At 57.2% G+C, this 57,034-nt stretch carries 54 protein-coding genes, 2 pseudogenes and 1 riboswitch (2 of these 57 cut by a window edge); of the genes and pseudogenes, 29 read left to right on the forward strand and 27 right to left on the reverse strand.

Translation table 11 applies throughout. The annotated features are described in order from the left end of the window. A protein-coding gene (gene yghX / locus CWM52_RS07275) for a YghX family hydrolase (RefSeq protein WP_100683549.1) crosses the window boundary here: on the reverse strand, nt 1-27 show its 5' end (the start). Its footprint begins 861 nt before the window's first position; only the first 27 of its 888 coding nucleotides appear in the window; the start codon lies at nt 25-27; its stop codon lies beyond the left edge, outside the window. Nucleotides 28-174: 147 nt separating this feature from the next. Here yghX and mgrA point away from each other — a divergent pair, with 147 nt between their 5' ends. After that, nucleotides 175-1,215, forward strand: a complete 1,041-nt coding sequence (gene mgrA, locus CWM52_RS07280; RefSeq protein ID WP_100683490.1) for an L-glyceraldehyde 3-phosphate reductase — start codon at nt 175-177, stop codon at nt 1,213-1,215. A 39-nt stretch (nt 1,216-1,254) separates the two neighbouring features. Here the strand turns inward: mgrA and CWM52_RS07285 are convergent, their stop codons facing one another. The 3 genes from CWM52_RS07285 to exbB form a co-directional block, all read right to left on the reverse strand. Then, nucleotides 1,255-1,749 (reverse strand): TIGR00645 family protein, encoded by a 495-nt coding sequence (locus CWM52_RS07285; RefSeq protein WP_100683491.1) that lies wholly within the window; start codon nt 1,747-1,749, stop codon nt 1,255-1,257. A gap of 139 nt (nt 1,750-1,888) precedes the next feature. Continuing rightward, nucleotides 1,889-2,314 carry a TonB system transport protein ExbD gene (gene exbD / locus CWM52_RS07290; RefSeq protein ID WP_100683492.1) on the reverse strand — a complete coding sequence of 142 codons (426 nt, stop codon included), beginning with the start codon at nt 2,312-2,314 and terminating at the stop codon, nt 1,889-1,891. 6 nt (nt 2,315-2,320) lie between these two features. Then, nucleotides 2,321-3,052: a tol-pal system-associated acyl-CoA thioesterase gene (exbB, locus tag CWM52_RS07295; protein WP_100683493.1), complete on the reverse strand. Its 732-nt coding sequence runs from the start codon at nt 3,050-3,052 to the stop codon at nt 2,321-2,323. A 249-nt stretch (nt 3,053-3,301) separates the two neighbouring features. Between exbB and metC the strand changes: the two genes are divergently transcribed. Then, the gene (gene metC, locus CWM52_RS07300) at nt 3,302-4,489 is read left to right on the forward strand and encodes a cystathionine beta-lyase (protein ID WP_100683494.1); all 1,188 of its coding nucleotides are present in this window, start codon (nt 3,302-3,304) and stop codon (nt 4,487-4,489) included. A 130-nt stretch (nt 4,490-4,619) separates the two neighbouring features. Further along, nucleotides 4,620-5,279 carry a DedA family general envelope maintenance protein YghB gene (gene yghB, locus CWM52_RS07305; protein WP_100683495.1) on the forward strand — a complete coding sequence of 220 codons (660 nt, stop codon included), beginning with the start codon at nt 4,620-4,622 and terminating at the stop codon, nt 5,277-5,279. Between the two features lie 51 nt (nt 5,280-5,330). Here yghB and CWM52_RS07310 read toward each other — a convergent pair whose 3' ends face one another. Beyond that, nucleotides 5,331-6,230, reverse strand: a complete 900-nt coding sequence (locus tag CWM52_RS07310; protein WP_100683496.1) for an AraC family transcriptional regulator — start codon at nt 6,228-6,230, stop codon at nt 5,331-5,333. A gap of 196 nt (nt 6,231-6,426) precedes the next feature. On the opposite strand from CWM52_RS07310, the gene yqhD reads away from it, so the two are divergent. Both yqhD and dkgA read left to right on the forward strand, forming a co-directional pair. Continuing rightward, nucleotides 6,427-7,590, forward strand: coding sequence for an alcohol dehydrogenase (gene yqhD, locus CWM52_RS07315; protein WP_100683497.1), 1,164 nt, complete (start codon nt 6,427-6,429; stop codon nt 7,588-7,590). Between the two features lie 144 nt (nt 7,591-7,734). Continuing rightward, on the forward strand, nt 7,735-8,562 hold the full coding sequence (gene dkgA / locus CWM52_RS07320; protein WP_100683498.1) for a 2,5-didehydrogluconate reductase DkgA: 828 nt from the start codon (nt 7,735-7,737) through the stop codon (nt 8,560-8,562). Between the two features lie 97 nt (nt 8,563-8,659). Here dkgA and CWM52_RS07325 read toward each other — a convergent pair. From CWM52_RS07325 to CWM52_RS07350, 6 genes and pseudogenes are all read right to left on the reverse strand, one after another. Then, nucleotides 8,660-10,932: pseudogene (locus CWM52_RS07325) on the reverse strand (YgiQ family radical SAM protein). Between the two features lie 33 nt (nt 10,933-10,965). Beyond that, the gene (ftsP, locus tag CWM52_RS07330) at nt 10,966-12,378 is read right to left on the reverse strand and encodes a cell division protein FtsP (RefSeq protein ID WP_100683500.1); all 1,413 of its coding nucleotides are present in this window, start codon (nt 12,376-12,378) and stop codon (nt 10,966-10,968) included. Nucleotides 12,379-12,462: 84 nt separating this feature from the next. After that, entirely contained in the window at nt 12,463-13,200 is a 738-nt protein-coding gene (plsC, locus tag CWM52_RS07335; RefSeq protein ID WP_100683501.1) for a 1-acylglycerol-3-phosphate O-acyltransferase, read from the reverse strand. A gap of 315 nt (nt 13,201-13,515) precedes the next feature. After that, a complete protein-coding gene (gene parC, locus CWM52_RS07340) occupies nt 13,516-15,777 on the reverse strand; it encodes a DNA topoisomerase IV subunit A (protein ID WP_100683502.1) in 2,262 nt (753 codons plus the stop codon). Between the two features lie 121 nt (nt 15,778-15,898). After that, the gene (locus CWM52_RS07345) at nt 15,899-16,768 is read right to left on the reverse strand and encodes an AraC family transcriptional regulator (protein ID WP_100683503.1); all 870 of its coding nucleotides are present in this window, start codon (nt 16,766-16,768) and stop codon (nt 15,899-15,901) included. A 72-nt stretch (nt 16,769-16,840) separates the two neighbouring features. Then, a complete protein-coding gene (locus tag CWM52_RS07350) occupies nt 16,841-17,248 on the reverse strand; it encodes a YgiW/YdeI family stress tolerance OB fold protein (RefSeq protein WP_004867749.1) in 408 nt (135 codons plus the stop codon). Nucleotides 17,249-17,398: 150 nt separating this feature from the next. Here CWM52_RS07350 and qseB point away from each other — a divergent pair, with 150 nt between their 5' ends. The 4 genes from qseB to CWM52_RS07370 all read left to right on the forward strand — a co-directional run bounded on the left by qseB (nt 17,399) and on the right by CWM52_RS07370 (nt 20,431). Further along, nucleotides 17,399-18,058 (forward strand): quorum sensing response regulator transcription factor QseB, encoded by a 660-nt coding sequence (gene qseB / locus CWM52_RS07355; RefSeq protein ID WP_044347910.1) that lies wholly within the window; start codon nt 17,399-17,401, stop codon nt 18,056-18,058. Further along, nucleotides 18,055-19,395, forward strand: coding sequence for a quorum sensing histidine kinase QseC (qseC, locus tag CWM52_RS07360; RefSeq protein ID WP_100683504.1), 1,341 nt, complete (start codon nt 18,055-18,057; stop codon nt 19,393-19,395). Before qseB ends, qseC begins: the two co-directional genes overlap by 4 nt. 104 nt (nt 19,396-19,499) lie before the next feature. Continuing rightward, nucleotides 19,500-20,081, forward strand: coding sequence for an NAD(P)H-dependent oxidoreductase (locus CWM52_RS07365; RefSeq protein ID WP_100683505.1), 582 nt, complete (start codon nt 19,500-19,502; stop codon nt 20,079-20,081). A 35-nt stretch (nt 20,082-20,116) separates the two neighbouring features. Next, nucleotides 20,117-20,431 carry a putative quinol monooxygenase gene (locus tag CWM52_RS07370; RefSeq protein WP_004867760.1) on the forward strand — a complete coding sequence of 105 codons (315 nt, stop codon included), beginning with the start codon at nt 20,117-20,119 and terminating at the stop codon, nt 20,429-20,431. Nucleotides 20,432-20,502: 71 nt separating this feature from the next. On the opposite strand, the gene parE is transcribed toward CWM52_RS07370, so the two are convergent. Genes parE through nudF form a run of 5 tightly spaced genes read right to left on the reverse strand, consistent with a single transcriptional unit; the run spans nt 20,503 to nt 24,907 of the window. Next, on the reverse strand, nt 20,503-22,398 hold the full coding sequence (parE, locus tag CWM52_RS07375; RefSeq protein ID WP_100683506.1) for a DNA topoisomerase IV subunit B: 1,896 nt from the start codon (nt 22,396-22,398) through the stop codon (nt 20,503-20,505). A gap of 30 nt (nt 22,399-22,428) precedes the next feature. Continuing rightward, complete coding sequence (gene yqiA, locus CWM52_RS07380; RefSeq protein WP_100683507.1) at nt 22,429-23,004, reverse strand: esterase YqiA; 576 nt, start codon at nt 23,002-23,004, stop codon at nt 22,429-22,431. Next, the gene (cpdA, locus tag CWM52_RS07385; RefSeq protein WP_100683508.1) at nt 23,004-23,831 is read right to left on the reverse strand and encodes a 3',5'-cyclic-AMP phosphodiesterase; all 828 of its coding nucleotides are present in this window, start codon (nt 23,829-23,831) and stop codon (nt 23,004-23,006) included. The genes yqiA and cpdA overlap by 1 nt, the downstream gene beginning before the upstream one ends. Nucleotides 23,832-23,855: 24 nt before the next feature. Next, nucleotides 23,856-24,278 (reverse strand): DUF1249 family protein, encoded by a 423-nt coding sequence (locus tag CWM52_RS07390; RefSeq protein WP_004867771.1) that lies wholly within the window; start codon nt 24,276-24,278, stop codon nt 23,856-23,858. Further along, complete coding sequence (gene nudF / locus CWM52_RS07395; RefSeq protein WP_100683509.1) at nt 24,275-24,907, reverse strand: ADP-ribose diphosphatase; 633 nt, start codon at nt 24,905-24,907, stop codon at nt 24,275-24,277. The genes CWM52_RS07390 and nudF overlap by 4 nt, the downstream gene beginning before the upstream one ends. Nucleotides 24,908-25,102: 195 nt before the next feature. On the opposite strand from nudF, the gene tolC reads away from it, so the two are divergent. The 3 genes from tolC (at nt 25,103) to CWM52_RS07410 (ending at nt 28,581) form a co-directional block, all read left to right on the forward strand. Next, nucleotides 25,103-26,575 (forward strand): outer membrane channel protein TolC, encoded by a 1,473-nt coding sequence (gene tolC, locus CWM52_RS07400; protein ID WP_100683510.1) that lies wholly within the window; start codon nt 25,103-25,105, stop codon nt 26,573-26,575. 171 nt (nt 26,576-26,746) lie between these two features. Beyond that, a complete protein-coding gene (locus CWM52_RS07405) occupies nt 26,747-27,415 on the forward strand; it encodes a DUF1190 family protein (RefSeq protein ID WP_100683511.1) in 669 nt (222 codons plus the stop codon). A gap of 5 nt (nt 27,416-27,420) precedes the next feature. Beyond that, nucleotides 27,421-28,581 (forward strand): glutathionylspermidine synthase family protein, encoded by a 1,161-nt coding sequence (locus CWM52_RS07410; protein WP_100683512.1) that lies wholly within the window; start codon nt 27,421-27,423, stop codon nt 28,579-28,581. Nucleotides 28,582-28,629: 48 nt separating this feature from the next. Here CWM52_RS07410 and ygiD read toward each other — a convergent pair whose 3' ends face one another. Further along, nucleotides 28,630-29,421 carry a 4,5-DOPA dioxygenase extradiol gene (gene ygiD / locus CWM52_RS07415; protein WP_100683513.1) on the reverse strand — a complete coding sequence of 264 codons (792 nt, stop codon included), beginning with the start codon at nt 29,419-29,421 and terminating at the stop codon, nt 28,630-28,632. A gap of 194 nt (nt 29,422-29,615) precedes the next feature. Between ygiD and zupT the strand changes: the two genes are divergently transcribed. Further along, nucleotides 29,616-30,383: a zinc transporter ZupT gene (gene zupT / locus CWM52_RS07420; RefSeq protein ID WP_100683514.1), complete on the forward strand. Its 768-nt coding sequence runs from the start codon at nt 29,616-29,618 to the stop codon at nt 30,381-30,383. 58 nt (nt 30,384-30,441) lie between these two features. On the opposite strand, the gene ribB is transcribed toward zupT, so the two are convergent. Next, entirely contained in the window at nt 30,442-31,095 is a 654-nt protein-coding gene (gene ribB, locus CWM52_RS07425; RefSeq protein ID WP_100683515.1) for a 3,4-dihydroxy-2-butanone-4-phosphate synthase, read from the reverse strand. Between the two features lie 105 nt (nt 31,096-31,200). Further along, a riboswitch (FMN riboswitch) is annotated at nt 31,201-31,352 on the reverse strand. Between the two features lie 120 nt (nt 31,353-31,472). On the opposite strand from ribB, the gene ubiK reads away from it, so the two are divergent. Beyond that, a complete protein-coding gene (ubiK, locus tag CWM52_RS07430) occupies nt 31,473-31,742 on the forward strand; it encodes a ubiquinone biosynthesis accessory factor UbiK (RefSeq protein WP_100683516.1) in 270 nt (89 codons plus the stop codon). Between the two features lie 30 nt (nt 31,743-31,772). Here ubiK and glgS read toward each other — a convergent pair whose 3' ends face one another. The 4 genes from glgS to CWM52_RS07450 all read right to left on the reverse strand — a co-directional run bounded on the left by glgS (nt 31,773) and on the right by CWM52_RS07450 (nt 37,893). After that, the gene (gene glgS / locus CWM52_RS07435; RefSeq protein WP_100683517.1) at nt 31,773-31,982 is read right to left on the reverse strand and encodes a cell surface composition regulator GlgS; all 210 of its coding nucleotides are present in this window, start codon (nt 31,980-31,982) and stop codon (nt 31,773-31,775) included. Nucleotides 31,983-32,243: 261 nt separating this feature from the next. Next, complete coding sequence (gene hldE / locus CWM52_RS07440) at nt 32,244-33,677, reverse strand: bifunctional D-glycero-beta-D-manno-heptose-7-phosphate kinase/D-glycero-beta-D-manno-heptose 1-phosphate adenylyltransferase HldE (RefSeq protein WP_100683518.1); 1,434 nt, start codon at nt 33,675-33,677, stop codon at nt 32,244-32,246. Nucleotides 33,678-33,735: 58 nt separating this feature from the next. Next, nucleotides 33,736-36,573 carry a bifunctional [glutamate--ammonia ligase]-adenylyl-L-tyrosine phosphorylase/[glutamate--ammonia-ligase] adenylyltransferase gene (gene glnE, locus CWM52_RS07445; RefSeq protein ID WP_165785355.1) on the reverse strand — a complete coding sequence of 946 codons (2,838 nt, stop codon included), beginning with the start codon at nt 36,571-36,573 and terminating at the stop codon, nt 33,736-33,738. A gap of 21 nt (nt 36,574-36,594) precedes the next feature. Further along, complete coding sequence (locus tag CWM52_RS07450) at nt 36,595-37,893, reverse strand: inorganic triphosphatase (protein ID WP_100683520.1); 1,299 nt, start codon at nt 37,891-37,893, stop codon at nt 36,595-36,597. A 214-nt stretch (nt 37,894-38,107) separates the two neighbouring features. Here CWM52_RS07450 and CWM52_RS07455 point away from each other — a divergent pair, with 214 nt between their 5' ends. Continuing rightward, nucleotides 38,108-38,728 (forward strand): TIGR04211 family SH3 domain-containing protein, encoded by a 621-nt coding sequence (locus tag CWM52_RS07455; protein ID WP_100683521.1) that lies wholly within the window; start codon nt 38,108-38,110, stop codon nt 38,726-38,728. 61 nt (nt 38,729-38,789) lie between these two features. Further along, nucleotides 38,790-40,031, forward strand: a complete 1,242-nt coding sequence (locus CWM52_RS07460) for a multifunctional CCA addition/repair protein (protein WP_100683522.1) — start codon at nt 38,790-38,792, stop codon at nt 40,029-40,031. 27 nt (nt 40,032-40,058) lie between these two features. Here the strand turns inward: CWM52_RS07460 and bacA are convergent, their stop codons facing one another. Both bacA and folB read right to left on the reverse strand, forming a co-directional pair. Then, nucleotides 40,059-40,880, reverse strand: coding sequence for an undecaprenyl-diphosphate phosphatase (gene bacA, locus CWM52_RS07465; protein ID WP_100683523.1), 822 nt, complete (start codon nt 40,878-40,880; stop codon nt 40,059-40,061). A gap of 247 nt (nt 40,881-41,127) precedes the next feature. Next, nucleotides 41,128-41,481, reverse strand: coding sequence for a bifunctional dihydroneopterin aldolase/7,8-dihydroneopterin epimerase (folB, locus tag CWM52_RS07470; protein WP_100683524.1), 354 nt, complete (start codon nt 41,479-41,481; stop codon nt 41,128-41,130). 230 nt (nt 41,482-41,711) lie between these two features. On the opposite strand from folB, the gene plsY reads away from it, so the two are divergent. Next, nucleotides 41,712-42,332 carry a glycerol-3-phosphate 1-O-acyltransferase PlsY gene (gene plsY, locus CWM52_RS07475; RefSeq protein ID WP_004867810.1) on the forward strand — a complete coding sequence of 207 codons (621 nt, stop codon included), beginning with the start codon at nt 41,712-41,714 and terminating at the stop codon, nt 42,330-42,332. A 213-nt stretch (nt 42,333-42,545) separates the two neighbouring features. Continuing rightward, nucleotides 42,546-44,012, forward strand: coding sequence for an MFS transporter (locus tag CWM52_RS07480; protein WP_100683525.1), 1,467 nt, complete (start codon nt 42,546-42,548; stop codon nt 44,010-44,012). A gap of 67 nt (nt 44,013-44,079) precedes the next feature. On the opposite strand, the pseudogene CWM52_RS26695 reads toward CWM52_RS07480, so the two are convergent. Beyond that, nucleotides 44,080-44,166, reverse strand: a pseudogene (locus CWM52_RS26695) (short-chain dehydrogenase); the annotation flags it as partial. Here CWM52_RS26695 and CWM52_RS07485 point away from each other — a divergent pair. From CWM52_RS07485 to CWM52_RS07520, 8 genes are all read left to right on the forward strand, one after another. After that, nucleotides 44,156-44,980, forward strand: a complete 825-nt coding sequence (locus CWM52_RS07485) for an urease accessory protein UreD (protein ID WP_100683526.1) — start codon at nt 44,156-44,158, stop codon at nt 44,978-44,980. The pseudogene CWM52_RS26695 and the gene CWM52_RS07485 sit on opposite strands and share 11 nt — an antisense overlap. Nucleotides 44,981-44,989: 9 nt before the next feature. Further along, nucleotides 44,990-45,292 (forward strand): urease subunit gamma, encoded by a 303-nt coding sequence (locus CWM52_RS07490; protein WP_004867816.1) that lies wholly within the window; start codon nt 44,990-44,992, stop codon nt 45,290-45,292. A gap of 9 nt (nt 45,293-45,301) precedes the next feature. Beyond that, nucleotides 45,302-45,622: an urease subunit beta gene (locus CWM52_RS07495; RefSeq protein ID WP_100683527.1), complete on the forward strand. Its 321-nt coding sequence runs from the start codon at nt 45,302-45,304 to the stop codon at nt 45,620-45,622. Then, nucleotides 45,615-47,318, forward strand: coding sequence for an urease subunit alpha (gene ureC / locus CWM52_RS07500; protein WP_100683528.1), 1,704 nt, complete (start codon nt 45,615-45,617; stop codon nt 47,316-47,318). Before CWM52_RS07495 ends, ureC begins: the two co-directional genes overlap by 8 nt. A 9-nt stretch (nt 47,319-47,327) precedes the next feature. Next, the gene (ureE, locus tag CWM52_RS07505; protein WP_100683529.1) at nt 47,328-47,825 is read left to right on the forward strand and encodes an urease accessory protein UreE; all 498 of its coding nucleotides are present in this window, start codon (nt 47,328-47,330) and stop codon (nt 47,823-47,825) included. Continuing rightward, nucleotides 47,826-48,500: an urease accessory protein UreF gene (locus tag CWM52_RS07510; RefSeq protein WP_100683530.1), complete on the forward strand. Its 675-nt coding sequence runs from the start codon at nt 47,826-47,828 to the stop codon at nt 48,498-48,500. An 8-nt stretch (nt 48,501-48,508) separates the two neighbouring features. Beyond that, on the forward strand, nt 48,509-49,123 hold the full coding sequence (gene ureG, locus CWM52_RS07515) for an urease accessory protein UreG (protein WP_100683531.1): 615 nt from the start codon (nt 48,509-48,511) through the stop codon (nt 49,121-49,123). Nucleotides 49,124-49,279: 156 nt separating this feature from the next. Then, nucleotides 49,280-50,887: a purine-cytosine permease family protein gene (locus CWM52_RS07520; RefSeq protein ID WP_100683532.1), complete on the forward strand. Its 1,608-nt coding sequence runs from the start codon at nt 49,280-49,282 to the stop codon at nt 50,885-50,887. Between the two features lie 42 nt (nt 50,888-50,929). Here the strand turns inward: CWM52_RS07520 and tsaD are convergent, their stop codons facing one another. Further along, a complete protein-coding gene (gene tsaD / locus CWM52_RS07525; protein WP_100683533.1) occupies nt 50,930-51,943 on the reverse strand; it encodes a tRNA (adenosine(37)-N6)-threonylcarbamoyltransferase complex transferase subunit TsaD in 1,014 nt (337 codons plus the stop codon). A 350-nt stretch (nt 51,944-52,293) separates the two neighbouring features. On the opposite strand from tsaD, the gene rpsU reads away from it, so the two are divergent. From rpsU to rpoD, 3 genes are all read left to right on the forward strand, one after another. Beyond that, on the forward strand, nt 52,294-52,509 hold the full coding sequence (gene rpsU / locus CWM52_RS07530) for a 30S ribosomal protein S21 (protein ID WP_001144069.1): 216 nt from the start codon (nt 52,294-52,296) through the stop codon (nt 52,507-52,509). Between the two features lie 176 nt (nt 52,510-52,685). Continuing rightward, on the forward strand, nt 52,686-54,431 hold the full coding sequence (gene dnaG, locus CWM52_RS07535) for a DNA primase (protein WP_100683534.1): 1,746 nt from the start codon (nt 52,686-52,688) through the stop codon (nt 54,429-54,431). 150 nt (nt 54,432-54,581) lie between these two features. Next, nucleotides 54,582-56,426 (forward strand): RNA polymerase sigma factor RpoD, encoded by a 1,845-nt coding sequence (rpoD, locus tag CWM52_RS07540; protein ID WP_100683535.1) that lies wholly within the window; start codon nt 54,582-54,584, stop codon nt 56,424-56,426. A gap of 108 nt (nt 56,427-56,534) precedes the next feature. On the opposite strand, the gene mug is transcribed toward rpoD, so the two are convergent. Beyond that, nucleotides 56,535-57,034 carry the 3' portion of a G/U mismatch-specific DNA glycosylase gene (mug, locus tag CWM52_RS07545; protein WP_100683536.1) on the reverse strand. 7 nt of this gene lie beyond the right edge of the window, so the window shows 500 of its 507 coding nt (coding positions 8-507); its start codon lies off the right edge, out of view; its stop codon occupies nt 56,535-56,537.

Consider the following 57,034-nt stretch of genomic DNA (forward strand, 5'->3'; position numbering starts at 1 on the left):
AAAATCTTTCGCCGTCAGTCGCGTCATCATCTCTTCTCCGGATATTCCCCCCCTTTAAGCAAAGCAGAAGCTCGCGGTGACGCCAGCAATCTTACACATTGTGATCCAGCGAACGCTGCTGGCGTACCATACCAGTTAAAATGGGAACGACGTTTTAATTTATAAGGAGAGAGCATGTCCTGGTTAGCTGATCCCACCCGCTACGATCGCATGCAGTACCGCTACTGCGGTAAAAGCGGCCTGCAATTGCCCCTTTTGTCGCTGGGACTGTGGCACAACTTTAGTCACGGTCGCGCGCTGGATGACCAACGCGCCCTGTTACGCAAAGCCTTTGATCTGGGCATTACCCATTTCGATCTGGCGAATAACTACGGGCCGCCGCCCGGCAGCGCGGAGGAGAATTTTGGCCGCCTGCTGCGCGAGGATTTCGCCGCCTACCGCGACGAGCTGATTGTGGCGACGAAAGCGGGCTATTCCATGTGGCCAGGCCCCTATGGCAACGGTAGTTCACGAAAATATCTGCTCGCCAGCCTCGATCAGAGCCTGCAGCGGATGGGACTGGATTACGTCGATATTTTCTATTCGCATCGCGTCGATGAAAATACGCCGATGGAAGAGACCGCTGCGGCGCTGGCACAGGCGGTGCAGAGCGGTAAAGCCTTGTATGTCGGCATCTCCTCCTATTCGCCGGAACGTACGCGGCAAATGGCCGCGCTTTTGCGCGACTGGAAGATCCCGCTACTGATTCACCAGCCGTCTTATAACCTGCTCAACCGCTGGGTCGACACCAGCGGACTGCTGGATACGCTGGAGGAGAACGGCGTCGGCTGTATCGCCTTTACGCCGCTGGCACAGGGCCTGCTGACCGGCAAATATCTACAGCAGATCCCCGAAGGTTCGCGGATGTTCTACGAAGGGAAAAGAGCGCGCGGCCTGACGGAGAATATGCTCAGTGAGTCAAATCTGCACAGCCTGCGCTTACTGCAGGAGATGGCCCACAGCCGCGGACAGAGTATGGCGCAAATGGCGCTGAGCTGGCTGCTGAAGGATAGTCGGGTCACATCGGTGCTGATTGGCGCCAGCCGCCCACAGCAGCTGGAGGAGAACGTACAGGCACTGAATAATCTGACGTTTAGCGCAGAAGAGCTGGCGCAGATTGACCAGCACGTCGCGGATGGCCAGCTCAATCTATGGCAAACCTCGTCGGATCAATAAGTCACTCACCCGGCGGCGCTGCGCCGCCGGGCAGGTGTCTCAGTGCTTAACCTTGGTCAGACGATCGAGATAACCCATCACAAACGCCGACAGCACAAAGGTCAGATGGATAATGACGTACCACATCAGCTTGTTGTCCGGTACGTTTTGCGCGTCCATAAACACCCGCAGCAGATGGATAGAGGAGATGGCGACAATGGACGCCGCCACTTTATTTTTCAGCGAAGTGGCATCCATTTTGCCCAGCCAGCTGAGCTTTTCTTTACCTTCATTGATATCCAGCTGGGAGACAAAATTTTCGTAGCCGGAGAACATCACCATCACCAGCAGGCCGCCCACCAGCGTCATATCAACCAGCGACAGCAGCGTCAGAACCAGATCCGACTCGCTCACGCTGAAGATGTGCGGCAGGATGTGGAAAATCTCCTGAAAAAATTTGATCGACAGCGCAATCAGCCCGAGCGATAGACCAAAATAAACCGGCGCCAATAACCAGCGGGAGGTATACATAGCATTTTCCAGAAAGCGTTCCATAAGATCCTGTGAGTTAAGCAAAAGTCCGTCATTATATCGCAACCCGCCGCAGCGATTGCAACCTCCCGCCATATCGCCGCTGAATATCGGGCATAAAAAAGGCTGGCACATGGCCAGCCTGAGAACGTCGTCGGGAGGGTTATTTCGCTTTTACGCTTTCTTCGCCCACCAGACCAATTTTCAGATAACCCGCCTGGTGCAGAGTATCCATGACCTTCATCATGGTCTCATAGTCCACGGTTTTATCCGCACGGAAGAAGACGGTGGTGTCTTTCTTCCCTTCCGTCAGCGTATTCAGCGCGCCGATCATGCTCTCTTCGGTGATCGGATCGTTGCCGAGGAACATGCTGTTATCCGCTTTCACCGACAGATAAATCGGCTTTTCCGGACGCGGCTGTGGCTGACTTGAGGAGGCCGGAAGGTTGACCTTCACATCCACGGTCGCCAGCGGCGCCGCCACCATAAAGATGATCAACAGCACCAGCATGACGTCGATAAACGGCGTGACGTTGATGTCATGCATTTCGCCGTTATCATCGGGGTTTTCGTTAAAATGCATTGCCATAAAGCATTAACCTACTCGTAATTTTTGCGCGGTACGAACCGGTTTTACGCCGCTGGCGCTCAGATCCAGATCACGGCTTTGCAGCAGCAGCACCTGCGCGGCGACATCGCCGAGCGACGCTTTGTAGCTGCCGATCATGCGGGCAAAAATATTATAGATAACCACGGCTGGAATCGCCGCAAACAGGCCGATGGCCGTTGCCAGCAGCGCTTCCGCGATGCCCGGCGCCACCACCGCAAGGTTAGTGGTCTGCGTCTGCGCAATGCCGATAAAGCTGTTCATGATACCCCAGACGGTACCAAACAGGCCGACGAACGGGGAAATCGCCCCGATGGTCGCCAGATAACCGTTGCCGCGCCCCATGTAGCGACCCACGAACGCTACGCGACGCTCAAGGCGGAAACCGGTACGTTCTTTAATCCCTTCGTTATCTTCAACGCCTTCAGAGAGCGCCAGTTCGTTCTGCGCTTCATTGATAAGCTGGGTGCTTAAGCTTTTCGGGTGGAAACTGTTTGCGATATCGCTGGCCTGATCGAGGGAACGCGCATCGCCGAGCAGCTGCTGTTCACGCTTGAGGCGGCGCTTACTGGAGAGGATTTCAGCACCTTTGCCGAAAAAGATAGCCCAAGTGACTACCGACGCCAAAATCAGGCCAATCATCACGACCTTAACGACAATATCGGCATGATGATACATACCCCAAACGGACAGGTCCGCCTGCATCAAATTATTACCCACGCTGAATCTCCAGGACGTCAATCACAAAATCTGAGCACAATCATATCAAAAAAGCCCCGAATTGATAGTGGTTCTCATTAGTATTTACACTGTGCAGCAAATCACGTTTAGATTCCTTGCGCTTACGCAGTAAAAAAGTGGCCGACCGCGGATTTCGCAAAATTTTTGCCCGTATCGGCCATTCCCCGGTACAGGGTGAGCCATTCGTGCTAGTTTAGACGTCCAGACGTATAAAACCAGGTAAAAAACATGGCTGATAAACATCTTGATACCGCGCTGGTCAATGCCGGGCGCAGCAAAAAATATACTCAGGGCTCGGTCAACAGCGTGATTCAGCGGGCTTCATCGCTGGTGTTCGAGAGTGTCGAAGCTAAAAAGCACGCCACCCGCAACCGGGCAAAAGGCGAACTGTTTTACGGTCGTCGCGGGACATTGACCCACTTTTCGTTACAGGAAGCGATGTGCGAACTGGAAGGCGGCGCGGGATGCGCGCTGTTTCCCTGCGGCGCCGCAGCCGTTGCCAATACCATTCTGGCCTTCGTCGAACAAGGCGACCATGTCCTGATGACCAACACCGCGTATGAGCCCAGCCAGGACTTTTGCACTAAAATCCTCGCGAAGCTCGGCGTCACCACCAGTTGGTTCGATCCGCTAGCTGGCGCCGATATTGCCCGCCAGATTCAACCGAACACCCGGGTGGTGTTCCTGGAATCACCCGGCTCTATCACCATGGAAGTTCACGACGTTCCGGCAATTGTTGCCGCCGTCCGCCGCGTTGCTCCGCAAGCGATTATCATGATCGACAACACCTGGGCTGCCGGCGTGCTGTTTAAAGCGCTGGATTTCGGCGTCGATATTTCCATTCAGGCCGGGACGAAATACCTGATTGGCCACTCTGATGCAATGGTCGGCACCGCGGTGTCCAACGCGCGCTGCTGGGATCAGCTGCGGGAAAATGCCTACCTGATGGGGCAAATGGTCGATGCGGATACCGCCTATATGACCAGCCGCGGCCTGCGCACCCTTGGCGTCCGCCTGCGTCAGCATCATGAAAGCAGCCTGCGTATCGCCGAATGGCTGGCGCAACATCCGCAGGTCGCGCGCGTCAACCACCCGGCGCTACCGGGCAGCAAGGGTCATGAGTTCTGGAAGCGCGATTTTACCGGCAGCAGCGGTCTGTTCTCATTTGTCCTCAATAAACGCCTGACCGACGCCGAGCTTGCTGCGTATCTCGACAACTTCAGCTTGTTCAGCATGGCCTACTCCTGGGGCGGTTTTGAATCGCTGATTCTGGCTAACCAGCCGGAACAAATCGCCGCCATCCGTCCGGAAGCTGAAGTCGATTTCAGCGGTACGCTGATTCGCGTCCATATCGGTTTAGAAAATGTTGACGATCTGTTGACGGATTTAGCGGCAGGCTTCTCGCGTATCGTGTAAAGTGACAGCGAGTGGCAACAATAGCGGACGTTTTACGTAAGGCGGCCGCTGTTGTTGCGCCCGAGATCAAGGTGCTCGGGGCTCTTCAGGAGTACACTAGTCAAAAATACGGTACCACTTAGGAAAGTCCATGGTTGTCATTCAAGAGATTGTCGCCGCCCTGTGGCAACATGATTTTGCCGCGTTGGCAAACCCCCAGGTCGTGGGCGTTGTATATCTGGTCATGTTCATGACATTGTTTCTGGAAAACGGTCTGCTGCCCGCTTCATTTTTACCCGGGGACAGCCTGCTGCTGCTCGCCGGAGCGCTCATAGCCAAAGGCGTCATGGATTTTGTGCCGACTCTTGCCATCCTTACCGCCGCTGCCAGCCTCGGCTGCTGGTTGAGCTATCTGCAAGGGCGCTGGCTCGGCAATACCGAAACCGTCAAAGGCTGGCTCGCCCATCTGCCGCAGAAGTACCATCAGCGCGCGACCTGTATGTTTGATAAACATGGTCTTCTGGCGCTGCTGGCCGGTCGTTTCCTCGCCTTCGTGCGCACCCTGCTGCCAACGATGGCCGGCATTTCCGGACTCTCCAACCGTCGCTTTCAGTTCTTCAACTGGCTCAGCGCGCTGCTGTGGGTGGGCGTGGTCACCGGTCTGGGCTATGCGCTCAGCATGATCCCGTTCGTGAAACGACATGAAGACCAGGTCATGACCTGCCTGATGATTCTGCCGATCGCGCTGCTGGTGGCCGGGCTGGTGGGCACCCTGGTGGTGGTTATCAAGAAAAAATTCTGTAACGCCTGACAGAGCCTTCCCGGGAGTGGCGCAGCAGCCCTTCCCGGGACTGATTTCCCGTCACATGCCCTGAATCGTTCTGATCCGCGCCGCATCTTCTCCCGGCGTCATACCAAAATAGCGTTTAAATTCACGGCTAAACTGCGACGCGCTCTCGTAGCCGACGCGCATCGCCGCGGCGCTGGCTTTCATCCCGTCATGAATCATCAGCATCCGCGCCTTATGTAAGCGATAGCTTTTGAGGTACTGCAGCGGTGAGGTGCTGGTCACCGATTTGAAATTATGATGAAACGCCGAGACGCTCATGTTGGCCTCCGCCGCCAGCTGATCGACACTGAGGTTTTCGGTGTACTGGCTTTCAATGCGCTTCAGGACGCGGCTAATCAGGCTGAAGTGGGTTTGTCGGCTGACCAGCGCCAGCAGCGCCCCACCGCATGGCCCGGTGAGCACGTAATAGAGGATCTCGCGGATGATCTGTTTGCCGAGAATACGCGCATCCAGCGGCCGCTCCATCACATCCAGCAGCCTTTCCGCCGCGCACAGGATCTCCTCCGATAGCGCCGCCGAGTTGATGCCGCTGGAGGCCATCGAGGGCTGAAACAGTGCGTCCTCGCCAATGTCCATCAACAGCTCCTGTAGCTGAAGAATATCCACGTTCAGGCGCAATCCCGCAAGCGGCACCTCTGGCGTCGCGAAGGTCTCGCACTCAAACGGCAGCGGCACCGTCAACAGCAGGTATTCATTGGTGTCATAGCGGAAAGTCCGCTCATTGATGTAGCCAATTTTATGACCTGAAAAGAGAAAAACAATGCCTGGCTGGTACATTACCGGCGTGCGGGTACCCGGCTGCGTGCCGTACAACAGGCGAATATCGGGCAGCAGCACGCTGAGATTTTCTTCTTTATCTTTCAGTGCATTAACCTTTTTCGTCAGCAGCTGGCATATCTCGGCGCGGTTCATTTTCGGTAATTCTCCAGACGTTTTCTCACCTCTGCATTGTGCGCATCTTTCTGCCTTTTCTCCAGCCCGATGGAGAAATGGGCAAGACAACGGCAGGAATGTGCATTGAGGGGAACCGGCGACGGGACCACAATGATCGTCATCTGGCCGAGGCCTCCTCTCAGCCGGCAGTTTTCTTTTTTTGAGGGCACGAATAATGAATAATTTCGATCTACATACCCCAACCCGCATCCTGTTTGGTAAAGGTGCCATCGACAACCTGCGCGCTCAAATCCCGGCGGATGCCCGGATTCTGGTGACCTACGGCGGCGGCAGCGTGAAGAAAACCGGCGTGCTCGATCAGGTCCTCAACGCCCTGAACGGCTTCGACGTTCTGGAGTTTGGCGGGATTGAACCAAACCCCTCTTACGAAACGCTGATGAAGGCGGTGAAAATCGCCCGTGAACAAAACGTCACCTTCCTGCTCGCCGTCGGCGGCGGTTCGGTACTGGATGGCACCAAATTCATCGCCGCGGCGGCGCACTATGATGAAAACGTCGATCCGTGGGAAATTCTCGAAACCTACGGCAGCCATGTGACAAGCGCGATCCCGATGGGCTCCGTGCTGACGCTGCCGGCAACCGGCTCCGAATCCAATAAAGGCGCCGTGGTTTCGCGTAAAACCACCGGCGACAAACGCGCCTTCATGTCTTCTCATGTGCAACCGGTGTTTGCGATCCTCGATCCGGTTTACACCTATACCCTGCCGCCGCGTCAGGTGGCCAATGGCGTTGTTGACGCATTTGTCCATACCGTTGAACAGTACGTCACCTATCCGGTCGATGGCAAAATTCAGGATCGCTTTGCCGAAGGCATCCTGCTGACCCTGATTGAAGAGGGCCCGAAAGCGCTGAAAGACCCAGAAAATTACGACGTTCGCGCCAATATCATGTGGGCCGCGACCCAGGCGTTAAACGGCCTGATCGGCGCCGGTGTTCCCCAGGACTGGGCAACGCATATGCTGGGTCATGAACTGACCGCGATGCATGGCCTCGACCATGCCCAGACGCTGGCTATCGTGCTGCCAGTGTTGTGGAATGAGAAACGCGAGACTAAACGCGCGAAGCTACTGCAGTATGCCACCCGCGTCTGGAATATTACCGAGGGTTCTGAAGACGAACGTATCGATGCCGCGATCGCCGCGACGCGTCACTTCTTCGAACAGCTCGGCGTACCGACCCGTCTTTCCGACTACGGTCTGGACGGTAGCTCCATTCCGGCGTTACTGGCTAAACTGGAAGAGCACGGCATGACGGCGCTGGGTGAAAATAAGGATATCACCCTTGAGGTCAGCCGCCGGATTTACGAGGCGGCACGCTAAGTTTCCCTTTCCCTCTCTATTCTCCTTGCCGTGAACTTGCGGGAAGGAGAACAGTTTTACTACCGTTTTTAGCTATTTCGTCCAGACTTAATGCTACCCCTTAGCGGAATGTACACCGCTGAGTTTCATTAACAGGAGGAAGGCATGACACATCCAACCGTTATAAAACTGCACGACGGCAACCTGATGCCACAACTGGGTCTCGGCGTGTGGAAAGCAGGCAACGAGGAAGTCGTCTCCGCCATTCATAAGGCGCTGGAAGTCGGTTATCGCTCTTTTGACACCGCCGCCGCCTACCAAAATGAGACCGGTGTCGGCAATGCGTTACGCAGCGCAGACATCCCCCGCGATCAGCTGTTTATTACCACGAAACTGTGGAACGACGACCAAAAACGTCCTCGTGAGGCGCTACAAGAGAGCCTGCGTAAACTGCAGCTCGATTACGTCGATCTCTATCTTATGCACTGGCCGGTTCCGGCGATTGATCACTATGTTGACGCCTGGAAAGGCATGGTTGAGCTGCAAAAAGAGGGGCTGGTCAAAAGCATCGGCGTCTGTAACTTCCAGGTGCATCATCTCCAGCGACTGCTGGATGAAACCGGCATCGTGCCGGTGATAAACCAGGTAGAGCTTCATCCTTTACTCCAGCAACGTCAGCTTCATGCCTGGAACGCTACGCATAAAATTCAGACGGAATCCTGGAGCCCGCTGGCGCAGGGAGGAGAAGGCGTTTTCGACCGGAAAATTATTCATCATCTGGCGGATAAATACGCTAAAACGCCCGCGCAGATTGTTATCCGCTGGCACCTGGACAACGGACTGGTGGTGATTCCGAAATCCGTGACGCCGGCCCGTATTGCGGAGAACTTCAACGTCTGGGATTTCCGTCTCGATAAAGACGAACTGGGTGAGATGGCGAAACTGGATCAGAACAAACGTCTGGGACCGGATCCGGATCAGTTCGGCGGATAGCATATAAAAAGGCCGGATGGCGCGGATGCCGATCCGGCCGGTGGTTCACCGTTTTACTGGCCCGGTCAGCGCTGCGCCGCCGGGCCATCCGACAAACTTAACGGCTGGCGACCTTACCGCGTTTTATCGGCTTCCTCGCCGTCTCCCCACCGTTCGAACGCTGATGCGTAATCGGCGTATGCTTGGTCAACGCCGGGCGAGTATTGCGGTTCTGACGACGCGCTTCGCGCATCTCATCCAGCGTCGGAGCAGGCACCAGACAGTCGCGGCGCGATCCAATCAAATGCTTCTTACCCATGCTCTCCAGCGCCTGACGAATCAGCGGCCAGTTCGCCGGATCGTGGTAACGCAGCAGCGCTTTATGCAGACGGCGCTGTTTGTCGCCTTTCGGCACCACAACGTCTTCACTCTTATAGCCAATCTTAGCCAGCGGGTTCTTGCCGGTGTAATACATGGTGGTCGAGTTGGCCAGCGGCGACGGATAGAAGTTCTGCACCTGGTCGAGACGGAAACGGTGTTTTTTCAGCCACAGGGCCAGGTTCACCATATCTTCGTCGCGCGTACCCGGGTGCGCGGAGATAAAGTACGGAATCAGGTACTGCTCTTTGCCCGCCTGCTTCGAATAGGTATCGAACAGCTCTTTAAAACGGTCATAGCTTCCCATACCCGGCTTCATCATTTTTGACAGCGGGCCTTCTTCCGTATGTTCCGGAGCAATTTTCAGATAGCCGCCGACATGGTGAGTCGCCAGCTCTTTGATATAGCGCGGATCCTCGACGGCGATGTCATAACGCACGCCTGAGGCGATAAGGATTTTTTTAATCCCTTTCAGATCGCGGGCGCGACGATAGAGATTGATCGTCGGCTCATGGTTGGTATCCATGTGCGGGCAGATATCCGGATAGACGCAGGATAAACGGCGACAGGTTTGTTCCGCGCGCGGCGACTTGCAGCGCAGCATATACATGTTGGCCGTCGGGCCGCCAAGATCGGAGATAACACCGGTAAAGCCGGGAACCGTGTCGCGAATCGCTTCGATTTCGTTGATGATCGAATCTTCGGAACGGCTCTGAATGATGCGGCCTTCATGCTCGGTGATAGAGCAGAAAGAACAGCCGCCGAAACAGCCGCGCATAATGTTTATCGAGAAACGAATCATCTCGTAAGCCGGAATACGGCTGTCGCCATATGCCGGGTGCGGGACGCGCTTATACGGCAGCGCAAACACGCTGTCCATCTCTTCCGTCGACAGCGGGATAGCCGGCGGGTTAACCCAGATATAACGCTCGCCGTGCTTTTGCATCAACGCGCGCGCGCAGCCCGGGTTGGTCTCATGATGCAGAATACGCGACGCATGCGCGTACAGCACCTTGTCCCCTTTGACCTTCTCAAAGGAAGGCAGCAGGACGTAGGTTTTTTCCCACGGCTTCGGACGCGGCGGTTGCACGGTGACGCGTTTGGCTTCTTGTTTTGGCGGTGCGACGGTGTTGTTATCCGCACACGGCAGGTCTTCGCCATACGGGTGCGGGATGGGGTCAATTTTACCCGGCGTATCCAGACGGGTAGAGTCCACGCCGCTCCAGCCCGGCAGCGCTTCTTTGACCATAATGGCGGTATTACGCACGTCGCGAATGTGGCTAATCGGCTCACCGGCGGCCAGACGATGCGCCACTTCCACCAGCGGACGTTCGCCATTGCCGAACATCAGCATATCGGCCTTCGAATCCACCAGCACCGAACGGCGCACGGTATCAGACCAGTAATCATAATGCGCGGTACGGCGCAGGCTGGCCTCGATCCCCCCGAGGATCACCGGGACATCCTTCCACGCTTCTTTACAGCGCTGGGTATAAACCAGCGTGGCGCGGTCAGGACGTTTACCGGCGACATTGCCCGCGGTATACGCATCATCGTGGCGCAGTTTACGATCGGCGGTGTAGCGGTTGATCATCGAGTCCATATTGCCGGCGGTGACCCCGAAGAACAGATTCGGTTTGCCGAGGCGCATAAAGTCATTTTTATTGTTCCAGTCAGGCTGAGAAATAATCCCGACGCGGAATCCCTGCGCTTCCAGCATGCGTCCGCAAATCGCCATCCCAAAGCTCGGATGGTCGACATACGCATCGCCGGTAACCAGGATAATGTCGCAGCTATCCCAGCCAAGTTGATCCATCTCTTCGCGTGACATTGGTAAAAATGGCGCCGGGCCAAAGCAGGCGGCCCAGTACTGCGGCCAGGAAAAAAGGTCACGATCCGGTTGGATCAGGGATATCGCGCTCATATTGCTTCCGGGAAAAGTGATAAAAAAATAATCAAAGGGCGGCGATTATAAGCCGGATCGACGAAAGAAATGAAGGGAGATTTTCGGATACCCTGACCGCGATTCGGCCAGGGTATCCGCCATTACGGTGCCGGGTTAACCAGCATCTGGCCAATTGAGCCACGGTCGGCCAGCTCCAGCGTCTGGCTCAGGAACTGGAACGGGAAGTGCGGCCAGGAAGGCTGCGCGTAGTACACCAGCAGCTCCACCTGTCCGTCGACCCAGACGGTATCTTTCCAGCCGCGGTCCTCCGGGAACGGTGCGGACCCGTTCACGTTACGTACCTGGAACATCACGCCTTCTATATGGAACGACTGCGGCCGATCGGCGCGCACCGTCCAGCGCTCCCAGGTGCCCTGCTGGGCAGTGATATCAATGCGCTGCGGATCCCACAGATTGCCGTTAATCCCCGGATCGTCGCCGAGGGAGATATCCCGCGAGCGAACCGGCGTGCCGGACAGGAACTCCGTCGGCAGCAGACGTACCGGCAGACTATCGGTGACCAGCGGCAGCAGGCCCGTCGGACGCAACGTTAATAACAGAGTAGAAATCAGAATGCTCGACGGTTCGAAGAAGCCACGGATACGGTCAACGATGCTTGCCGCTTCGCCGCAGGTAATCGACACCTCATCGCCGTTGGTCATATTCACCAGAATTTCTCGCCGCTCGCCGGGAGCCAGCGACAGCTGTTTCAGCGAAACCGGGGCGGATAAAAAACCCTGGTCGCCGGAGATAACGTGTATCAGCCGGCCATCGCTCATCTGCAGCTGATAGCGACGGGAGTTAGAGGCGTTCAGCAGGCGCAGGCGCACCCAGCCGCGCGACACTTCGACATACGGGCTCTGCACGCCGTTCACCAACAGCGTATCGCCGACAAAACCGCCGCTGCCGGGTTCGCTGTATTCCGGGGTACCGAAATTATCCAGTCGCTTGTCCTGAATAATCACCGGGAAGTCATCCACACCGTAGTGATTAGGGATTGGCAGGTTCTTACTGACCTCATCCTCCACCAGCCACATGCCGGCGAGGCCGTTATAGACCTGTTTCGCCATATGGTTTGGCGTGTTGGCCTGATACCACAGCGTGGCGGCACTCTGGCGAATCGGCAGCACCGGCGCCCAGTCGGCGTTCGGCGACATCATTCGCGCCGCGCCGCCAATCAGCGGACCGGGAACCTGCAGGCCCCGGATGGTCATGGCGACGTTTTCCGTCAGTCGGTTGCTGTAAATGAGCTTAACATCATCGCCATTCCACACGCGGATCGTCGGCCCGAGGTAGCGGCCGTTCACGCCCCATACCGAGGCGCGCGTTCCCGGGGTAAATGACCAGTGCGCCCGCTGCAGAGTTAAAAACAGCGGCTGACCGCGGCGGGATTCCAGCAACGGCGGAACCGGCAAGGCTGGCTGCTGGCCGGCGGCATGTGCGTTCAGCGGCACGGCTCCCGCGCACAGCGCTACGCCTGAAGCCTGGATAAACTGACGCCGACTGAGTGACATATTAACTCCATGGAATACTAACTCATCAAAAAGGGAATTCGTTTCCCGCTAGCCCTGCGCTCGCGTTATCGCAGCAGTTCCTGTTTATTTCTTTGCCGCCGCTTCGCGCTCAGCAACTTCGCGATCCAGCTCTTCAATCTTCGCCGCCATCAGTTCGCGGCAGTGCGTTGCCAGCGCACGTACGCCCTCTTTACCAAACTGGCTGGTATCGACCGGCGGCAGCATTTCGACAATCACCAGACCATTGTTCAGGCGATTGAGGTTAATTTTATTCGATGTATTGGAAACGCATACCGGAATAATCGGCACGCCTGCGGCAATAGCCGCGTGGAAAGCGCCGGTTTTAAAGGGCAGCAAACCGCGACCGCGGCTACGCGTACCTTCCGGGAACATCCAGAAAGAGATTTTGCGTTTTTTAAACGTATCAACCACCTGCGAGATAGTGCCATGCGCTTTCGCCCGGTTATTACGGTCAATCAGCAGGTTCCCCGTCAACCAGTAGAGCAGGCCAAAGAACGGGATCCACACCAGACTCTTTTTACCCACGGTCACGGTCGGCGGCTGTACGATGTTTGACGCCGTCACCATATCATAGTTGTTCTGATGGTTAGCGATGTAGATAGCATTACCATAGCTCTGTGCATCAGCGGGCTTACGCGTTTCTACCTTCAGGCCGAACAGCGGAGAGAGTCGGCCAAACAGATGCCCGAAGGTGGCAACGTGTTTAGGATTACGCGGGCTGAACAAGCAGTAAATACAGCCAAATATGCACACGAAGATACAGTAAATAACAACAACAATTAGTCGAAAAATAAATAGCATAGCTACCTCTAAAACCCAAACCGCTTAGAATAATACCCGTTAAACTTCAGCTCGTATGCGCGCGAACGGCGATATCGCCCGGTACATCGTCAGCGCACGACGCGCCTGTCACGTTCGTCATCGCGTTTAAGCGTCACTCACGTCTATAGGGTACTGACTCGCTGTTTAGCAGATTGCAGGCGTCGGGTGTCATTTGCTGACCGCCCGACGTATTTTGAATGATTTTGCGCCTATTGTTAATCGCAACACCTGAATAAACAACGATTTTGCGGCAAATTTTAGCATCCCCTGCCTGCCAGCAGGGGGATGCCCGTCTTACTCTTCGCTATCGTCCGCCGACGAGGCCCGACGCGGCGAATCGATTTCCACACGATCGATTTTCTGCAGTCCGCGCATCAGCGAGCCGCGACGACCGCGTTCACCGGTGACTTTTTGCAGCTCTTCCGGACGCAGTTTAATCTTGCGCTTCCCGACGTGGATAGTCAGCGTGCTCTGCGGCGGCAGCACGAACAAGTGCGCCAGGCCATCCTGACCGGAAGCCGCTTCCGCCGACGGAATATTGATAATCTTATTCCCCTTACCTTTTGACAGCTGCGGTAAGTCGCTGACCGGGAACATCAGCATGCGCCCGGCAGAGGTGATCGCCAGCAGCATGTCAGCATCATCTTCGATCACCAGCGGCGTCATGACGCGCGCGTTATCCGGCAACGTAATCAGCGTTTTGCCCGCGCGGTTGCGCGCCACCAGATCGTTAAAGGTACAGACGAAACCGTAGCCAGCGTCGGAGGCCATCAGCAGCTTGCGATCGTCGCTTTCCATCAGCATATGTTCAACGCTGGCGCCCGGCGGTAGCGTCAGTTTGCTGGTAATCGGCTCGCCCTGACCGCGCGCCGACGGCAGCGTGATCGGATCGATGGCGTAGCTACGCCCGGTGGTATCAATAAACACCACCGGCTGGTTGCTCTTGCCTTTCGACGACGCTTTCCAGCTATCGCCCGCTTTATAGCTCAGACCCTGCGCGTCAATATCGTGGCCTTTGGCGCTCCGCACCCAGCCCATTTGCGACAGCACGATGGTCACCGGCTCAGACGGCAGCATGTCGTGCTCGCTCATCGCTTTTGCTTCTTCGCGCTCGCGCAGCGGTGAACGACGATCGTCGCCAAAGGTCTCGGCGTCGGCCTGCAGCTCTTTCTTCAGCAGGTTGTTCATCTTCCGTTCAGAGGCCAGAATCGCCTGCAGCTGATCGCGCTCTTTTTCCAGATCGCTCTGCTCGCCGCGGATCTTCATCTCTTCCAGTCGGGCGAGGTGGCGCAGTTTCAGCTCGAGGATCGCTTCCGCCTGGGTTTCGCTGATGCCAAAACGCGACATCAGGGCCGGCTTCGGCTCATCCTCGTGGCGGATAATTTCAATCACTTCATCGATATTAAGGAACGCGACCAGCAAGCCTTCGAGAATGTGCAGGCGCTTGAGCACTTTCTCCAGGCGGTAGTTCAGACGGCGACGCACGGTATCGCGGCGGAAGGTCAGCCACTCCGCGAGGATCTCCAGCAGGTTTTTCACCGCCGGACGGTTGTCGAGGCCGATCATGTTCAGGTTGATGCGATAGCTTTTTTCAAGATCGGTGGTCGCGAACAGATGATTCATCACCTGTTCCATATCCACGCGATTCGAACGCGGGACGATCACCAGGCGCGTCGGGTTTTCGTGGTCCGACTCATCGCGCAGATCGTCAACCATCGGCAGCTTTTTGTTGCGCATCTGAGCGGCGATTTGCTCCAGCACGCGGGCGCCGGAAACCTGATGCGGCAACGCCGTAATCACTACCGCACCGTCCTCTTTCTTCCATACCGCGCGCATCCGCACCGAACCGCGACCGTTCTGGTAGATTTTGCGGATCTCCGCGCGCGGAGTAATGATTTCGGCTTCGGTCGGGTAGTCTGGCCCGTGAACGATATCCAGCAGCTCGTCGAGCGAGGTCTGCGGTTTTTCGATCAGGGTAATCGCCGCCTGCGCCACTTCACGCAGGTTGTGCGGAGGAATATCGGTTGCCATACCGACGGCGATGCCGGTAGTGCCGTTCAGCAGGATGTTCGGCAGACGCGCAGGCAGCATTTTCGGCTCCTGCATCGTCCCGTCGAAGTTCGGCACCCAGTCGACGGTTCCCTGTCCCAGTTCACCCAGCAGCAGTTCCGCATACTTTGACAAACGGGATTCGGTATAACGCATCGCGGCGAAGGATTTAGGATCGTCCGGCGCCCCCCAGTTCCCCTGCCCGTCCACCAGCGGGTAGCGGTAGGAGAAGGGCTGCGCCATCAGCACCATCGCTTCATAGCAGGCGCTATCGCCGTGCGGGTGGTATTTACCCAGCACATCACCCACGGTGCGGGCGGACTTTTTGAACTTCGCGCTGGCGTTCAGCCCCAGCTCAGACATCGCGTAAACGATGCGACGCTGGACCGGCTTCAGACCATCGCCAATAAACGGCAACGCCCTGTCCATGATGACGTACATGGAATAGTTCAGGTAAGCATTTTCCGTAAATTCATGCAGCGCAAGGCGCTCTGCCATATCGCTCATTAATCGTGAATCCTCAATCTGCGTACCGACCGTGCGGGCGGCAAAACTACCCGCGATAATACCCGATCTCACGCCCTGAGTCACAGGCCGTGAGATCGGCTGAGGATTCCGCTGGCGCTAATCAGCGTAACGGCAGATAAATATCGGTCTGTAGCTCGTGTTCGCCGACTTCATGCACGAAGTTGAGGTAACGGAAAAACAGCGGAAAATCGCGTAGCGTTTCACCCGACGTCGGTAGCCAGTCGCGGTAGAGAGACCAGATACTTTGCGCGAGCGTATCCAGCGAGCCGTGATGGCGCGCCACTGCGCATCGCCCGCCCGGAATGGTGCCATTCACCACGCCAAAGGCGTTTTCCGCGATCGGTTCATTGACCGACCCGCAGATATCAAAACGGAAATCGTCAGCGGGGGTGGTCGCGGGATCGTCCCACGACACGCCCCAGGTCGCGCAGGTGGCGACCGGCGATAACCCGCTCGCCTTGCGCCAGGCGATAAACTGCGCCGCCGTGGCATTGACCAAATCAGGACTGCCGCGGTGGCGCAACATCGCCACCTGCGTCTCAGGGAACTGGACTATTTTAAGCACCATCGGATGTTGCTCCTGTAACGTATGTTTCGGAACGCGTCGATGCCACTCCTGCCAGTCCGGCTGTTGACGGAACTGACTGGGGCTTTGAGCGAACGCGGCACGGAAGGCACGACTGAACGATTCCGGATTCTGAAACCCGGCATCAAGGGCAATATCGATGATTTTATCCTGCGGCCTGAACGCCAGACGCCAGCAGGCGCGGCGCAGACGCAGCCACTGGATATAGCGATACAGCGGTACGCCGCTACAGGCGGTGAATTGCCGGTGAAAGTGATACGGCGAGCAATGCGCGATCGCGCTCAGCGTCTCCAGCGACAGGGGCTCATCCAGATGACGCTCAATGTATAAACACACGCGCTGAAAACGCCCGGCATACGCCGGGCTGGTTCTGGTCTCGTTCATCGTCTCCTCCTGCGGACATACTCTGGCAGAGCGAGGATAGCGATTCCTGACCGATCTTGCGCGATGTCGCGCTTACGGGGTGACTTTAGTAATCTGCTTCACATCGATTTCGACCGAGTTCCAGTCTTTGTCGACCTCCCCCTGGATCTCAACGGTGTCCTGCGGTGTGACGGTCAGGCCGTTCCAGCGTTTATGGTCAATATCCACATTCACCGTCCCGGAAGCGTCCTGGAATTTATACAGATCGTCGGAAATCCGCTGCACGATTTTACCGCGCAGGGTCACCCAGGTGTCATCCCGCAAGGATTTGGCGTTTTCCACCGTCGTTACGCTCCCGCTCGGGCCAATAAAACCGCCTTTTTGCGTAGACGTCTGGCTGGTTTGCGTCGCACCCGGTCCGTTAAAACCACCTTGTTCAGCAGCCAGCACCGGCATCGAAATTAAAGCGACGATCGCGGTCATTGCAGCCATTTTCTTCATAAGATGTTCTCCTTGTCTGGTTATATGACCCTGATTACATCAGGCAAAACTTAACGACTTCTTAAGCAGAAAAAAGAAATTTTATTCCTGTACAGTGCCTGCCACAACGCGGTTTACTGCGCGTATTCATGACAGCCACAGGAGCGGCCAATGCGCATTTTACTGGTGGAAGACGACAAGCTCATCGGCGATGGCATTAAAGTCGGGCTGACAAAAATGGGCTTCAGCATCGACTGGTTTACCCGCGGCGAAGAGGGCAAAACCGCGCTCTATACGGCGCCCTATGACGCGGCGATCCTCGACCTGACGCTGCCCGGCATCGACGGGCTGGATATCCTGCGCGAATGGCGTAATCAGGGCCGCCACGAGCCGGTACTGATCCTCACGGCCCGCGATGCGCTCAGCCAGCGGGTTGAAGGGCTGCGCCTCGGCGCCGATGACTATCTGTGTAAACCTTTCGCGCTGATTGAAGTTGCCGCCCGTCTGGAGGCCCTGATTCGTCGCACCCACGGCCAGAGCAGCAGCGAGCTGCGCCATGGCCACGTTGCGCTCGATCCCATTGGTCTGACCGTAACGGTGAACGGCGACAACCTGGCGCTGAAGCCAAAAGAGTTCGCCTTGCTGGAGCTGCTGATGCGCAATGCCGGACGTGTGCTGCCGCGCAAGCTCATTGAAGAGAAACTTTATACCTGGGATGACGATGTCTCCAGCAATGCGGTCGAGGTGCACGTTCATCACCTGCGCCGCAAGCTCGGCAGTGAATTTATTCGTACCGTTCACGGTATCGGCTATACCCTCGGTGATGCATGAAACGACTTAGCCTGCGCGTCCGCCTGACGCTCCTGTTTTTCCTGCTGACCAGCGCGGCCTGGGGCATCGCCTGCTTTTTTGCCTGGCAACAAACCACGGAAAAACTGGATAAGCTCTTTGATACCCAACAGCTGCTGTTTGCCCGCCGACTAAGCGCCATGAATTTCGACGAGCTGCATACGCTCGCGGCGCCGGTGCGGACAAAAAAGAAGATCAAACACGGCCACCTCGATGACGACGCGCTGGCGTTCGCGATTTTCACGGCCGACGGCAAGCGCCTGCTTCACGACGGCGAGAATGGTCAGGACATCCCGTGGCAGAATCGTCGGGAAGGCTTCAGCGATGGCTATCTGAATAACGATGATGATGAATGGCGCTTCCTGCAGCTAACCACCGGCGATGGCCGCTACCGTATTGTCGTGGGTCAGGAGTGGGACTACCGGCGGGAAATGGCGCTGGATATCGTCACCTCCCAGCTGACCCCCTGGCTGGTGGCGCTGCCGCTGATGTTCCTGCTGCTGATTGTGCTATTGAGCCGGGAGCTGGCGCCGTTAAAACAGCTGGCCAGAACGCTGCGCCTGCGCGCGCCGGACTCGGCGGAATCGCTTAACGTCGACAAGGTGCCCAGTGAAGTCCGGCCGCTGGTCGATGCCCTGAATCAGCTGTTTGCTCGTACGCATGACACCATGATACGCGAGCGCCGGTTTACCTCCGATGCCGCACACGAGCTGCGCAGCCCGCTTGCAGCCCTGCAAGTGCAGACTGAAGTCGCTCAGCTATCAATGGACGACCCGCAGGGGCGGGAGAAAGCGCTGGCGCAGCTGCATGAAGGAATTGACCGCGCAACCCGACTGGTAGACCAGCTTTTAACGTTGTCGCGCCTCGATTCTCTGGCGCAGCTTGATGATGTGCATACGATAGCCATCGATGAGTTGCTGCAATCTTCGGTCATGGAGATGTACCACTCTGCGCAGCAGGCGGGCATTGAGCTTCGCCTGCACCTGAACGCAACTCAGGTCATGCTGCCGGGCCAGCCGCTGCTGCTGAGTCTGCTGGTGCGCAATCTGCTGGATAACGCCGTACGCTACAGCCCGCGCGGCAGCCAGGTCGATATCACTCTTGATGCCCGTGAGTTTTCCGTTCGCGATAATGGCCCGGGCGTCAGCCCCGAGGCGCTGGCGCGTATCGGCGAGCGCTTCTATCGCCCTCCCGGCCAGGATGAGCCCGGTAGCGGACTGGGCTTATCAATCGTCCGCCGCATTGCCGCGCTGCACCGGATGACGGTAGACTTCAGCAACGCGCCCGCAGGCGGTTTTACGGCACGCGTGCGCTGGTAGCCATTATTGCAATTAACGCAAAAGACTTTGCACATTTTGCTCATTTTACCGCCCCGCCTTGCGGGATAAAATCAGTGACAAACTCGAAACCTGAAGGGCAAAAAATGAGCAACATCCTGATTATCAACGGCGCGAAGAAATTCGCCCATTCAAACGGCCAGTTGAATGACACCCTGACCGAGGTCGCGGATGGCTATCTGCGCGACGCCGGGCATGATGTTAAAATCGTCCGTGCGGAAAGCGATTACGACGTCCAACAAGAAGTGCAGAATTTCCTCTGGGCCGATGTGGTTATCTGGCAAATGCCGGGCTGGTGGATGGGCGCGCCGTGGACCGTGAAGAAATATATTGATGATGTCTTCACCGAAGGCCACGGCTCGCTGTATGCCAGCGACGGGCGCACCCGCTCCGACGCCAGTCAGAAATACGGTTCCGGCGGCCTGATTCAGGGCAAGCAGTACATGCTCTCCCTGACCTGGAACGCGCCGATGGATGCCTTCACCGATAAAGATCAGTTCTTCCACGGCGTGGGCGTTGACGGCGTGTATCTGCCGTTCCATAAAGCCAACCAGTTCCTCGGCATGACCCCTCTGCCGACCTTTATCGCCAACGACGTCATTAAAATGCCGGATGTTCCGCGTGACATAGCAGAATATCGCAAGCATCTGGCGCAGATTTTTGGTTAACTAAAGATCTACATACAGAAGGAGTTGAGTTAATCATGTTGACAGTGATCGCAGAAATTCGCACACGCCCGGGACAACACCATCGCCAGGCGGTACTTGATCAGTTTGCAAAACTTGTTCCGGTCGTTTTACAGGAAGAGGGCTGCCACGGCTATGCGCCGCTGGTTGACCACGCCGCCGGCGTGAGTTTCCAGAGCACCTCTCCGGATTCAATCGTCATGGTTGAACAGTGGGAAAGCGTTGCCCATCTCGAAGCGCATCTGCAAACACCGCATATGAAAGCCTACGCTGAAGCGGTGAAAGGCGATGTGCTGGAGACCAGTATCCGCATTCTGCAGTCCGGCATTTAAGCCTGCGCACGAAGAAAAACACAAGAAATGAGTCAGAACTGGCGAAATGCCAGTTCTGCTTAAACAACAGGTCAGGCTTCCAGATCCGCCATATCCCCTTTCTCCTGCAGCCAGTTACGACGATCTTCCGAACGTTTCTTGGCTAACAGCATATCCATCATCGCCGTGGTCTGCTGCTCATCCTCATCGCTGATAATCAGCTGCACCAGGCGGCGGGTATTCGGGTCAAGCGTGGTTTCGCGCAGCTGCATCGGGTTCATCTCGCCCAGCCCTTTAAAGCGCTGGACGTTCGGTTTGCCCTTCTTCCGTTTGAGCTGCTCCAGCACGCCGGCTTTCTCTTCTTCCGTCAGGGCGTAGTAAACCTCTTTGCCGAGATCGATACGGTACAAAGGCGGCAGCGCAACGTGAACATGCCCGTGTTTCACCAGCGTGCGGAAGTGCTTCACAAACAGCGCGCACAGCAGCGTAGCAATGTGCAGGCCGTCGGAGTCCGCATCCGCGAGAATGCAAATCTTGCCGTAGCGGAGCTGACTTAAGTCATCGCTGTCCGGATCGATACCGATCGCCACCGAAATGTCGTGGACCTCTTGCGACGCCAGCACTTCATCAGATGAGACTTCCCAGGTATTAAGGATTTTCCCCTTCAGCGGCATGATCGCCTGATATTCACGGTCGCGCGCCTGCTTGGCAGAACCGCCCGCCGAGTCCCCTTCCACCAGAAACAGCTCGGTACGGTTCAGATCCTGAGCGGTACAGTCCGCCAGCTTACCCGGCAACGCGGGACCGCTGGTCAGCTTTTTACGCACCACCTTTTTCGCCGCGCGCATCCGGCGCTGGGCGCTGGAGATGGCCATTTCGGCAAGCAGCTCCGCGGCCTGAACGTTCTGGTTCAGCCACAGGCTAAAGGCATCTTTTACCACGCCGGAGACAAACGCCGCGCACTGACGCGAAGAGAGACGCTCTTTCGTCTGACCGGCAAACTGCGGATCCTGCATTTTCACCGACAGCACGTAGGCACAGCGATCCCAGATATCTTCCGCAGACAGCTTCACGCCGCGCGGCAGGATATTGCGATATTCACAGAACTCGCGCATCGCTTCGAGCAGCCCCTGGCGCAGACCGTTAACATGGGTACCGCCCTGCATGGTCGGGATCAGGTTAACGTAGCTTTCGGTCAGCAGCTCCCCGCCTTCCGGTAGCCACAGCAGCGCCCAGTCGACCGCTTCGGTTTCGCCGGAGAAGTTGCCGACGAACGGTTTTTCCGGCAGCAGCGGCAGGCCGTTCACCGCTTCGCACAGGTAGTCAGTCAGGCCGTCCTGGTAACACCAGCGCTGTTCGCTGTTGTTTACCTGGTCACGGAAGACAATCTCGACTCCAGGGCAGAGTACGGCTTTGGCTTTGAGCACATGCGTCAGGCGCGAGACGGAAAAGCGCGGACTATCAAAGAAATGCTCATCCGGCCAGAAATGCACGCTGGTTCCGGTATTACGTTTACCGCAGGTGCCGGTGACGCGGAGATCTTCAACTTTATCGCCATTCTCGAAGGCGATGCTGTAGATCTGGCCATCGCGGCGGACGTTCACTTCCACGCGCTTCGACAGGGCGTTGACCACCGAAATACCCACCCCGTGCAGCCCCCCCGAGAACTGGTAGTTCTTGCTGGAGAATTTGCCGCCCGCATGCAGCCGGCACAGGATCAGCTCAACCGCCGGAACCCCTTCTTCCGGATGGATATCAACCGGCATCCCGCGGCCATCGTCGATCACTTCCAGCGATTGATCGGCATGAAGAATGACCTCCACGCGTTTCGCATGGCCAGCCAGTGCTTCATCCACACTGTTATCAATAACTTCCTGACCGAGATGGTTAGGACGTGTTGTGTCAGTGTACATCCCTGGACGGCGGCGAACCGGCTCTAGCCCGGTGAGTACCTCAATGGCATCAGCGTTATATGAAGATTGCGTCATGGTGTGTATTCGTAGGTAGTCCAGGAATGCTTAACGCAAACCCAGAAAATCGATAATCTGAGTGAAATGATCTTCAAAGCCGACAAATGCGTGATTGCCGCCCTCCTCTACCGTCTGCCGGCATGAGGCGTAGTAAGCAACGGCCTGGCGGTAATCAAGCACTTCATCGCCCGTTTGCTGCAACAGCCAGATTAAATCAGGCGCTTCCAGCGGGTCGATTTGCATGACTTTGAGATCGTAAATATGGCGTGACTCTAGCACATATTGCTGCCCCGTGTACGGATTCTCATTGGGGCCAAGGAAATTGTTCAGCAGTTCAAACGGGCGCACCGCCGGGTTAACCACCACAGTCGGCAGCATAAAACACTGCGACAGCCAGGTGGCATAGTAGCCTCCCAGCGAAGACCCCACCACCCCCAGCGGTTCCCCGCCGCGTTCCAGCACAATGGCTTCCAGCATCTCCGCCGCGTCTGCTGGGTAAGCGGGCAGCTCAGGCACCACCATCGTAATCTCGGGAAAGGTCTGCGTCAGCCAGTCCTTCAGCGCCGTCGCTTTGGCCGACCGCGGTGAACTGTTAAAACCATGCAGATAAAGGAGCGTAGCCATCAGTATCCTTCTGAAGCGATATCCGGGTGAAATTTCACGCCGTTAAGGCGGCAAACTTCGGTGGTCAAAGTACCGTCGGCGTGCAGTTCCAGCCAGCGCCAGCCGGGAGAAAGGGTGTCCAGGGTAAAATTGGCGCAATGCGGCTTAAATTGTACGCAGGTCGAAGGTGTGGCCATCATCCGCCGCCCGTTCCAGTTGAGGTCCAGTTCCTGGTGAATATGGCCGCAGAGTAAATGCTTTACGCGCGGAAAAGCGGCCAGTGCGCGATCCAGAGCCCCGGCATTACGCAGGCTGTGTTGATCCAACCAGCTACAACCCGAAGGGAGCGGATGGTGATGCAACAGCAGCAGCGTATGGCGCTCAGGCTCTTCCGCCAGCTTCTGTTCCAGCCACTCAAGCTGAAAGTCGCTCAGCTCGCCGTGGGGAACGCCAAACACCTGGCTGTCGAGCAGCAAGATTTGCCAGTGCTCGCCCAGCAAGACCCGCTTGGCCGGGGAAATACCCGATTCCAGCAGCGTGCTGTACATCGCCGGCTGGAAGTCATGATTGCCCGGCAACCAGACGCAGGGCGCGGCAAAACTCGCGATACCTTCAGCAAAGTGCTGATAGGCCGCGGCGGAATGGTCCTGCGCCAGATCGCCTGTTGCCACTATAAGATCGCATGGACGCTGTGAGGCATGGATGGCATCCAGCACGGCCTGGTAGCTTTCCCAGGTATTGATACCTAACAGCGTTTCATGTTTTTCAGCAAACAGGTGAGTATCAGTAATTTGTAATATCCTGACTCTGGTCTCACCAGCCAGAGGCAGATTTAACAGGCTTTCCAAATGGTGTCCTTAGGTTTCACGACGCTAACAAACCGGAATCGCCATCGCTCCATGTGCTAAACAGTATCTCAGCCAGTCCGCCAGGAACTGATTAATTTGATGCTTTTCGTCGCGTTGATGCAACTTTTTATTAGGATAATCATACTTTGCTTTGAAGCGAAAGATCTGCTGAGTCGAACACACTTCAGCGACCATCGCATCATGATACAGGCGTACCGTCATTGACGGTAAACTCCAGTAACTTACCGCCGGAACCGTCTGCTCAATTGACACTAATGTAGTGTAGCGGGTCGACTCGACGATAGTTAATCGATATTGCGCATTGCCCACCTGATAGCCCGCGACATCGCCGGCTGCATCGGTTCGAGGCAGCAAGCGGCGCAACTGAGCAAAATTGGTTTCACACAGGCGCATCATTTCCGGGAAGTCAGGTGTATAACGCTTCATTTTGTCCACTCATTACGTAAATTGTGATAATGCAGCTGCAGCCATTGCAAGGCAATGACAGAGGCCGCGTTGTCGATTTTCCCCTCTTCAACCCACTGGTAAGCCTGCTCCCGGCTGACCACATGCACCCGGATGTCTTCATTTTCATCCGCCAGACCGTGAATCCCTTTTGCCGTTGTGGCATCGACTTCACCAACCAGAATAGACAGCCTTTCGCTGGTACCGCCAGGGCTTGCCAGATAGCTCAGGACCGGTTTTGTCCGTCCGACGACCAGCCCGGCTTCTTCTACCGCTTCGCGGCGGGCAACGTCCTCGGGGGTTTCACCGTCTTCAATCATACCGGCGACCATTTCCAGTAGCCACGGGCTCTCGCTGGTATCATACGCGGCGATGCGGATTTGCTCGACCAGCACCACTTCATCACGTATCGGGTCAAAGGGTAGCAAGACTGCGGCATGCCCGCGCTCAAAAATTTCGCGCGTCACCTCGCCGCTCATCCCACCGTTAAACAGGCGATGGCGAAAACGGTATAAATCCAGCGAAAAAAAACCACGATAAAGCGTTTCGCGTGCAATAATTTCTACATCGTTTTTCGAGAAGGTAATTCCTTGCTGATTGAGCTTGCTCATTGTCTCTGTCCCGCGCCTCCGAAAGTAAGGATTTATAAGCCGTTTGGCTATCGTTTTACAGTCCATATGTTAGATTGGTGCAAATTACCGCCGGATGGCACGTAACGCCAACTTTTTACTGCGGCAGAGTCGATACAATCAGCGAATATTTTTAGAATTTGGGCAGCGCTTTATGCTTCACAACAAGGAATGCAAATGAAGAAACTTTTCCCCATCCTCATCGGTCTGGGCCTGACTGGCTTCAGCGCCATGAGCCAGGCAGAAAACCTGATGCAGGTTTATCAGCAGGCGCGCGTCAGCAACCCTGACCTGCGTAAATCAGCAGCCGATCGTGATGCTGCATTCGAGAAGATCAACGAAGCACGTAGCCCGTTACTGCCTCAGCTTGGCCTGGGCGCGGATTATACTTACACCAATGGTTATCGCGACAGCAACGGCGTGAACTCGAACGTCACCAGCGGCTCGCTGCAGTTAACGCAGGTTCTTTTCGATATGTCGAAATGGCGCTCGCTGACGCTACAGGAAAAACAAGCTGGCATTCAGGACGTCACCTATCAGACCAACCAGCAAACGCTGATTCTGAACACCGCGACGGCTTACTTTAACGTCCTGAGCGCCATTGATACGCTTTCCTATACCGAAGCACAGAAACAGGCCATCTACCGCCAGCTGGATCAGACCACCCAGCGCTTTAACGTTGGTCTTGTGGCGATCACCGATGTGCAGAACGCCCGTTCACAGTACGACTCCGTACTGGCAAACGAAGTGACCGCGCGCAACAACCTCGACAACGCGGTAGAAGCGCTGCGCCAGGTAACCGGTAACTACTATCCGCAGCTGTCATCGCTGAACGTTGGCGGTTTTAAAACCAACAAACCGCAGACGGTGAACGCGCTGCTGAAAGAAGCGGAAAACCGCAATCTGTCGCTGCTGCAGGCACGTCTGAGCCAGGATCTGGCCCGCGAACAGATCCGTCAGGCGCAGGACGGCCATCTGCCGACCCTGAATTTAACCGCCTCGACCGGGATCTCGAACACCACCTACAACGGTTCAAAAACCAACGATCCAACGCGCTATGGCGACACTGATGTCGGGCAGAACAAAATCGGCCTGAATTTCTCGCTGCCGCTGTATCAGGGCGGGATGGTTAACTCGCAGGTGAAACAGGCGCAGTACAACTTCGTCGGCGCCAGCGAGCTGCTGGAAAGCGCGCATCGCAGCGTGGTTCAGACCGTTCGTTCTTCCTTTAATAACATCAATGCCTCTATCAGCAGCATCAACGCCTACAAACAGGCGGTGGTTTCTGCGCAGAGCTCCCTTGATGCCATGGAAGCAGGCTATTCCGTGGGGACGCGTACCATCGTCGACGTCCTGGATGCCACAACGACCCTGTACAACGCCAAGCAGCAGCTCTCCAGCGCGCGTTATAACTACCTGATTAATCAGCTGAATGTCAAATCTGCTCTCGGGACACTGAATGAGCAGGATCTGGTTGCGCTGAACAATACGTTGGGCAAACCTGTGTCGACCTCGCCAGATAGCGTCGCGCCGGAAACCCCGCAGCAGGATGCTAACGCTGATGGCTACAGCAGCAATGCAGCCCCGGCGGCGACATCGGCGTCAACCCGCGCCACGAAAACCAGCGGCACCAATCCTTTCCGCCAGTAATCGTCATTGCGTCATGGCGCTTCGCTTAACGAATTCCGCTAAGCGAAGCGCTAAACGTAAGGCAACGTAAAGATCCCCTCCTTTCCGCCCCTCTTCGCTTCATTTTCCACCACTCATCCTCTATCCTGAGCGTTAACAATTTGCAATACCACTGGGTCCTGGAAGACAAATATGAAACGGACAAAAAATATTAATCATGCCTCGTTCCGTAAAAGCTGGAGCGCTCGCCATCTGACACCGGTCGCCCTTGCCGTTACGGCCGTATTTATGCTTGCCGGTTGTGAAAAAACCGACGAGACGGTTTCTCTGTACCAAAACGCCGATGACTGCTCTGCAGCCAATCCGGGAAAAAGCGCAGAATGTACCACCGCTTTCAACAATGCTCAGAAAGAAGCGGTACGTACCGCGCCGAAATACGCCACGCGTGAAGATTGCGTCGCTGAATTCGGCGAAGGCCAGTGCCAGCAAACGCCGGCTCAGGCGGGCGTAGCGCCGGAAAACCAGGCGCAGGCGCAAAGCAGCGGCAGCTTCTGGATGCCGCTGATGGCAGGCTACATGATGGGCCGTCTGATGGGCGGAGGCATGGGTGCGCAGCAGCCGCTGTTCAGCTCGAAAAACCCGGCCAGCCCAGCCTATGGTCAGTACACCGATGCCGGTGGTAAGAGCTACGGCGCGGCGCAACCGGGTCGGACGATGAACGTACCGAAGACGGCGATGGCGCCAAAACCGGCCACCACCAGCACCGTCACCCGCGGTGGGTTTGGTGAATCGGTCGCGAAGCAATCCGCCATGCAGCGCAGCGCTGCGGGTACCTCTTCTTCCCGCTCAATGGGCGGCTAAATCACATGGAAAGAATCAGCATCACGGAACGCCCGGACTGGCGTGAAAAGGCGACCGAATACGGCTTCAACTTTCATACGATGTATGGCGAGCCGTACTGGAGCGAAGAGGCCTATTACAAACTGACGCTGGCGCAGGTTGAGAAGCTCGAAGAGGTCACCGCCGACCTGCACCAAATGTGTCTGCAGGCGGTAGAAAAAGTTATCGCCAGCGATGAGCTGATGGCGAAGTTCCGCATCCCGAAACATACCTGGGGCTTCGTGCGCCAGTCGTGGAAAACCAACCAGCCGTCGCTCTACTCACGCCTCGATTTGGCGTGGGACGGCACAGGCGAGCCGAAGCTGCTGGAGAACAACGCCGACACGCCGACCTCGCTGTATGAAGCCGCCTTCTTCCAGTGGATTTGGCTGGAAGATCAGATCAACGCCGGCCAGCTGCCGGCAGGCAGCGACCAGTTCAACAGCCTGCAGGAAAAGCTGATCGAGCGTTTTGCCGAGCTGCGCGAGCAGTTTGGCTTCCAGCTACTGCATATGGCCTGCTGTCGCGATACCGAAGAAGATCGCGGTACCGTGCAGTACCTGCAGGACTGTGCCGCAGAAGCGGGTGTGGCCACCGAGTTTCTGTATATCGAAGATATCGGTCTGGGTGAAAAAGGTCAGTTTACCGACCTGCAGGATCAGGTGATTGGCAACCTGTTCAAGCTCTACCCATGGGAGTATATGCTGCGCGAGATGTTCTCCACCAAACTGGAAGACGCGGGCGTACGCTGGCTGGAACCGGCGTGGAAGAGCATCATTTCGAACAAAGCTTTACTTCCGCTGCTGTGGGAGATGTTCCCGAACCACCCTAACCTGCTGGCAGCTTACTTCAGCGAAGATGCGCATCCGGAAATGGAGAAGTACGTCATTAAGCCTATTTTCTCCCGTGAAGGAGCCAACGTGTCGATCGTGGAAAACGGCAAAGTGCTGGAAGCGGTAGAGGGTCCCTACGGAGAAGAAGGCACCATCGTGCAGGAGTTCTATCCGCTGCCGAAGTTTGGCGACAGCTACACGCTGATCGGCAGCTGGCTCATCAACGATCGGCCAGCCGGTATCGGCGTACGCGAGGATCGGGCGTTGATAACCCAGGATCTGTCGCGTTTCTACCCGCACATTTTCGTCGAATAAGATATCCCCCGGCGGCGCTGACGCCTGCCGGGGTTATTACGCTCTCTTCTACGCCCCAATCAGCACCGACAGCATGCTCAGCGATCCCATCTCCATCCCTTCCACCGGAATAGATATCGGTTCTTCGCCGTCCCAGGTGCCCAAAGCGTAGAGCAGCGGCAGGAAGTGATCCGCGGTCGGGTTAGAAAGCGATCCTCCCTCATGCGCCAGATAGTTCACCAGCGGATGCTCTGCAACCGGTCCCTTCCAGCTCAGGTTGCTTTTCACGTAGTCATTAAATGATTCTGCCCACGGATAAGGCGTACTCTCGCCATGCCAGCGTGCCGTTCTCAGGTTATGCACCACGTTACCGCTCGCCACCAGCATGATGCCTTCATCACGCAGCGCCGCCAGCTTACGCCCCATCTCCATATGCCAGGCTGCCGGTTTGGTGCTGTCGATGCTCAACTGCACCATCGGGATGTCCGCATCGGGGTACATTTTTATCAGCACGCCCCATGAGCCATGATCGAAACCCCAGGCTTCTTTATCCAGGGTCACAGGGACCGGCGCCAGCAGCTCAACCAGACGCTGCGCCAGTTCCGGAGAACCGGGAGCCGGATAATGCGTATCGTACAGCGCCTGCGGGAAGCCGCCAAAATCGTGGATCGTCTTCGGCGTTTCCATAGCCGTGACCCCGGTACCGCGAGTAAACCAGTGCGCAGAAACCACAACAATGGCTTTTGGCCGCGGCAATGTTTCGCCCAGCTGCCGCCAGGCGCGGGTATAGATGTTATCTTCCAGCACGTTCATCGGGCTGCCGTGGCCTAAAAACAACGCTGGCATTCGGGTACGGGACATGGTGATATCCTTAAACAGAGGAATGGTGATGTCTTTACATTACGCGTTTTTGCGTCAGGATAAACTCAGATAAGCATGATGATGATCGTCAGAAAATTTGAATGTAATTCGCTGTAAAGGGCTGCCTCCCCCTCTCGCCGTTAGCAGGAAATCCCGATATCATTAATGATAATCATTATCAAAGGAAATGAATAATGTCGTCACCTTTAATATTGACGCTGCTGGCGGGTAGCGCCACATTTATCGGCGCTATTTTCGGCGTCCTCGGTCAGAAGCCATCCAACCGGCTGCTGGGATTTTCCCTCGGCTTTGCCGCGGGCATCATGCTGCTTATCTCACTGATGGAGATGCTTCCCGCCGCGCTGAACGCGCAAGGCATGTCGCCGCTGCTCGGTTACGGCATGTTTGTCATCGGCCTGCTGGGCTACTTTGCGCTCGACCGTATGCTGCCCCACGCGCATCCGCAGGATCTGCTGTCAGGTATGCCGCGCCCGCGTAATCTTCGCCGAACCGCAATGTTATTGACTCTGGGCATCAGCCTGCACAACTTCCCGGAAGGGATCGCCACCTTTGTGACGGCCAGTAATAACCTCGAGCTGGGGATGGGCGTCGCACTGGCGGTCGCTTTACACAATATTCCCGAGGGGCTGGCGGTGGCTGGCCCGGTTTATGCCGCCACCGGTTCACGGCATAAGGCGGTACTGTGGGCAGGGCTTTCCGGGATGGCGGAAATTCTCGGCGGCCTGCTGGCCTGGCTGATCCTCGGTAGCCTGGTGTCGCCCGTCGTAATGGGCGCCGTTATGGCAGCCGTTGCCGGGATCATGGTGGCGCTGTCGGTTGATGAGCTGATGCCGCTGGCAAAAGAGATCGATCCGCAGAGCAACCCAAGTTATGGCGTGCTGTGTGGGATGTCGGTGATGGGGTTAAGCCTGGTTGTGCTGCAGGCCATGGGTATTGGCTGAGGCTAAAAAACAACAAAGCCCACGCTGAGGTGGGCTTTGCCATGATGCGGGGCCACAATCAGCTGGCTTTGCGCTCATGTTCGCGACGATAGGCCACCAGATCTTCAATGGTGACGACAGCCATATCATGCTTCTGCGCGAACGCAATGCACTCCGGCGCGCGCGCCATAGAGCCATCGTCATTCGTCAGTTCACACAGCACGCCAGCCGGTTTAAAGCCCGCCAACGTTACCAGGTCGATGGTCGCTTCCGTGTGACCGCCGCGGGTCAACACGCCGCCCGGCTGCGCGCGCAGCGGGAAGACATGGCCGGGACGGTTGAGGTCAGAAGGTTTAGCACCGTCGGCAATAGCCGCGCGCACGGTGGTCACGCGGTCAGCGGCGGAAACGCCGGTGGTGACGCCTTCCGCAGCTTCGATGGTCACGGTAAAGCCGGTGCCGTATGCGCTGGTGTTGTTTTCCACCATCATCGGCAGATCAAGTTGCTTACGGCGTTCATCGGTCAGGCACAGGCAGACAATGCCGCTGCCGTGGCGGATGGTCAGCGCCATCTGCTCGACGGTCATGGTTTCGGCGGCGAAAATCATGTCGCCTTCGTTTTCACGGTCTTCATCATCAAGCACCATCACCCCGCGGCCTTCGCGCAGTGCATTTAAAGCGTGTTCCACACGTTCAAAAGCGGTACCAAAAGAGGAAAGGAGCGTCTGATTCATGGTAAATAAACCTCATTAAAATTATGGTTACCAGAATCAGGGCAGTCTTAGGAGCGCCGGTTTAGCGGCAAAAGTCAACGCAAGCGGATCGAGACCCGACTGAGCCGTTACTCTCTCCCATCCGGACTTTAACCGTCGGCCCCGGAATTACACCGGATCTGCTGACCTTTCTGCTGGTGCAGAAAGCGCTCGCGGGCTTTCAACGCAATGGTTGATTTACCGCCGGTGGGGAATTTCGCCCCGCCCTGAGAATAAGCAAGGTAACTATAACGCTATTGATTATCCTCGGCAATGCATAAGCTTCAAACATTTCTGGTTTATAGGCAGCGTCGATCGCACTACAATGAACGACAAACCGACCAGAGCAGGAAACCACCATGATTGACCCGAAAAAAATTGAACAAATCGCCCGCCAGGTCCATGAATCGATGCCGAAAGGCCTTCGCGATCTTGGGGAAGATGTCGAGAAAAAGATCCGTCAGGTACTCCAGTCTCAGCTGACCCGCCTGGATTTGGTCAGTCGCGAAGAGTTTGATGTGCAGACGCAGGTGCTGCTGCGCACTCGCGAAAAACTGGCGCTGCTGGAGCAGCGTATCAGCGATCTGGAAAGCCGCGCGGCGGCCCCGAGCGTCGACGAGAAGCAGTAAAAACAACGGGCCCTCAGGCCCGTTGTTGTTTCAGTGTTCTAGCTCTGGCCGCGATGCGGCCTCTGCACTGACCTGACGGCAGTAGAGTTCATACCGTTGGCAAAACCACTCACGATGATCTTCATCCATATTGCCAATAATAGCCTGGAGATCAACGGTGTGTCCCTGTGCATGCATTCTGGCGAAACTCAGGGCCAGAAAATCAAAGTTCTTCATTGAATACAGTTCGTGATGATTCATCCGCATACTCCTTCAGCCGTGTGTGTTCTGATTGGTCATATGCTTTCTACTAACTTCAGTATTTATACTTACGCTAACGCTTTTTGGACGAAAAATGCGCTCAAATCGCCTGTTTATTGCGCTGAATCATTTCTGCCATCATTAAATAAAAAAAACCGGCGATCTGACGATCGTCGGCTTTTCGAGTCGGGCATTATCCGGAGTTCTTCGGCCTCGCGATGCGTAACCCCACTCCCGAGAACGCCCGACCGGCGTCACAAATTACTTACTGCTGTCTTTCTGGATCTTCTTAATAATGTTGGTGGTCGAGCAACCATCTTCAAAGTTCAGCACCAGCACGTCGCCGCCGTTCGCCCAGACTTCCTCGCTACCCGCGATATCTTCCGGCTTATAGTCGCCGCCTTTGACCAGCAGGTCCGGCAGAATGCCGGCGATCAGGCGCTGCGGCGTATCCTCTTCAAATGAGACGACCCAGTCGACGGCTTCCAGCGCGCCGAGCACGATCATCCGCTGCTCCAGCGGGTTGACCGGACGAGACTCGCCTTTCAGACGTTTGGTCGACGCATCGCTGTTGACCGCAACGATCAAGCGATCGCCCAGTTTGCGTGCATTGGCCAGATAAGAGACGTGGCCCGCATGCAGAATGTCAAACACGCCGTTGGTCATCACCACTTTCTCGCCGCGCTTACGTGCCGCCGCAACGGCCTGTTTCAGCTCGTCTTCGTTCATCACGCCGAACCCGGTCTCCGCGCGCCCGCGCACGGCGTTTTCCAGCTCGATAGGTGAAACGGTGGATGTCCCCAGCTTGCCGACCACGACGCCAGCCGCCGCGTTGGCGAAGTAGCACGCCTCTTCCAGCGTATTGCCGGAGGCCAGCGTCGCCGCCAGCACGCCAATCACCGTATCGCCGGCGCCGGTGACGTCATACACTTCTTGCGCCTGAGTCGGCATATGCAGCGGCGGACGGCCCGGCTGCAGCAGCGTCATCCCCTGCTCGGAGCGGGTTACCAGCAGCGCGGAGAGTTCGAACTCAGCAATAATTTTCAGGCCGCGTTCGACAATATCCGCTTCATCTTTGCACTTGCCCGCGACGGCTTCAAATTCGGAGAGGTTCGGCGTCAGCAGCGTGGCACCGCGATAGCGTTCAAAATCGGTGCCTTTCGGGTCGATCAGCACCGGTACGCCCGCATCGCGCGCCAGCTTAATCATGGTCTGCACGCTGGCCAGCGCGCCTTTGGCATAATCGGACAGCACCAGCGCCCCGATGGTACCCAGCGTCTGCTGAATGCGGTCGTGCATCGGCTGCGGATCGACGCCGGAGAATCCCTCTTCGAAATCCAGGCGGATCAGCTGCTGGTTGCGCGAAAGCACGCGCAGCTTGGTGATGGTCGGGTGAGTCGGTACGGAGACGAAATCGCACTTCACGTTGACATCCGCCAGCGCTTTACTGAGCGCACGCGCGGCGTCATCAATCCCGGTCAGGCCAACCAGGCGGGAAGTCGCGCCGAGAGAGGCGATGTTCATCGCCACGTTTGCCGCACCGCCGGGACGCTCTTCGATATTTTCCACCTTGACCACCGGTACCGGGGCTTCGGGGGAAATACGGCTGGTGGGACCATACCAGTAGCGGTCCAGCATGACATCGCCCACCACCAACACTCCTGCACGTTCAAACTCCGGCAGCGTTACTTTCATGACTCTCTCCTGCGAGATACAAACTTTGCGCGCGATAATAGCACACCCGGTTTTTTAGTTAAGCCATCAACCACTTCTGCCAGCTGGCGCTCACCTGCTGACGTTCATGGGTAAAGGCGTCCGGAGCGACGTTCCCCGGCTGTTCCTGCAAGGCCAGACGATGCAGCGCATCGCGCAGCGTGGTGTAGGCATGGGTCAGCGCCCGCGCTTCTTCATCATCCATAATGTCGTTTTGCGCCAGCAGTTCCAGAATGCGCACGTTATCAGACCAGCGCGTCAGCTTCGGCTTCTCGTGCGCATAGCGTAGGACCAGATACTGGGTAATAAATTCAATGTCGGTAATGCCCCCGGCATCGGCTTTAATATCAAAGCGATCCCGCTGCTTATTGCCGAGATGGGCGCGCATTTTCTCGCGCATTTCCCGCACCTCGGTCTGCAGCGTCGCCCCTTCACGCGGCGCGCTGAGAATATCGCGACGGATAGTATCAAAACGCACCTGCAGTTCGGGATCGCCATAGACCACGCGGGCGCGCACCAGCGCCTGGTGTTCCCAGGTCCAGGCTTCATTCTTCTGGTAATCGGCAAACGAATCGGCCGTGGTGACCAGCATGCCCGCGGCGCCAGACGGACGTAAGCGAGCATCCACTTCGTAGAGAATCCCTGAAGAGGTGCGGGTGCTGAAAAGGTGCATAATGCGTTGGGCGAGGCGCAGATAGAACTGGCGACCGTCAATTTCGCGCTCCCCGTCGGTCATCACCTCCATCGGACAGTCATGCAGGAACACCAGATCAAGGTCCGAACTGTAGCCCAGCTCCCAGCCCCCTAGCTTCCCGTAACCGACAACCGCAAAACCACGCCCCTGACGATCATGCAGGTGCGTCGGCTGGCCATAACGCGCCACCATCTGCATCCACGCCTGCTGCACCACCGCATCAATCATCGCTTCGGCCAGCCAGGTTAAGTGATCGCTCACTTTCATCACCGGCAACGTCCCGGCAATATCGGCGGCGGCAATATGCAGCAGCTGCGCCTGCTTAAACTGGCGCAGCGCCTCCAGCTGCTGCTCTTCGTCCTCTTCCGGCACACGCAGCAGATATTGCCGCAGCTCATCGCGATAGGCATCGGTCGCCGTCGGCTGATACAGCGTATTGGGATCCAGCAGTTCATCCAGCAGCAGCGGATGGCGCGCCAGCTGGCTGGCAACCATTGGCGAGGCAGCGCAAAGGCTAATCAGATGTTTCAACGCGCCGGGATATTCGCTGAGCAATTCGAGGTAGGTGGTTCGGGTGACGATGCCGGTCAGAAGCGGCGTAATGCGCGCCAGCGGCACCGGCGCATCGGCCCGCGAACACACTTCGCTGAGCAGATGCGGCATCAGTTGATCCAGCACCTGGCGCCCGCGCGGGCCGATGGTGCGTTTATCCAGCTCTTTACGGAAATCGGCAATCAGCGCCAGCACGCTGCGACGGTCGTCGTCCGCAAGATGGACCAGCGCCGGGCTGGCGTCATCCTCTTCCAGCGCATCCTGCCACAGCTCGCGCCAGTACTCCTCCAGCAGCTCATCCGGTGATTGCGCTTCATCATCGCCAATCAGCTCGTTGAACACCCGCCGTACGCTGGCCATTTTCTCTTCCAGCTGTGCGCTCAGCGCTTCCCAGTCATCAACATGCATCCCCCACGCCAGGCGGGCGCGGTTAAGCGCATCCTGCGGCAGAGTTTGCGTCTGCTCGTCGTTGATGCTTTGCAGCAGGTTTTCCAGGCGGCGTAAGAACAGGTAGGCGTCACGCAACCGGGCGGCATCGCCTTCCGGCAGCAGGTGCAGTTCATCGATCGCCGCCAGTGTCGGAAGCAGCGCCCGCTGCTGTAGCGCCGGTTCACGCCCACCGCGGATCAGCTGGAAGACCTGCACGATAAATTCGATTTCGCGGATACCGCCCGCGCCGAGCTTGATATTGTCCTTCAGCCCGCGACGGCGGACTTCACGGGCAATCATCCCCTTCATGTTACGCAGCGACTGGATCACGCTGAAGTCGATGTAGCGGCGGAAGACGAACGGCCGCAGCATGGCGCGCAGTTCGTTGGCATAGGTGCCGTCGTTATCGCCCATGATCCGCGCTTTGACCATCGCATAGCGCTCCCAGTCGCGCCCTTGTTCCTGATAGTAATCTTCCAGCGCGGCAAAGCTCAGCACCAGCGGCCCGCTGTCGCCGAAGGGGCGCAGGCGCATATCAACGCGATACACAAAGCCATCCTGAGTTGGCTGATCGAGGACTTTTATCAACCGCTGACCGAGGCGGGTAAAAAACTGCCCGTTATCCAGCTCGCGGCGCCCGCCGCGGGTTGCGCCATGTTCAGGCCAGGCAAAAATCAGATCGATGTCCGACGAGAAATTGAGTTCACCTCCGCCCAGCTTCCCCATTCCGAGGATCAGTAGCGGCTGCGCTTTTCCTTCGGCGCTGGAAGGGGTCCCCCATTCGTGACAGCAGGCGGTGTAAAGCCAGTCGCGGGCGGCGACAATCAGCGTCTCCGCCAGCGTGCTTAACTGCTGCAAACTGCTCTCTTCACTGACCAGCGACAGCGCCTGTGCCCAGGCGATGCGCACCATGATCCGGCGGCGAAACAGGCGCAGCTCACGCATCAGCGCCGCTTCGTCGTTGACCCCGTCCAGGGCGGCCTGTAGCCAGTCGGCATAGTGACGCCACTCTTGCGCCTCAGGGGGCGAGTTTTCAAGTTCGCTCAGCCACTGCGGCTGCGCCACCAGACTCTGCTGGACGAAATCGCTGAACGCCATCACCGACTGCGCCTGCGGACTTAACGTGGGTAATGGAAAATCCGCCGGCAGTCGGTCTACAACCGTCTGCCAGTGCTGCTGTAACTGTGAAGAAAGCGGCATGATAGGGGTCTCCCTGGCCTGAAATTATCGTTTTCCACTGTGCAGCCAGAACGGCTCCGCGGCCAACGCCTGGCGGCGGAAATATTCAATGACGCTGCGATCTTTGTGCTCAATAGCGCGACGGACTTCCAGCCAGTTCTCCAGCCACGGGGCCGCCGCAGCGGCATAGGCGCCGGCAAGCAGCTGAATGCAGTCGATGTCGCGGGACAGACGCGGCAGCTGGCCGTCGTAATCGTCCCCCGGTATCTGCTGGAACGCATTTTTTAACTCCGCCGCCGCCCGCGACAGCTGGATATCGGCGAAACGTTTAAAAGAGCCGGCGATCTTCTTCTGCGCATTCTCATTTAAAAAGACGCGCCAGCTGCGGTTCACCAGCCATTCGGTCAACGCGAGCTTCGCGCTGACTGCAGCAAGGCTGAACAGCGCGGAAGGCTCCTTACCGGCCTGCGTCAGAGCAGCTTCCGCTTCAGCGAGCTGTTCACGCAGCGGCGCGGTGGCCTTACGCGGCACGATGCCGCCAAACAGCACCAGCGCATGACGCACCCGGGCGATAGCGCGGAGGATCTCCCTTTTTGCCAACGGATTACCGCGGCTCCAGACCTCGTCATGATACAGCCAGTGCGCCAACGCGTTTTCCAGCGCGGCCTCCAGCCCCTGCTCTACGCTGGCTTTGGGCGCCACCTGCAGAACGCCGAATGGCTGTACCGGGCGTACGTCGTTCCCCTGAGCAAGATGGTAGCCGCGCGCCGCTTTGCTGAGACTTCCCTGGCGCAACACGCCGGTTTCCAGCAGACGACGGGCGAGAACCAGCACATCTTCCGTCTTGCCAGAGAGCAGTTCCAGCTCCAGCTCGCAAATCGCTTCCTGATGCTCAGGGGTTTTCACCTCTCCGCGATCGAGCGCGATTTCAATCTGGCTCTCCCCTTCGCTGACCACCCATTTTTCACGCGCAAAATCGGTACTGAACAGCGGCTGTACGTTTTGCGCCAGCTCCGCGGGCAGCTCGCCCTGCGGCCAGACCTCGGCAGGAAGGCGCTCCAGCGCCAGTTCCGGGCTTTCCAGCGGAATGTTGAACTCCGGACGCTGATGCAATCCGCCCACCACGCGACCGGCGATTTTCAGGGTCATTTCATAACGGCCGCGATCGCCGCGGATGCGCAGCCCCATATCGTGACGACGCAGCCAGTTGTCCGCCGTTTCATAATAAATATTGAGCAATTGACCCGCGGGAGTGTGCTGGGCGTTAAGCGCATTAAGGTGCTGGCGCAATGTTTCCACGCCGCTGTCGGAGACGATAAATTTTAATTCGATTTCTTGAGCCATGACTGAATTCTTCCGCTTCTTTGCGCTGCCGGGAAAATACGGCGAACTATCGCCGATATTTTTTGTCAGTAGATAGTATTTTGCGACGATTCTCCATGCAATGCGCATTTTGCCGGGCCACCTCCCGGATGTTTCCGATTGTGGCAGAAAACTTTGCGTCGCTATGGCGATGCCACTACTATCGTTCAACTTTTTACGATCAAACGATGACCTGATGCCAAAATTACGCCTTATCACTTTTACTTTACTGGCGCTCAGCGCCGCCACGGCGGTTCATGCAGAAGAAAAACGTTATGTTTCTGATGAACTGAACACCTGGGTTCGCACGGGGCCGGGCGATAATTATCGTCTTCAGGGCACCATTAACGCCGGGGAAGAAGTTTCTCTGCTGCAGACCAATGACAGCACCGGCTATGCCCAAATCCGCGACGGCAACGGCCGTACCGCCTGGATTCCGCTGAAAGAGCTGAGCAACGAGCCCAGCCTGCGCACCCGCGTGCCGGATCTGCAAAATCAGGTGAAAACCCTGACCGACAAACTGAATAACATCGACACCACCTGGAATCAGCGCACCGCCGACATGCAGAAAAAGGTCGCCGGCAGCGATACCGTGATCAACGCGCTGAAAGACGAAAACCAAAAGCTGAAAAATGAGCTGGTTGTCGCCCAGAAGAAGGTGAATGCCGCGAATCTGCAGCTGGATGATAAGCAGCGCACCATTATCATGCAGTGGTTTATGTACGGCGGCGGCGTGCTTGGCGTCGGACTGCTGCTCGGACTGGTGCTGCCGCATCTGGTCCCGAGCCGTAAACGTAAAGACCGGTGGATGAACTAATTCGTCTTCTCTGCCAGACTTACGTATCATCTTGAGCAAAGTGGATACGGGAGAGTCGGGCGTGAAGATTTATCTGGTCGGTGGTGCAGTTCGGGATGCGTTATTAGGGCTACCGGTCAAAGACAGAGACTGGGTCGTGGTCGGCGCCACGCCTGAACAGTTGCTTGAAGCGGGCTACCAGCAGGTAGGCCGCGATTTCCCCGTATTTCTGCACCCGAAAAGCCGGGAAGAGTATGCGCTGGCGCGTACCGAGCGTAAATCGGGTTCCGGCTATACCGGTTTCACCTGCTATGCCGCCCCGGACGTCACGCTGGAGCAAGATCTGCTGCGCCGCGATCTGACGGTCAATGCGCTGGCTCAGGATGCCGATGGCCTGATTGTCGATCCCTACGGCGGCCAGGCCGATTTGCGTCTGCGCCTGCTGCGCCACGTCTCACCCGCCTTCAGCGAAGACCCGCTGCGCGTTCTGCGCGTGGCGCGCTTTGCCGCCCGCTATGCCCATCTGGGCTTTCGTATTGCCGACGAAACCATGGCGCTGATGCGCGCCATGGCCGATGCCGGCGAACTGGCGCATCTGACGCCGGAGCGGGTCTGGAAAGAGACGGAAAACGCCCTCGGCACCCGGAATCCCCAGGTCTTTTTCCAGACCTTACGCGACTGCCGCGCGCTCGGCGTGCTGTTCCCGGAAATCGACGCGCTGTACGGCGTTCCGGCGCCCGCCAAATGGCATCCTGAAATCGACACCGGCGTGCATACGCTGATGACTCTGACGATGGCGGCGATGCTGTCGCCGGAGATTGACGTGCGCTTTGCGACCCTGTGCCACGACCTCGGCAAAGGGCTGACGCCAAAAGCGCTCTGGCCGCGCCACCACGGCCACGGCCCGGCAGGCGTCAGGCTGGTCGAGCAGCTTTGCGCCCGTCTGCGCGTGCCGAACGATATTCGCGATCTGGCAAAGCTGGTCGCCGAATTTCACGACCTGATTCATACCCTGCCCATACTGCAGCCCAAAACGCTGGTCAAACTGTTTGATAATATCGACGCCTGGCGTAAGCCGCACCGGGTCATGCAAATCGCTTTAACCAGCGAGGCCGATGTGCGCGGACGTACCGGTTTCGAAGCCCGCGACTACCCGCAGGGACGCCTGCTGCTTGAAGCCTGGCACATCGCCCAATCGGTCTCTACGAAAGAGGTGGTTGCTCAGGGCTTTAAAGGGCCGGAGATTCGTGAGGAGCTGACGCGGCGCCGTATTCTGGCGGTCGCGAAATGGAAGGAAGAGCGCTGCCCTCAGTCTGGCGACTGAGGGCCCGGTTTTACCGGCGCGTAAAACTCAGAAGAAAATAACGTAAACTATTGCCGCGACGACAAAACGGTAGATAGCAAACGGGATAAACGAAATACGTTTAATCAGCTGCAGGAAGGTTTTAATCGCGATCAGCGCCACGATGAACGCCATGATAAAGCCGACGGCAAACATCGGAATATCGCTGGCGTTGAGGAAACCGATGCTCTTATACACATCCAGCACGGTCGCCCCCATCATCATCGGCACCGCCAGCAGGAAGGAGAACTCCGACGCTGCATAGCGGCTTACGCCCATCAACATCCCGCCGGAAATGGTCGCACCGGAGCGAGAGAAGCCGGGCCACAGCGCCAGGCACTGGAAGCAGCCGATGATAAATGCCTGGCGATAGGTCATATCATCAATGCCGACAGCACGCGGCTGTTTTGGCTTCAGCACTTCCGCCGCGATCAGCAGAAAGCCCCCCACAATCAGCGCATACATAACGTTGACCGGGTTGAACAGCGATTTGATGGTATCGTGGAACACCAGGCCCAGCACCACCGCCGGCGCCATCCCTAATAAAATATGAATCAGCGATAAACGGCCGCCTCCCTGGCCTTCATGTTCCGGTGGTTTGCCGAAATGAATACCGATCAAACCAAACAGACGACGCCAGAACATCACGACAACAGCAAGAATAGAACCTAACTGAATGACCACCTCAAAAGTATTTGCCGTCTCACCTTCGAAACCCAGAAGATGACCAACAATAATCATATGGCCAGTACTGGAAACAGGTAAAAATTCCGTCAAACCTTCAACCACACCCAATATTGCCGCCACCAGCAGCGAGTGTATATCGCTCATCCAATAAACCCTTTAAAAGTAAAATGAAAAAACCAGATACGCTGAACCATTCCATCAGGTGAAATTTATGCGGCCAGTCTGGAGACGGACGGCGCATGAAACCGGAGCGTACACGGAGTACGCGAAAATTTCGAGTGCTGTCCTGACACCAGGTGACAATAAAATATCCCGATAGCCGAATCCTGCGACCGGTATAAACACAAATTGTTTAACGAGTATGACCTGAAAAGTTTTGTTTCAGATTAAGCTACGCCCGACTGCGTTCGATAATTACGCCCACGTTTGCCGCCCGGGCAACGGCGCCCGGTTTGCTGACTTTAATCCGCACCCACGGCGAGGGGAATTTTTCCAGCAGCAGATCGGCAATCTCTTCCGCGACGCGTTCAACCAGCGCGAAACGCCCACCTTCAACGTGACCAATCACCAGCTCGCTGATATCAGCATAGCTGAGGCAATCACTGACATCATCGCTGCTCGCCGCTTTGCGGTTGTCCCACGCCATTTCGATATCGAACACCAGCTTCTGTTCAATAGTTTGTTCCCAGTCGTAAACACCGATAGTAGTGATTACCGAAAGTTGCTCTATAAATACAATATCCATCACGACCTGCCTGCTTTTTGGCTAAACCGGATACCACTTCCGGCGAATTATGCGTATTATCCACAGATGCAAAGACATCCCCTAAATAATTCGTATTGCAGGAAAGCGGCGGCGCAGCAAGCGTTCTGGCTCAATGCACGCTCCGGTGACGGCACGAAAGAAGCGCGCCGGCGCACCAGCGAGGCGAAGGATAGCGGGGACAAAACGACATTTTCAAAATGGAACAGCTGATGAGTGCAATCGCGCCTGGACTGGTTATCCTTGCCTACCTCTGCGGCTCAATTTCCAGCGCCATTCTGGTGTGTCGTCTCGCCGGCCTGCCCGACCCTCGCGATAGCGGTTCCGGCAATCCCGGGGCGACAAACGTACTACGAATTGGCGGCAAGGGAGCAGCCGTAACGGTTCTTATTTTTGATGTGCTCAAAGGCATGCTGCCCGTCTGGGGGGCCTGGGCGCTCGGTCTGACGCCGTTCTGGCTGGGTCTGGTCGCCATTGCGGCCTGCGTGGGCCATATCTGGCCGGTATTCTTTAACTTCCGCGGCGGTAAAGGCGTGGCGACCGCTTTCGGCGCTATCGCGCCCATCGGCTGGGATTTGACCGGCGTCATGGCGGGCACCTGGCTGCTGACCATCCTGCTCAGCGGCTATTCGTCGCTCGGGGCTATTGTCAGCGCGCTGATTGCCCCCTTCTACGTCTGGTGGTTCAAACCGCAGTATACCTTCCCGGTTTCCATGCTCTCCTGCCTGATTTTGCTGCGCCATCACGACAATATTCAGCGCCTGTGGCGCCGTCAGGAAACTAAAATCTGGGCCCGGTTGAAAAAGAACAAAAAAACGCCTGAGCAGAAATAATCTGCCGCCCGGCGGCGCGCGCCGGGTCCCCTTTACCCCGACATTCTCTCTGTATTGCCCTTTTTGGCAGCCAATCATCCTGAACTCACCCGCTGACAAAAGATAATCATTTCACAACAATCACTTAGCTATGTCTTATAACCAAAAATAATTTATCCCCGTCCGCCGCGATGTTTACTCTGAATCTTTTATACGACAGCGCAGAACAACATCATGACAGACGTAATCAACGCGACTCCGGTCGCAGCGGCAGGGTCGCCTGGCGGGGAAGTTCGATGGATACGCGGCGCCGCTGACGTGTCGCGTTTAATCAATGAAGGCAGCAGCGGGCGCAATAATGCGCGGATTGTCATGGGCATCGCCCTCGGCGGTATCTTTCTCGACGCCTACGATCTTGGCTCCCTGGCTTTCGGCCTGAAGGATATCACCCGCGAGTTTAACCTGACGCCGGCGGGGACCGGCATGGTGGCTTCGGCCATCACCTTTGGGGCTATCGTCGGCGCGCTGCTGGGCGGCTACCTGACGGATAAAATTGGCCGCTACCGCGTGTTTATGGCCGATATGCTGTTTTTTGTGGTCGCTGCGATCGCCTGCGCGCTGGCCCCCAACGAATACGTGCTGACCGGCGCCCGTTTTGTCATGGGTCTCGGCGTCGGTATCGACCTGCCGGTGGCGATGGCCTTCCTGAGTGAATTCTCAAAGCTTAAGGGGCCGGGCAACAAAGCGGCCAGCGTCGCCATGTGGTGTCCGACGTGGTACGCCGCTATCAGTATTTCCTATCTGCTGGTGCTCTTGTTCTACGCCGTGCTGCCGGAAAGCCACAGCGACTGGCTGTGGCGGCTGATTCTCGGTTTCGGCGCGGTTCCTGCACTGGTGATTATCGCCATTCGCAGCCGCTATATGAGCGAATCGCCGGTGTGGGCCGCTAATCAGGGCAATCTGCGCGAGGCCGCCGCCATTCTCCGCACGGCCTATAACATCAACGCCCACGTGGCGCAGGACGCGCTGGATAACCCGACGCCAGTGGTGAAAAAAGCGCAGTGGAGCAACTATTTCCGTCTGTTCCAGGGCGTCTATCTGCGGCGAACCACCCTCGCCACTCTGCTGTCGGTCGTCTCTTCCTTCGCCTATAACGCCGTCGCCTTCGGTCTGCCGGTGATTATCTCCAGCTTCTTTGTGCAGTCGATGCTGAACACGATTGTCATCTCGCTGGCGCTGAACCTGCTCTTTGCGTTCGTCGGCGGTCTGCTGGCGGTGCGGCTGGTGCCGCGCTTAGGGGCGTGGAAGATGTCGCTGGCGGGCTACAGCTGCCAGCTGGCGGCGCTGCTGGGTCTGGCGCTGATTGGCCGCCCCGACGGCGCGGGCGAAGGCATCGCGGCCGTGGCGATGCTGGCGCTATTCCTCTTTGGTCAGGGATTTGGTCCTGGCGCACACACCATGACGTTCGCGTCGTTGAGCTATCCAACGTCGCTGCGCGGCGTCGGCGTCGGCCTGAACCAGACCCTGATGCGCAGCAGCTCGACCCTGTCGCTGTTTCTGTTCCCAGTGCTGGTTGCAGCCCTGGATACCCAGGTCTTTTGGATTATCGCCGCCGCACCGCTGATTGGCCTGCTGTCGCTGCTCGCGATCCGCTGGGAGCCGTCGGGCTATGACATTGACGCCGAAGATTATCAGGCGTAATAATCTTGTCACTAAACGGCCGTCGCTCAGGCGGCTGTTTTCTTGTTTTTAATTCATAAGCTTTTCATATGATCGAGATACTTTCGCGCCGATCAATACTCATTGCTGCTGTTTTATCTTGATTTTGCAGGGGCGCAACAACATTGCACAGCACCGTGTTACCAGAGAATAAAAAAGGCTGGCAGGCTACGCTGGACCTTCATTTTCAACATCGCGGCGGCAAAACGGTACTCACCTCCGCCCGTCATGTCGGTCCGCTCACCGTCCAGCGTCCCTTTTATCCCGAAGACGATACCTGTCATCTTTATTTACTCCACCCGCCGGGCGGGATCGTCGGTGGTGACGAACTGACGATTCGCGCCGCTCTCGATAGCGGCTGTCACACGTTAATCACCATGCCCGGCGCCAGTAAGTTTTACCGCAGCAGCGGCGCGCAGGCTCATTTACATCAGCGCCTGACGCTGGCGGAACGCTCGACGCTGGAGTGGCTGCCGCCGGACGCGATCTTCTTTCCCGGCGCCCAGGCCCGCCTGCATACCGCCTTTCACCTTTGCCCTTCCAGCACGCTGCTGGCCTGGGATCTGCTGTGCCTTGGCCGTCCGGTCATCGGTGAGCGCTTTAGCCATGGTGCCCTCAGCAACCGTCTTGAAGTATGGATGGATGAATCACCGCTGCTGATCGAACGCCTGAACCTGGCCGACGGGCGCCTGGCCTGCGTGGCGCAATGCCCATGGGTCGGCACTCTGCTGTTCTATCCCGCCAGTGAAGCCCTGCTTGACGGCGTGCGGGAACGACTCACGTCGCTGGGCAATTATGCCGGCGCCACGCTGACTGACGGCCTGCTGACGGTACGATTTTTAAGTGACGATAACTTACTTTGCCAGCGGGCGATGCGTGACATCTGGCAGTTTATGCGTCCGCATCTGACCGGAAAATCCCCGGTCCTTCCCCGAATCTGGTTGACCTGAGAGAACGCTATGGAACTGACCCCCAGAGAGAAAGACAAGCTGCTGTTGTTCACCGCCGCGCTGGTGGCGGAACGTCGTCTGGCCCGCGGCCTGAAGCTGAACTACCCGGAGGCCGTAGCCTTAATCAGCGCCTTTATTATGGAAGGCGCCCGCGACGGTAAAAGCGTGGCGGCGCTGATGGAGGAAGGCCGCCATGTGTTAAGCCGCGAACAGGTCATGGAAGGCGTACCCGAAATGATCCCCGACATCCAGGTCGAGGCCACCTTCCCGGATGGCTCGAAGCTGGTCACCGTCCACAATCCGATTATCTGAGGTTTCGCGATGATCCCAGGTGAATACAAGGTGCAGCCCGGACAGATAGCTCTGAACGTTGGCCGCGCCACCCGCAGCATTATCGTTGAGAATCATGGCGACCGACCGATTCAGGTTGGATCGCATTACCATTTTGCCGAGGTCAATCCGGCGCTAAAATTTGACCGGGCGCAGGCCACCGGCTATCGCCTGAACATCGCCGCCGGTACCGCGGTCCGCTTTGAGCCGGGGCAAAAACGTGAAGTGGAGCTGGTCGCGCTCGCCGGTCATCGCGCGGTATACGGTTTTCGCGGCGACGTGATGGGAAATCTGGAGGCAAACGATGAGTGATATTTCACGTCAGGCCTATGCCGACATGTTTGGCCCCACCACCGGCGATAAAGTGCGCCTGGCGGACACCGAACTGTGGATCGAGGTCGAAGACGATCTGACCACCTACGGCGAGGAGGTCAAGTTCGGCGGCGGCAAGGTCATCCGCGACGGTATGGGCCAGGGACAAATGCTCGCTGACGACTGTGTCGATCTGGTGCTGACCAATGCGCTGGTAGTCGATCACTGGGGGATCGTCAAAGCCGACATTGGCATCAAAGAGGGGCGCATCGTCGCCATCGGCAAAGCGGGTAATCCCGATATCCAGCCCAACGTCAATATCCCCATTGGCGCGGCAACGGAAATTATCGCTGCCGAAGGCAAGATTGTCACCGCCGGCGGCGTCGATACTCACATTCACTGGATCTGCCCGCAGCAGGCGGAAGAGGCGCTGGTCTCCGGCGTCACCACCATGGTTGGCGGCGGAACGGGCCCGGCCGCGGGGACACACGCCACCACCTGCACGCCGGGACCGTGGTACATCTCGCGGATGCTGCAGGCCGCGGACAGCCTGCCGGTGAATATCGGTCTGCTGGGCAAAGGTAACGGTTCGAACCCGGACGCGCTACGCGAACAGGTCGCGGCAGGCGTTATCGGCCTGAAAATTCATGAAGACTGGGGCGCCACGCCGGCAGCCATCAACTGCGCGCTGACGGTTGCCGACGAAATGGATATTCAGGTAGCACTGCACAGCGACACCCTGAATGAATCGGGTTTTGTTGAAGATACGCTGGCGGCGATTGCCGGACGGACGATCCACACCTTCCACACCGAAGGCGCCGGCGGCGGCCATGCGCCGGATATTATTACCGCCTGCGCGCACCCGAATATTTTGCCCTCCTCCACCAACCCGACGCTGCCCTACACCGTCAATACCATTGACGAACATCTGGATATGCTGATGGTCTGCCACCATCTCGATCCGGATATTGCCGAAGACGTGGCGTTTGCCGAATCGCGCATTCGCCGGGAAACCATTGCGGCAGAAGATGTCCTGCACGATCTCGGCGCCTTCTCTCTGACCTCTTCCGATTCACAGGCGATGGGGCGCGTGGGCGAAGTCGTTCTGCGTACCTGGCAGGTGGCGCACCGGATGAAGGTCCAGCGCGGGCCGCTGGCGGAAGAGAGCGGTGATAACGACAATTTCCGCGTGAAGCGCTATATCGCCAAATACACCATCAACCCGGCGCTGACCCACGGTATCGCCCATGAAGTCGGATCGATTGAAGTGGGCAAACTGGCGGATCTCGTGCTGTGGTCGCCGGCATTTTTCGGCGTTAAGCCGGCTGCGGTTATCAAGGGCGGCATGATTGCCATTGCCCCGATGGGCGACATCAACGCTTCAATTCCGACGCCGCAGCCGGTGCACTACCGCCCGATGTTCGGCGCGCTGGGCAGCGCTCGCCATCACTGTCGCCTCACCTTCCTGTCGCAGGCGGCAATCGACAGTGGCGTGGCGCAGCGTCTGAATCTGCACAGCGCCACAGCGGTGGCGAAAGGCTGCCGGACGGTACAAAAGACCGACATGATCCATAACGGCCTGCAGCCCAACATCACCGTCGACGCACAAACCTATGAAGTGCGTATCGATGGCGAACTGATCACCAGCGAACCGGCAGATGTCCTGCCGATGGCGCAACGCTATTTTCTGTTTTAAGGAGTCCGGATGCTCTATCTGACCCAACGAGTGGATTCACCTGACAAACTGACCGCCAGCCTCACGCTGCCGATCGATGTGCGGGTGAAAAGCCGTATCAAAGTCACCCTCAACGACGGTCGCGAAGCCGGTCTGTTGTTGCCGCGCGGCCTGCTGCTGCGCGGCGGGGATGTGCTCAGCAATGACGACGGCAGCGAGTTTGTGCAAATTATCGCCGCTGATGAAGGCCTGTCCGTGGTGCGTTGTGACGATCCGTTCACCCTGGCGAAAGCCTGCTATCACCTCGGCAACCGCCACGTTCCGCTGCAAATCATGCCCGGCGAACTGCGCTATCATCACGACCATGTGCTGGACGATATGCTGCGCCAGTTCGGCCTGGAGGTGACTTTCGCCCATCTGCCGTTTGAACCGGAAGCCGGTGCCTACGCCAGCGAAAGCCACGGCCACAGCCATGGTCATCATCACGATCATAGCCACGATCATCACCATCACGAGCACAGCCACTAAATGCCCACGTCGGAAAAACGCCTGCGGCTGATGCAGCTGGCCAGCAGCAACCTGCCGGTCGGCGGCTATAGCTGGTCGCAAGGTCTGGAATGGGCGGTGGAAGCAGGCTGGGTGCCCGATGCCGCCGCTTTTGAACGCTGGCAGCTGCAGCAGATGGAACAGAGCTTTTTTACCGTCGATCTTCCTCTGTTCGCCCGGCTGTATCGGGCATGCGAAAACGACGATCTGCCGTCAGCACAGCGCTGGACCGCCTGGCTGCTCGCCTGCCGCGAAACCCGCGAACTGCGTGAAGAAGAGCGTAATCGCGGCGCGGCCTTTGCCCGCCTGCTGGCCGACTGGCAGCCGGATTGCCCGCCGCCGTGGCGCGTTTTGTCCCGGCAGAGCCAGCTCGCCGGCATGGCCTGGCTCGGCGTGCGTTGGCAAATCGCGCTGCCCGACCTGGCGCTGAGCCTTGGCTACAGCTGGATCGAAAGCGCGGTGATGGCGGGCGTTAAGCTGGTTCCCTTCGGCCAGCAGGCGGCCCAGCAGCTGATTTTACGCCTGTGCGATCGCTACGCGGCGGATATGGCCTGCGCCCTTGCGGCGCCGGATAGCGCGATAGGTTCCTCCACGCCGCTGGCCGCCATAGCTTCCGCCCGGCATGAAACCCAGTATTCCCGATTATTCCGTTCCTAGGAGAGAGTATGCACAATAACAAACACCCGCTGCGCGTCGGCGTCGGCGGCCCGGTCGGTTCCGGGAAAACGGCCCTGCTGGAAGCGCTGTGTAAAGCCATGCGCGACACCTGGCAGCTCGCCGTCGTGACCAACGACATCTACACCAAAGAAGATCAGCGTATTCTCACCGAAGCGGGCGCGCTGGCGCCGGAGCGTATCGTCGGCGTCGAAACCGGCGGCTGTCCGCATACCGCGATCCGCGAAGACGCCTCGATGAACCTGGCGGCGATAGAAGCGCTGAGCGAAAAATTCGGCAACCTCGATCTGATCTTTGTGGAAAGCGGCGGCGATAACCTGAGCGCCACCTTCAGCCCGGAGCTGGCGGATCTGACCATCTACGTCATTGACGTGGCGGAAGGGGAAAAGATCCCGCGTAAAGGCGGGCCGGGGATCACGAAGTCGGACTTCCTGGTGATCAACAAAACCGACCTTGCACCGTATGTGGGCGCATCGCTGGAAGTGATGGAGCGCGACACGATGCGTATGCGCGGCGACCGCCCGTGGACCTTTACCAACCTGAAAAGCGGCGATGGCCTGAATAACATCATCGCTTTCCTTGTCGACAAAGGCATGCTGCGCTAAGCGTTTCTGCACCATCCAGGCGCGCGCGCATCCGGATGGTGCACACCCTTGCCCCCTCGTTATTCATTCCAGCCCCACCAGCGCCCGACGCAGCGGTTGTGCGAAGTGGCATAAGGTTTGCTAATTACAGTCATGCCTGACCATTAAGGAATGACTATGTCATCACTGGATATTAAAACTGAGTTACCTGCACAGACCGGGACTTCCGGCTCTAAAGAAACCCTCGAAGACTATACACTCCGCTATGCTCCGCTGAGTTTCCGCCGCTGGGGACCAGGCGTTGTCGCCGTGACCGCGCTGGGCGGTATCGCCTATCTGGCGGACTTCTCCATCGGCGCCAGCATCGGCATGGCATGGGGCACCACCAACGCCATTTACGCCATCCTGCTGGCGGCGCTGGTTATCTTCCTCACCGGGATCCCGCTGGCGATTACCGCCGCCCGCTATAACATTGACCTCGACTTAATCACCCGTAGCGCCGGATTCGGCTATTTTGGCTCGGTGATCACCAGCATTATCTTCGCCGGTTTCACCTTTATCTTCTTCGCCCTTGAAGGGTCGATCATGGCCCAGGGGCTACTGGTTGGGTTAGGGATCCCGCTGTGGATGGGCTATCTCATCGCCACCCTGATGGTGCTGCCGCTGGTGGTTTACGGCATGAAAGCCCTGACCCGCCTGCAGGTATGGACCACGCCGCTGTGGCTGGTGCTGATGGTGGTGCCGGTGGCATGGCTGATTGCCAAAGACCCGGAGCTGGTGGACGGTTTTATGAACTTCGCCGGCAAGAATAACGCGGCGCAGGTCGATTTAACCGCCATTATGCTCGGCGCCGGGGTGTGCCTGTCGCTGATTATGCAAATCGGCGAGCAGATCGATTATCTGCGCTTTATGCCGCCTAAAACGGCGGAAAACAGCAAAAGCTGGTGGCTGGCGGTCTTCTCCGCAGGCCCGGGCTGGGTGGTATTAGGCGCAATAAAACAGATCATCGGCGCCTTCCTCGGCTTCTATCTGCTGACCCGCTTCCCGGCGGTACACAACACCGAGCCGGTACAACAGTTCGTCAGCGTCTTTGATAACCTGGTGCCCGGCTGGCTGGCGTTAACTCTTGCCGTGGTGCTGGTGGTCATTTCACAGATTAAAATCAACGTCACCAACGCCTATTCTGGCTCGCTGGCGTGGACCAGCGCCTGGACGCGCACCACCAAACGCTATCCGGGGCGGATTATCTTCGTTATCGTCAACCTCGCCATCGCGCTGGCGCTGATGGAAGGCGATATGTTCAGCGCCCTGTCGTGGATTCTTGGCTTCTACTCTAACTTTGCCATTGCCTGGGTCGTGGTGGTTGCCACCGATATCACCGTCAACAAAGGCCTGCTCCGGCTCGCCCCGGCGCAGCCGGAATATCGTCGCGGGATGATCTACAACGTTAACCCGGTGGGGGTGGTTTCGTTTGCTCTGGCGGCTGGCCTGTCGATCTGCGCCTTCTTCGGCCTGCTCGGTGCCACGCTGGCACCGTTCTCGCCGCTGATTGCGCTGGTCGTGGCGCTGGTGATGACGCCGCTGATGGGTATCCTCACCGGCGGGCGCTACTACATCAAGCAGTACGATGACGGGATTAGCGAGCCGCGCTACGATGCGCAGGGCAATGCGTCCATCACCGTTTACCAGTGCGTCAGCTGTGAAGAAGAGTACGAACGTCCGGACGTGATGCACTCGCACAAACATCAGGGCGCGATTTGCTCGCTGTGTAAAAGTATGGAGTAAAGCAGAAAAGCAGGCCGACAGAACGTCGGCCTGTGCAGCCGATTACGCCGCCGGCAGTTCAGCGAGCGGCCAGCGCGGACGCACGGTCACGCCAAGATCCGCTTTAGCGCCGCTGCGCAGACGAACCATCCCGGCATAGGCGATCATCGCGCCGTTATCGGTGCAGAACTCCGGTCGCGCATAGAACACTTCGCCGCCGCGCTTTGTCATCATCTCCGCCAGCTTCGCGCGCAGCGTGCGGTTGGCGCTCACGCCACCGGCCATCACCAGGCGTTTAAAGCCGGTCTGCTCCAGCGCGCGACGGCACTTAATCATCAGCGTATCCACCACCGCATCTTCAAACGCCCGGGCGATATCTGCGCGGGTCTGCTCGTCGTCATCGTTATTGCGAATCGTGTTAGCCGCAAAGGTTTTCAGGCCGGAAAAGCTGAAATCCAGACCGGGACGGTCGGTCATCGGGCGGGGGAAAACAAACCGCCCTTCGCTGCCCTGAGCCGCCATCTTAGACAGCATCGGACCGCCGGGATAATCGAGCCCCAGCAGCTTAGCGGTTTTATCAAACGCCTCCCCGGCCGCATCATCGATAGACTCGCCGAGCAACTCGTACTGACCAATACCGGTTACGCTAATCAACTGGGTATGGCCGCCAGAGACCAGCAGCGCCACAAACGGGAAGGCGGGAGGATTATCCTCCAGCATCGGTGCCAGCAGATGCCCTTCCATATGGTGTACCGGAATCGCCGGTACGTTCCAGGCAAACGCCAGCGAACGCCCTATTGTTGCGCCAACCAGCAGCGCCCCAACCAGGCCCGGACCTGCGGTATAGGCCACGGCATCAATCTCTTTGGCCGTCAACCCGGCCTCTTTCAACGCCGCCTGAATCAGCGGAACGGTTTTACGCACGTGGTCGCGCGAAGCCAGCTCGGGCACCACGCCGCCGTAGTCAGCATGTAATTTCACCTGACTATACAATTGATTGGCTAGCAGGCCTTTTTCGTCGTCATAAATGGCGATGCCGGTTTCATCGCAGGATGTTTCAATACCCAGTACACGCATGTCTTGTTTTACCTCGCTCTAATACCGCGCAGTTTAGGACCAATGCGGGTTGATGTATACCCTCAGCGTGCCAGCCAGGCGCATCGGGACAAGCGGCAGCGGCCGCAAAACCCGCCCGGTCGCGCATTGCCCGTCATGCGGCGCCAGAAAGGCCGGCAGGCGGCGCAGATAAAACTTTGTTCGCCCCAGGAACAAGCCTCGTGTATACTCCTCACCCTTATAAAAGTCCTTTCAAAAAAGGCAGCGGTGCTTTACAAAGCAGCAGCAATTGCAGTAAAATTCCGCACCATTTTGAAATAAGCTGGCGTTGATGCCAGCAGCAAACCGAATTAATCAAAGGTGAGAGGCACATGCCGGTAATTAAAGTACGTGAAAACGAGCCGTTCGACGTAGCTCTGCGTCGCTTCAAGCGTTCCTGTGAGAAAGCAGGTGTTCTGGCGGAAGTTCGTCGTCGTGAGTTCTATGAAAAACCGACTACCGAACGTAAGCGCGCTAAAGCTTCTGCAGTGAAACGTCACGCGAAGAAACTGGCTCGCGAAAACGCACGCCGCACTCGTCTGTACTAATCGGTTGAGGGCCAACGCCCTCAATTCAGACTGAGTTGTTGTTGTAAGGCCGTGCTTCCGGAAGGAATGCGCGGCTTATTTTCGTTTATGCATTAGCAGATACACAGCATCATGAAAGAACGTGTTCAGCCCACGCTGAGACCGTCTGATGATCGTGTGTATAGTTTACGGGGCCTATGGCTGGACGAATCCCACGCGTATTTATCAATGATCTGCTGGCGCGCACCGACATCGTCGATCTCATCGACGCGCGGGTAAAGCTCAAAAAGCAGGGCAAGAACTACCACGCGTGTTGTCCATTCCATAACGAAAAAACTCCCTCTTTTACCGTCAACGGTGAAAAACAGTTTTATCACTGCTTTGGTTGCGGTGCGCACGGCAATGCTGTCGACTTCCTGATGAACTACGACAAACTCGAGTTCGTGGAGACGGTTGAAGAGCTGGCCGCCATGCACAACCTCGAAGTGCCATACGAAGCAGGCAACGGGCCGAGTCAAATAGAGCGCCATCAGCGGCAGAGTCTCTATCAATTGATGGACGGCCTGAATGCGTTTTATCAACAGTCTCTGATGCAACCCGCCGCCGACCCTGCGCGCCAGTATCTGGCGAAACGTGGCTTAAGCAGCGAGGTCATTGCGCGCTTCGCGATTGGCTACGCCCCGCCCGGTTGGGATAACGTCTTAAAACGTTTTGGCGGCAATCAAGAAAACCGCCAGTCACTTATCGATGCCGGCATGCTGGTGACCAACGATAAGGGGCGCAGTTACGACCGCTTCCGCGAACGGGTCATGTTCCCTATCCGCGATAAGCGAGGCCGGGTAATTGGTTTTGGTGGCCGCGTGCTGGGCGATGCCCTGCCGAAGTACCTTAACTCCCCGGAAACCGATATTTTCCATAAGGGTCGTCAGCTGTACGGCCTGTATGAAGCACAGCAGGATAACGCCGAACCACCGCGTTTGCTGGTTGTCGAAGGTTATATGGACGTTGTGGCGCTGGCGCAGTTCGACATCAACTACGCCGTCGCGTCGCTGGGGACCTCGACCACCGCCGACCATATTCAGCTTTTGTTCCGGGCGACCAATCAGGTCATCTGCTGTTATGACGGCGACCGGGCTGGCCGCGATGCCGCCTGGCGTGCGCTGGAAACGGCGCTGCCGTACATGACCGACGGTCGTCAGCTACGCTTTATGTTTCTGCCCGACGGCGAAGACCCGGATACGCTGGTGCGTAAAGAGGGGAAAGCGGCATTTGAAGCGCGGATGGAGCAGGCTCAGCCGCTCTCCACGTTTTTGTTCAACAGCCTGCTGCCGCAGGTCGACTTGAGCACCCCGGACGGGCGCGCACAGCTCAGTACTTTAGCGCTGCCGCTCATCACCCAGGTACCGGGTGAAACGTTGCGCATTTATTTGCGCCAGGAGCTGGGCAACAAGCTGGGGATTTTAGATGACGCTCAGCTTGAACGTTTAATGCCTAAACAGACAGAAAGTGGTACTCCGCGCCCCGCGCCGCAGCTAAAACGCACGACCATGCGTATACTGATAGGACTGCTGGTGCAAAACCCGGATCTGGCGCCGCTGGTTCCGCCTTTAGAGGGTCTGGATCAGCGCAAAATGCCCGGGCTTGGCCTGTTCAGCGAACTGGTCAAAACCTGTTTGTCTCAGCCAGGTCTGACCACCGGGCAACTTTTAGAGCAGTATCGCGGTACAAATGAGGCCGCAACCCTTGAAAAACTGTCGATGTGGGACGATATAGCAGATAAAGATATCGCGGAAAAAACCTTCACCGACGCGCTCAACCATATGTTTGATTCACTGCTGGAACTGCGGCAAGAAGAGTTGATAGCCCGCGACCGTACACACGGTTTAAGCAGTGAAGAACGCCGGGAACTCTGGACCATCAGTCAGGAGCTGGCAAAAAAATGAATTGCACGGCTTAAGTGCCGAATATCGTTCGGGAAGCCCCCGACAGCCGCGCTGAGGCGCAGCGGCAATAATATAAGTACGCCCTCGCTTTAAATGTTGGCAGTTTGTCTGTCGACACCAATCAAACGAATTAAGTGTGGATACCGTCTTATGGAGCAAAACCCGCAGTCACAGCTGAAGCTTCTTGTCCAACGTGGTAAGGAGCAAGGCTATCTGACCTATGCCGAGGTCAATGACCATCTGCCGGAAGATATCGTCGACTCCGATCAGATCGAAGACATCATCCAAATGATCAATGACATGGGCATTCAGGTGATGGAAGAAGCACCGGATGCCGATGATCTGCTGCTGGCTGAAAACAGCAACAACACCGACGAAGATGCAGAAGAAGCTGCTGCGCAGGTGTTGTCCAGCGTGGAATCTGAAATCGGACGTACAACCGATCCGGTGCGCATGTATATGCGTGAAATGGGTACCGTAGAACTGCTGACGCGTGAAGGCGAAATCGACATCGCCAAGCGTATTGAAGATGGGATCAACCAGGTTCAGTGCTCCGTTGCTGAATATCCGGAAGCCATTACCTATCTGCTGGAGCAGTATGACCGCGTTGAAGCTGAAGAAGCGCGCCTGTCTGACCTGATTACCGGTTTCGTCGATCCGAACGCCGAAGAAGACCTGGCGCCAACCGCGACGCACGTCGGCTCTGAACTCTCTCAGGAAGAGATGGATGACGACGAAGACGAAGATGAAGACGATGACGACGACAGCAGCGATGACGACAACAGCATCGACCCTGAGCTGGCGCGTGAGAAATTCGCCGAGCTGCGTACGCAGTACGAGCTGACCCGCGATACTATCAAAGCAAAAGGCCGTAGCCACGCCGCAGCTCAGGAAGAAATTCTCAAGCTGTCCGAAGTGTTCAAACAGTTCCGCCTGGTACCGAAACAGTTCGATTACCTGGTCGGCAGCATGCGTAGCATGATGGACAGGGTCCGTACTCAGGAACGCATCATCATGAAACTGTGCGTCGAACAGTGCAAAATGCCGAAGAAAAACTTCATCACCCTGTTCACCGGCAACGAAACCAGCGAAACCTGGTTCAACGCGGCTGTCGCCATGAACAAGCCGTGGTCTGAAAAGCTGCACGACGTCAAAGAAGACGTTCAGCGCGGCCTGCAGAAGCTACAGCAGATTGAAGAAGAAACCGGCCTGACCATCGATCAGGTTAAAGATATCAACCGTCGTATGTCTATCGGTGAAGCGAAAGCCCGCCGCGCGAAGAAAGAGATGGTTGAAGCGAACTTACGTCTGGTTATCTCTATCGCCAAGAAATACACCAACCGTGGCCTGCAGTTCCTCGATCTGATTCAGGAAGGTAACATTGGCCTGATGAAAGCGGTTGATAAGTTCGAATATCGTCGCGGCTATAAGTTCTCCACCTACGCGACCTGGTGGATCCGTCAGGCGATCACCCGCTCTATCGCGGATCAGGCGCGCACCATCCGTATTCCGGTGCATATGATTGAGACCATCAACAAACTCAACCGTATCTCCCGCCAGATGTTGCAGGAAATGGGTCGTGAGCCGACGCCGGAAGAGCTGGCTGAACGCATGCTGATGCCGGAAGATAAAATTCGTAAAGTGCTGAAAATTGCCAAAGAACCAATCTCCATGGAAACGCCGATCGGCGACGATGAAGATTCACATCTGGGCGATTTCATCGAGGATACCACCCTCGAGCTGCCGCTGGACTCGGCGACCACGGAAAGCCTGCGTGCCGCCACTCACGATGTGCTGGCAGGCCTGACCGCCCGTGAAGCGAAGGTTCTGCGTATGCGTTTCGGTATCGATATGAATACTGACCACACGCTGGAAGAAGTCGGCAAACAGTTCGACGTTACCCGCGAACGTATCCGTCAGATCGAAGCGAAGGCGCTGCGCAAGCTGCGTCACCCGAGCCGTTCTGAAGTGCTGCGTAGCTTCCTCGACGATTAATCGTTGCCGGAAACAGAAAAAGCTCCCTGCGGGGAGCTTTTTTTTGCCTTCTGTTCACCCTGTTAGCGTCAGAGACTGTCGGTGCCGGTACTTACGACAGGCTAGCGGCTAGCGACCTCGCGATGCCAGCGCATCATCCAGTTCGCGATACGCCTCCACCAGCTTATCCAGCGTCGCCCGGTTCAATCCGCTGGGGTTTGGCAGCACCCACACCTCCGTATCGCCGATGGTCACCTGCTGCTTGCCCCAGCGCGCGCCGCGTACCTGAAACGCTTTCTCAAAGGCCTGTTTGCCGAGAATCGCTAGCGCCTGCGGCTGATACTGTTCAATTTTCAGCACCAAATCCCGCCCGCCGCTACGTAGCTCCTGCAAGGCGACCTCGCTGGCCTGAACCGTCGGGCGTTCCACCAGCATCGTAATCCCACAGCGCGTATCGAGCAGCTGCAGCTCCTCTTCCGGCTTCAACAGACGGTCGGTAAAGCCAGCCTGGTAGATCACTTTCCAGAAACGATTGCCCGGATGCGCGAAATGAAAACCGGTATGGGCAGAGGACTTCCCCGGATTAATGCCGCAAAAGACCACCCTCAGGTCCGGCGCCAGAATATCGT

The sequence above is a fragment of the Raoultella sp. T31 genome (assembly GCF_002806725.1).
GTDB lineage: Bacteria > Pseudomonadota > Gammaproteobacteria > Enterobacterales > Enterobacteriaceae > Klebsiella > Klebsiella electrica.

Coding starts and splice junctions, on each gene's coding strand:
- mgrA (WP_100683490.1), top strand. CDS start 175: ATGTCCTGGTTAGCTGATCCCACCCGCTACGATCGCATGCAGTACCGC.
- CWM52_RS07285 (WP_100683491.1), bottom strand. CDS start 1,749: ATGGAACGCTTTCTGGAAAATGCTATGTATACCTCCCGCTGGTTATTG.
- exbD (WP_100683492.1), bottom strand. CDS start 2,314: ATGGCAATGCATTTTAACGAAAACCCCGATGATAACGGCGAAATGCAT.
- metC (WP_100683494.1), top strand. CDS start 3,302: ATGGCTGATAAACATCTTGATACCGCGCTGGTCAATGCCGGGCGCAGC.
- yghB (WP_100683495.1), top strand. CDS start 4,620: ATGGTTGTCATTCAAGAGATTGTCGCCGCCCTGTGGCAACATGATTTT.
- CWM52_RS07310 (WP_100683496.1), bottom strand. CDS start 6,230: ATGAACCGCGCCGAGATATGCCAGCTGCTGACGAAAAAGGTTAATGCA.
- yqhD (WP_100683497.1), top strand. CDS start 6,427: ATGAATAATTTCGATCTACATACCCCAACCCGCATCCTGTTTGGTAAA.
- dkgA (WP_100683498.1), top strand. CDS start 7,735: ATGACACATCCAACCGTTATAAAACTGCACGACGGCAACCTGATGCCA.
- ftsP (WP_100683500.1), bottom strand. CDS start 12,378: ATGTCACTCAGTCGGCGTCAGTTTATCCAGGCTTCAGGCGTAGCGCTG.
- plsC (WP_100683501.1), bottom strand. CDS start 13,200: ATGCTATTTATTTTTCGACTAATTGTTGTTGTTATTTACTGTATCTTC.
- parC (WP_100683502.1), bottom strand. CDS start 15,777: ATGAGCGATATGGCAGAGCGCCTTGCGCTGCATGAATTTACGGAAAAT.
- CWM52_RS07345 (WP_100683503.1), bottom strand. CDS start 16,768: ATGAACGAGACCAGAACCAGCCCGGCGTATGCCGGGCGTTTTCAGCGC.
- CWM52_RS07350 (WP_004867749.1), bottom strand. CDS start 17,248: ATGAAGAAAATGGCTGCAATGACCGCGATCGTCGCTTTAATTTCGATG.
- qseB (WP_044347910.1), top strand. CDS start 17,399: ATGCGCATTTTACTGGTGGAAGACGACAAGCTCATCGGCGATGGCATT.
- qseC (WP_100683504.1), top strand. CDS start 18,055: ATGAAACGACTTAGCCTGCGCGTCCGCCTGACGCTCCTGTTTTTCCTG.
- CWM52_RS07365 (WP_100683505.1), top strand. CDS start 19,500: ATGAGCAACATCCTGATTATCAACGGCGCGAAGAAATTCGCCCATTCA.
- CWM52_RS07370 (WP_004867760.1), top strand. CDS start 20,117: ATGTTGACAGTGATCGCAGAAATTCGCACACGCCCGGGACAACACCAT.
- parE (WP_100683506.1), bottom strand. CDS start 22,398: ATGACGCAATCTTCATATAACGCTGATGCCATTGAGGTACTCACCGGG.
- yqiA (WP_100683507.1), bottom strand. CDS start 23,004: ATGGCTACGCTCCTTTATCTGCATGGTTTTAACAGTTCACCGCGGTCG.
- CWM52_RS07390 (WP_004867771.1), bottom strand. CDS start 24,278: ATGAAGCGTTATACACCTGACTTCCCGGAAATGATGCGCCTGTGTGAA.
- nudF (WP_100683509.1), bottom strand. CDS start 24,907: ATGAGCAAGCTCAATCAGCAAGGAATTACCTTCTCGAAAAACGATGTA.
- tolC (WP_100683510.1), top strand. CDS start 25,103: ATGAAGAAACTTTTCCCCATCCTCATCGGTCTGGGCCTGACTGGCTTC.
- CWM52_RS07405 (WP_100683511.1), top strand. CDS start 26,747: ATGAAACGGACAAAAAATATTAATCATGCCTCGTTCCGTAAAAGCTGG.
- CWM52_RS07410 (WP_100683512.1), top strand. CDS start 27,421: ATGGAAAGAATCAGCATCACGGAACGCCCGGACTGGCGTGAAAAGGCG.
- ygiD (WP_100683513.1), bottom strand. CDS start 29,421: ATGTCCCGTACCCGAATGCCAGCGTTGTTTTTAGGCCACGGCAGCCCG.
- zupT (WP_100683514.1), top strand. CDS start 29,616: ATGTCGTCACCTTTAATATTGACGCTGCTGGCGGGTAGCGCCACATTT.
- ribB (WP_100683515.1), bottom strand. CDS start 31,095: ATGAATCAGACGCTCCTTTCCTCTTTTGGTACCGCTTTTGAACGTGTG.
- ubiK (WP_100683516.1), top strand. CDS start 31,473: ATGATTGACCCGAAAAAAATTGAACAAATCGCCCGCCAGGTCCATGAA.
- glgS (WP_100683517.1), bottom strand. CDS start 31,982: ATGAATCATCACGAACTGTATTCAATGAAGAACTTTGATTTTCTGGCC.
- hldE (WP_100683518.1), bottom strand. CDS start 33,677: ATGAAAGTAACGCTGCCGGAGTTTGAACGTGCAGGAGTGTTGGTGGTG.
- CWM52_RS07450 (WP_100683520.1), bottom strand. CDS start 37,893: ATGGCTCAAGAAATCGAATTAAAATTTATCGTCTCCGACAGCGGCGTG.
- CWM52_RS07455 (WP_100683521.1), top strand. CDS start 38,108: ATGCCAAAATTACGCCTTATCACTTTTACTTTACTGGCGCTCAGCGCC.
- bacA (WP_100683523.1), bottom strand. CDS start 40,880: ATGAGCGATATACACTCGCTGCTGGTGGCGGCAATATTGGGTGTGGTT.
- folB (WP_100683524.1), bottom strand. CDS start 41,481: ATGGATATTGTATTTATAGAGCAACTTTCGGTAATCACTACTATCGGT.
- plsY (WP_004867810.1), top strand. CDS start 41,712: ATGAGTGCAATCGCGCCTGGACTGGTTATCCTTGCCTACCTCTGCGGC.
- CWM52_RS07480 (WP_100683525.1), top strand. CDS start 42,546: ATGACAGACGTAATCAACGCGACTCCGGTCGCAGCGGCAGGGTCGCCT.
- CWM52_RS07490 (WP_004867816.1), top strand. CDS start 44,990: ATGGAACTGACCCCCAGAGAGAAAGACAAGCTGCTGTTGTTCACCGCC.
- CWM52_RS07495 (WP_100683527.1), top strand. CDS start 45,302: ATGATCCCAGGTGAATACAAGGTGCAGCCCGGACAGATAGCTCTGAAC.
- ureC (WP_100683528.1), top strand. CDS start 45,615: ATGAGTGATATTTCACGTCAGGCCTATGCCGACATGTTTGGCCCCACC.
- ureE (WP_100683529.1), top strand. CDS start 47,328: ATGCTCTATCTGACCCAACGAGTGGATTCACCTGACAAACTGACCGCC.
- CWM52_RS07510 (WP_100683530.1), top strand. CDS start 47,826: ATGCCCACGTCGGAAAAACGCCTGCGGCTGATGCAGCTGGCCAGCAGC.
- ureG (WP_100683531.1), top strand. CDS start 48,509: ATGCACAATAACAAACACCCGCTGCGCGTCGGCGTCGGCGGCCCGGTC.
- CWM52_RS07520 (WP_100683532.1), top strand. CDS start 49,280: ATGTCATCACTGGATATTAAAACTGAGTTACCTGCACAGACCGGGACT.
- tsaD (WP_100683533.1), bottom strand. CDS start 51,943: ATGCGTGTACTGGGTATTGAAACATCCTGCGATGAAACCGGCATCGCC.
- rpsU (WP_001144069.1), top strand. CDS start 52,294: ATGCCGGTAATTAAAGTACGTGAAAACGAGCCGTTCGACGTAGCTCTG.
- dnaG (WP_100683534.1), top strand. CDS start 52,686: ATGGCTGGACGAATCCCACGCGTATTTATCAATGATCTGCTGGCGCGC.
- rpoD (WP_100683535.1), top strand. CDS start 54,582: ATGGAGCAAAACCCGCAGTCACAGCTGAAGCTTCTTGTCCAACGTGGT.